50 protein-coding genes (2 of these 50 only partly in view) are annotated in these 57,438 nt (G+C 69.8%); 29 read left to right on the top strand and 21 right to left on the bottom strand.

Going from position 1 to position 57,438, the window contains the following annotated elements; genetic code table 11:
• On the bottom strand, positions 1–454 hold the 5' portion of the coding sequence (locus tag OG219_RS45170) for a DUF6629 family protein (RefSeq protein ID WP_266837134.1). 161 nt of this gene lie to the left of the window's left edge; only the first 454 of its 615 coding nucleotides appear in the window; it begins with the start codon at positions 452–454; its stop codon lies off the left edge, out of view.
• A 194-nt stretch (positions 455–648) separates the two neighbouring features.
• Between OG219_RS45170 and OG219_RS45175 the strand changes: the two genes are divergently transcribed.
• Positions 649–2,352, top strand: coding sequence for an ATP-binding cassette domain-containing protein (locus tag OG219_RS45175; protein WP_266837136.1), 1,704 nt, complete (start codon positions 649–651; stop codon positions 2,350–2,352).
• A gap of 38 nt (positions 2,353–2,390) precedes the next feature.
• Here the strand turns inward: OG219_RS45175 and OG219_RS45180 are convergent, their stop codons facing one another.
• A complete protein-coding gene (locus tag OG219_RS45180) occupies positions 2,391–3,863 on the bottom strand; it encodes an aminotransferase class V-fold PLP-dependent enzyme (protein WP_266837138.1) in 1,473 nt (490 codons plus the stop codon).
• 130 nt (positions 3,864–3,993) lie between these two features.
• On the opposite strand from OG219_RS45180, the gene OG219_RS45185 reads away from it, so the two are divergent.
• From OG219_RS45185 to OG219_RS45225, 9 genes are all read left to right on the top strand, one after another.
• A complete protein-coding gene (locus OG219_RS45185; protein WP_266471430.1) occupies positions 3,994–4,209 on the top strand; it encodes a DUF4177 domain-containing protein in 216 nt (71 codons plus the stop codon).
• 155 nt (positions 4,210–4,364) lie between these two features.
• Positions 4,365–5,165 (top strand): VOC family protein, encoded by an 801-nt coding sequence (locus OG219_RS45190; protein ID WP_266837140.1) that lies wholly within the window; start codon positions 4,365–4,367, stop codon positions 5,163–5,165.
• A gap of 144 nt (positions 5,166–5,309) precedes the next feature.
• Positions 5,310–5,762, top strand: coding sequence for a cyclic nucleotide-binding domain-containing protein (locus OG219_RS45195; RefSeq protein ID WP_266837142.1), 453 nt, complete (start codon positions 5,310–5,312; stop codon positions 5,760–5,762).
• Between the two features lie 45 nt (positions 5,763–5,807).
• Positions 5,808–6,632 carry an N-formylglutamate amidohydrolase gene (locus tag OG219_RS45200; RefSeq protein WP_266837144.1) on the top strand — a complete coding sequence of 275 codons (825 nt, stop codon included), beginning with the start codon at positions 5,808–5,810 and terminating at the stop codon, positions 6,630–6,632.
• A 39-nt stretch (positions 6,633–6,671) separates the two neighbouring features.
• The gene (locus tag OG219_RS45205) at positions 6,672–7,496 is read left to right on the top strand and encodes an amidohydrolase family protein (RefSeq protein ID WP_266837146.1); all 825 of its coding nucleotides are present in this window, start codon (positions 6,672–6,674) and stop codon (positions 7,494–7,496) included.
• Positions 7,497–7,552: 56 nt separating this feature from the next.
• Complete coding sequence (locus OG219_RS45210; protein ID WP_266837148.1) at positions 7,553–8,803, top strand: DUF4032 domain-containing protein; 1,251 nt, start codon at positions 7,553–7,555, stop codon at positions 8,801–8,803.
• A gap of 118 nt (positions 8,804–8,921) precedes the next feature.
• Complete coding sequence (locus OG219_RS45215) at positions 8,922–10,598, top strand: FAD-dependent oxidoreductase (RefSeq protein ID WP_266837150.1); 1,677 nt, start codon at positions 8,922–8,924, stop codon at positions 10,596–10,598.
• Positions 10,595–12,088 (top strand): ATP-binding protein, encoded by a 1,494-nt coding sequence (locus OG219_RS45220; protein WP_266837152.1) that lies wholly within the window; start codon positions 10,595–10,597, stop codon positions 12,086–12,088. Before OG219_RS45215 ends, OG219_RS45220 begins: the two co-directional genes overlap by 4 nt.
• Positions 12,085–12,435, top strand: coding sequence for a UBP-type zinc finger domain-containing protein (locus OG219_RS45225; protein ID WP_266837154.1), 351 nt, complete (start codon positions 12,085–12,087; stop codon positions 12,433–12,435). Before OG219_RS45220 ends, OG219_RS45225 begins: the two co-directional genes overlap by 4 nt.
• Before the next feature lie 18 nt (positions 12,436–12,453).
• Here the strand turns inward: OG219_RS45225 and OG219_RS45230 are convergent, their stop codons facing one another.
• The 3 genes from OG219_RS45230 to OG219_RS45240 form a co-directional block, all read right to left on the bottom strand.
• Positions 12,454–13,248 (bottom strand): SDR family NAD(P)-dependent oxidoreductase, encoded by a 795-nt coding sequence (locus OG219_RS45230; protein ID WP_266837156.1) that lies wholly within the window; start codon positions 13,246–13,248, stop codon positions 12,454–12,456.
• Positions 13,249–13,417: 169 nt separating this feature from the next.
• Positions 13,418–14,527: an NAD(P)/FAD-dependent oxidoreductase gene (locus OG219_RS45235; RefSeq protein WP_266837158.1), complete on the bottom strand. Its 1,110-nt coding sequence runs from the start codon at positions 14,525–14,527 to the stop codon at positions 13,418–13,420.
• Between the two features lie 336 nt (positions 14,528–14,863).
• Positions 14,864–15,835, bottom strand: coding sequence for a Clp protease N-terminal domain-containing protein (locus tag OG219_RS45240; protein ID WP_266837160.1), 972 nt, complete (start codon positions 15,833–15,835; stop codon positions 14,864–14,866).
• Positions 15,836–15,903: 68 nt separating this feature from the next.
• On the opposite strand from OG219_RS45240, the gene OG219_RS45245 reads away from it, so the two are divergent.
• Positions 15,904–16,263, top strand: a complete 360-nt coding sequence (locus OG219_RS45245) for an excisionase (protein ID WP_266837162.1) — start codon at positions 15,904–15,906, stop codon at positions 16,261–16,263.
• 89 nt (positions 16,264–16,352) lie between these two features.
• Here the strand turns inward: OG219_RS45245 and OG219_RS45250 are convergent, their stop codons facing one another.
• On the bottom strand, positions 16,353–17,114 hold the full coding sequence (locus OG219_RS45250; RefSeq protein WP_266837164.1) for a DeoR/GlpR family DNA-binding transcription regulator: 762 nt from the start codon (positions 17,112–17,114) through the stop codon (positions 16,353–16,355).
• Positions 17,115–17,203: 89 nt separating this feature from the next.
• Between OG219_RS45250 and OG219_RS45255 the strand changes: the two genes are divergently transcribed.
• From OG219_RS45255 to OG219_RS45275, 5 genes are all read left to right on the top strand, one after another.
• A complete protein-coding gene (locus tag OG219_RS45255) occupies positions 17,204–18,406 on the top strand; it encodes an MFS transporter (RefSeq protein WP_266837166.1) in 1,203 nt (400 codons plus the stop codon).
• An 82-nt stretch (positions 18,407–18,488) separates the two neighbouring features.
• Positions 18,489–19,109 carry an HAD family phosphatase gene (locus tag OG219_RS45260; RefSeq protein ID WP_266837168.1) on the top strand — a complete coding sequence of 207 codons (621 nt, stop codon included), beginning with the start codon at positions 18,489–18,491 and terminating at the stop codon, positions 19,107–19,109.
• 108 nt (positions 19,110–19,217) lie between these two features.
• Complete coding sequence (locus OG219_RS45265) at positions 19,218–22,499, top strand: family 78 glycoside hydrolase catalytic domain (protein WP_266837170.1); 3,282 nt, start codon at positions 19,218–19,220, stop codon at positions 22,497–22,499.
• 64 nt (positions 22,500–22,563) lie between these two features.
• Entirely contained in the window at positions 22,564–23,775 is a 1,212-nt protein-coding gene (locus OG219_RS45270; RefSeq protein WP_266837172.1) for a 4-hydroxybenzoate 3-monooxygenase, read from the top strand.
• Positions 23,776–23,887: 112 nt separating this feature from the next.
• Positions 23,888–25,504 carry a protein kinase gene (locus tag OG219_RS45275; protein WP_323183375.1) on the top strand — a complete coding sequence of 539 codons (1,617 nt, stop codon included), beginning with the start codon at positions 23,888–23,890 and terminating at the stop codon, positions 25,502–25,504.
• Positions 25,505–25,530: 26 nt separating this feature from the next.
• On the opposite strand, the gene tgmB is transcribed toward OG219_RS45275, so the two are convergent.
• On the bottom strand, positions 25,531–26,487 hold the full coding sequence (tgmB, locus tag OG219_RS45280; protein ID WP_266837176.1) for an ATP-grasp ribosomal peptide maturase: 957 nt from the start codon (positions 26,485–26,487) through the stop codon (positions 25,531–25,533).
• A 15-nt stretch (positions 26,488–26,502) separates the two neighbouring features.
• Positions 26,503–26,694 carry a putative ATP-grasp-modified RiPP gene (gene tgmA / locus OG219_RS45285; RefSeq protein WP_266837178.1) on the bottom strand — a complete coding sequence of 64 codons (192 nt, stop codon included), beginning with the start codon at positions 26,692–26,694 and terminating at the stop codon, positions 26,503–26,505.
• Positions 26,695–26,959: 265 nt separating this feature from the next.
• Here tgmA and OG219_RS45290 point away from each other — a divergent pair, with 265 nt between their 5' ends.
• Entirely contained in the window at positions 26,960–27,979 is a 1,020-nt protein-coding gene (locus tag OG219_RS45290) for a hypothetical protein (protein WP_266837964.1), read from the top strand.
• Positions 27,980–28,024: 45 nt separating this feature from the next.
• On the opposite strand, the gene OG219_RS45295 is transcribed toward OG219_RS45290, so the two are convergent.
• The gene (locus tag OG219_RS45295) at positions 28,025–30,451 is read right to left on the bottom strand and encodes a GH92 family glycosyl hydrolase (RefSeq protein ID WP_266837180.1); all 2,427 of its coding nucleotides are present in this window, start codon (positions 30,449–30,451) and stop codon (positions 28,025–28,027) included.
• A gap of 279 nt (positions 30,452–30,730) precedes the next feature.
• On the opposite strand from OG219_RS45295, the gene OG219_RS45300 reads away from it, so the two are divergent.
• Positions 30,731–31,066 carry a DUF2238 domain-containing protein gene (locus OG219_RS45300; protein ID WP_266837966.1) on the top strand — a complete coding sequence of 112 codons (336 nt, stop codon included), beginning with the start codon at positions 30,731–30,733 and terminating at the stop codon, positions 31,064–31,066.
• 317 nt (positions 31,067–31,383) lie between these two features.
• On the opposite strand, the gene OG219_RS45305 is transcribed toward OG219_RS45300, so the two are convergent.
• Complete coding sequence (locus OG219_RS45305; RefSeq protein WP_266837182.1) at positions 31,384–32,367, bottom strand: aldo/keto reductase; 984 nt, start codon at positions 32,365–32,367, stop codon at positions 31,384–31,386.
• A 159-nt stretch (positions 32,368–32,526) separates the two neighbouring features.
• Between OG219_RS45305 and OG219_RS45310 the strand changes: the two genes are divergently transcribed.
• On the top strand, positions 32,527–34,263 hold the full coding sequence (locus OG219_RS45310) for a cholesterol oxidase substrate-binding domain-containing protein (RefSeq protein ID WP_266837184.1): 1,737 nt from the start codon (positions 32,527–32,529) through the stop codon (positions 34,261–34,263).
• Here the strand turns inward: OG219_RS45310 and OG219_RS45315 are convergent.
• Entirely contained in the window at positions 34,244–34,906 is a 663-nt protein-coding gene (locus OG219_RS45315) for a TMEM175 family protein (RefSeq protein ID WP_266837186.1), read from the bottom strand. The genes OG219_RS45310 and OG219_RS45315 overlap by 20 nt on opposite strands.
• Before the next feature lie 390 nt (positions 34,907–35,296).
• Between OG219_RS45315 and OG219_RS45320 the strand changes: the two genes are divergently transcribed.
• The 3 genes from OG219_RS45320 to OG219_RS45330 all read left to right on the top strand — a co-directional run bounded on the left by OG219_RS45320 (position 35,297) and on the right by OG219_RS45330 (position 40,210).
• Complete coding sequence (locus OG219_RS45320) at positions 35,297–36,631, top strand: lectin (RefSeq protein WP_266837968.1); 1,335 nt, start codon at positions 35,297–35,299, stop codon at positions 36,629–36,631.
• Positions 36,632–36,751: 120 nt separating this feature from the next.
• The gene (locus tag OG219_RS45325) at positions 36,752–38,896 is read left to right on the top strand and encodes an RICIN domain-containing protein (RefSeq protein WP_266837970.1); all 2,145 of its coding nucleotides are present in this window, start codon (positions 36,752–36,754) and stop codon (positions 38,894–38,896) included.
• A 21-nt stretch (positions 38,897–38,917) separates the two neighbouring features.
• On the top strand, positions 38,918–40,210 hold the full coding sequence (locus OG219_RS45330; RefSeq protein WP_266837188.1) for a ThuA domain-containing protein: 1,293 nt from the start codon (positions 38,918–38,920) through the stop codon (positions 40,208–40,210).
• A 236-nt stretch (positions 40,211–40,446) separates the two neighbouring features.
• Here OG219_RS45330 and OG219_RS45335 read toward each other — a convergent pair whose 3' ends face one another.
• Together OG219_RS45335 and OG219_RS45340 are read right to left on the bottom strand one after the other, a co-directional pair.
• Complete coding sequence (locus tag OG219_RS45335) at positions 40,447–41,604, bottom strand: glycoside hydrolase family 88 protein (RefSeq protein ID WP_266837190.1); 1,158 nt, start codon at positions 41,602–41,604, stop codon at positions 40,447–40,449.
• A gap of 137 nt (positions 41,605–41,741) precedes the next feature.
• Positions 41,742–42,575 carry a DUF1206 domain-containing protein gene (locus OG219_RS45340; protein WP_266837192.1) on the bottom strand — a complete coding sequence of 278 codons (834 nt, stop codon included), beginning with the start codon at positions 42,573–42,575 and terminating at the stop codon, positions 41,742–41,744.
• 164 nt (positions 42,576–42,739) lie between these two features.
• Between OG219_RS45340 and OG219_RS45345 the strand changes: the two genes are divergently transcribed.
• The 5 genes from OG219_RS45345 to OG219_RS45365 all read left to right on the top strand — a co-directional run bounded on the left by OG219_RS45345 (position 42,740) and on the right by OG219_RS45365 (position 47,511).
• Entirely contained in the window at positions 42,740–43,663 is a 924-nt protein-coding gene (locus OG219_RS45345) for a MurR/RpiR family transcriptional regulator (RefSeq protein ID WP_266837194.1), read from the top strand.
• A gap of 227 nt (positions 43,664–43,890) precedes the next feature.
• Complete coding sequence (locus OG219_RS45350) at positions 43,891–44,271, top strand: hypothetical protein (protein ID WP_266474902.1); 381 nt, start codon at positions 43,891–43,893, stop codon at positions 44,269–44,271.
• 84 nt (positions 44,272–44,355) lie between these two features.
• On the top strand, positions 44,356–44,667 hold the full coding sequence (locus tag OG219_RS45355) for a LapA family protein (RefSeq protein ID WP_266837196.1): 312 nt from the start codon (positions 44,356–44,358) through the stop codon (positions 44,665–44,667).
• A 73-nt stretch (positions 44,668–44,740) separates the two neighbouring features.
• The gene (locus tag OG219_RS45360; RefSeq protein ID WP_266837198.1) at positions 44,741–46,096 is read left to right on the top strand and encodes a CAP domain-containing protein; all 1,356 of its coding nucleotides are present in this window, start codon (positions 44,741–44,743) and stop codon (positions 46,094–46,096) included.
• A 170-nt stretch (positions 46,097–46,266) separates the two neighbouring features.
• Entirely contained in the window at positions 46,267–47,511 is a 1,245-nt protein-coding gene (locus OG219_RS45365; protein ID WP_266837200.1) for a serine hydrolase, read from the top strand.
• 16 nt (positions 47,512–47,527) lie between these two features.
• Here OG219_RS45365 and OG219_RS45370 read toward each other — a convergent pair whose 3' ends face one another.
• The 3 genes from OG219_RS45370 to OG219_RS45380 all read right to left on the bottom strand — a co-directional run bounded on the left by OG219_RS45370 (position 47,528) and on the right by OG219_RS45380 (position 50,837).
• Positions 47,528–49,873, bottom strand: a complete 2,346-nt coding sequence (locus tag OG219_RS45370) for a glycoside hydrolase family 65 protein (protein WP_266837202.1) — start codon at positions 49,871–49,873, stop codon at positions 47,528–47,530.
• The gene (locus tag OG219_RS45375) at positions 49,870–50,610 is read right to left on the bottom strand and encodes an HAD family phosphatase (protein WP_266837204.1); all 741 of its coding nucleotides are present in this window, start codon (positions 50,608–50,610) and stop codon (positions 49,870–49,872) included. The genes OG219_RS45370 and OG219_RS45375 overlap by 4 nt, the downstream gene beginning before the upstream one ends.
• A gap of 74 nt (positions 50,611–50,684) precedes the next feature.
• Complete coding sequence (locus OG219_RS45380) at positions 50,685–50,837, bottom strand: hypothetical protein (protein ID WP_266471501.1); 153 nt, start codon at positions 50,835–50,837, stop codon at positions 50,685–50,687.
• Positions 50,838–50,984: 147 nt separating this feature from the next.
• Between OG219_RS45380 and OG219_RS45385 the strand changes: the two genes are divergently transcribed.
• Entirely contained in the window at positions 50,985–51,305 is a 321-nt protein-coding gene (locus OG219_RS45385; RefSeq protein WP_266837206.1) for a DUF6191 domain-containing protein, read from the top strand.
• Between the two features lie 8 nt (positions 51,306–51,313).
• Positions 51,314–51,970 (top strand): nucleoside/nucleotide kinase family protein, encoded by a 657-nt coding sequence (locus OG219_RS45390; RefSeq protein WP_266837208.1) that lies wholly within the window; start codon positions 51,314–51,316, stop codon positions 51,968–51,970.
• Here the strand turns inward: OG219_RS45390 and OG219_RS45395 are convergent.
• The 5 genes from OG219_RS45395 to OG219_RS45415 form a co-directional block, all read right to left on the bottom strand.
• Positions 51,957–53,789 carry a hypothetical protein gene (locus OG219_RS45395; RefSeq protein ID WP_266837210.1) on the bottom strand — a complete coding sequence of 611 codons (1,833 nt, stop codon included), beginning with the start codon at positions 53,787–53,789 and terminating at the stop codon, positions 51,957–51,959. The two genes, OG219_RS45390 and OG219_RS45395, sit on opposite strands and share 14 nt — an antisense overlap.
• A 4-nt stretch (positions 53,790–53,793) precedes the next feature.
• The gene (locus OG219_RS45400; RefSeq protein ID WP_266837212.1) at positions 53,794–54,681 is read right to left on the bottom strand and encodes a carbohydrate ABC transporter permease; all 888 of its coding nucleotides are present in this window, start codon (positions 54,679–54,681) and stop codon (positions 53,794–53,796) included.
• Between the two features lie 19 nt (positions 54,682–54,700).
• Positions 54,701–55,678, bottom strand: a complete 978-nt coding sequence (locus OG219_RS45405; protein ID WP_266837214.1) for a carbohydrate ABC transporter permease — start codon at positions 55,676–55,678, stop codon at positions 54,701–54,703.
• Positions 55,679–55,731: 53 nt separating this feature from the next.
• Entirely contained in the window at positions 55,732–57,063 is a 1,332-nt protein-coding gene (locus OG219_RS45410) for an ABC transporter substrate-binding protein (protein ID WP_266837216.1), read from the bottom strand.
• A gap of 274 nt (positions 57,064–57,337) precedes the next feature.
• Positions 57,338–57,438: the end of an ROK family protein gene (locus OG219_RS45415; RefSeq protein ID WP_266837218.1), read on the bottom strand. Its footprint extends 1,033 nt past the window's final position; the window shows 101 of its 1,134 coding nt (coding positions 1,034–1,134); its start codon lies off the right edge, out of view — the gene reads right to left on this strand; its stop codon occupies positions 57,338–57,340.

The following is a 57,438-nucleotide window of genomic DNA, read 5'->3' on the forward strand; positions in this document are numbered from 1 at the left end:
AGAGCAGCAGGGATCCGACGGTGGCGAAGAGATAGCCGGCGATGAGCAGTTCCGGGTGGGAAAGGTCGACGAAGTAGCCGACGGTGTGGCCGCGGATCTCGGCCCTGACGGGGCGGACGGCGAGCGCGTACGCGAGCGTGGCGGCGGTCACGAGGCCGACGGCGAGCGGGATCAGCAGCTGCCGCCTGGCGTGTCGCGGCGCGGCGCACAGCACGCCCACCGGCACCCACACAGCCAGCAGCGGAAGGGCTATGACCGCCCAGGCGACGGTGGCGGGACCCGTCCCCCCGCCGGCGTCCCACACCGCGGACTCGACGATCTGGTGAGCCCCGAGGAGCAACGGCAGCGCGGCCAGCGGGAGATCGCCGGGCCTGCGCACGCGTGCCACGCAGGCCACGCCGACCGCGGCGATACTGGCACCGGCGACCAGATCGGCCGTCGCACTCCAACACATCGCGTCACCATCGGTCCGCCGTTGCAGGAACCCGCCTTTACGGTGCGTAACGCTACGGTGCCTCGACCGGTGTGGGTCGCTGACACGACAGCCCCGCGGGGTTTCCTTCTCCGCGCGTCCCACGCGGCGAGCCGCACAAGGGGAGCATGGGGCCGAGGGCACGCGGGGAGGCACTCCCCTGGCATGCTGCCTCCATGTCGACGCCCATGCACCCACGCGCCTCCATCGATGCTCGCGTCCCGTCGGTCAACGGCCTGCGTATCCAGGCACGTCGGGTGAACCGGCAGGTACGCGGGGCCGGCCAGGTGCTGCGCGACGTGTCGTTCGACGTCGATCCCGGGCGGCTCACCGTGATCGCCGGGAGCAGCGGTGCGGGCAAGACGGTTCTGCTGCAGACCCTGGCAGGACTGAACGCGCCGAGCGAGGGCGAGGTGCTGCACGACGGGACTCAACCAGGGCCGCCCGGGCCGGAGTTCGGGTTCGTGCCGCAGGAGGACATCATCCACCGCGAGCTGCCGCTGCACCGGACGCTGGTCTACGCGGCCGGCCTGCGCATGCCCCCGAGCACGCCGGCCGAGACCGTCGACGCGAGTGTGGACCGCGTCCTGGACGCCCTCGGCCTCTCCCACCGGGCCGCGACGCCGGTGCGCGCGCTGAGCGGCGGTGAACGCAAACGGGCCAGTATCGCGGCCGAGTTGCTCACCCGGCCACGGGTGCTCTTCCTCGACGAGCCGACCTCCGGCCTGGACCCGGTCACCGGGGCCGCCCTGCTGCGGACCTTGCGTGCCCTGGCCGAGGACGGCACCACCGTCGTACTCACCACCCATGTCCTCGCCGATCTGCTCCGCTGCGACCAGGTCGTATTCCTCTCCCCCGGCGGCGAGGTCGCGTACGCGGGTGAACCGGCCGCTCTGTGCGGGGCGTTCGGGGCCGACACGGTCGAGGAGGTGTACGAGGCGGTGGCCGAGGGCGCACGCGTCGAGCGGGCCGCTGCCGAGGACGTCCAGCGGCCTGAGTCCCCGTCACTGTCCCCCAGGGCGCCGCGCGTTGGGGCTGTGCGGCAGTGGGCGCTGCTGACGCGTCGCGGTACCGCGCTGCTGCTGCACAACCGGCTCTCGGTCGCCGTACTCGCGGGGTCGCCGGTGATGATCGTGGCGATGTTCGCGGTGCTGTTCCGCGCGGGGGCGTTCGATCCCGCGGCGTCCGATCCGGGGTCCACGGCGATGATCATGTTCTGGATCGCGTTCGGCGCGTTCTTCTTCGGGCTCACGTACGGGCTGCTGCAGATCTGCACCGAGCTGCCCGTACTGCGTCGCGAATGGCTGGCCGGGCTGCGGATCGGCCCGTATGTCGCCTCGAAGCTGACCACCATGCTTCCCGTGCTCGCGGTCGCGGACGCACTGCTGCTGGTGGTCCTGCGCGCCCTGGACCGGCTGCCCGCGGCGGGCTGGGGGACGTACGGATCACTGTTCGCGTCGAGTGTGCTGGCCTCGGCGGCCGCCCTCGCGCTGGGACTGCTCGCGTCGGCCGCGGTGTCGGAGCCCGCGCAGGCGACGCTGATGCTGCCGCTGCTGTGCTTTCCCCAGGTGCTGTTCTCGGGCGCCTTCGTGCCGGTGCCGCGGATGACGCAGGCCGGGGAGGCGATCAGCTGGGCGATGACCAACCGCTGGGCGTTCGAGGCGCTGGGCAGCGGGGTCGGCCTGGAGTCGCTGTGGCGCGGGGGCGGCTCTCCGCTGGGGCCGCCGCTGCTTGATTCGTACGGCGACTCGTTCGGGCATCCGGCGAGCCGGGGGTGGTTGATCCTGGCGGGCTTCGCGCTGCTGTTCATGGCGGCGACATGGGTGGTTCTGGTGCGCAAGTGCCGGGAGGGGGCGGTGCGGGGCCGGGCGGGGCGATGAACCCCCTCCCGGAAAGCTCCCCTTGGACACCCGCGGGTTCAGCAGCCCACCCGCGCCGCCAGCCCCGCCACCCCCGGCACCCGGTCCCGATAGGTCTGCGTCACGAACGTCAGGAACGTCTCGATGTCCTTGGGCTGTGACGACACCCCCAACGAGATACGGACGGCGCCCGCCGACGGCAGCCGGAGGAGCTCCAAGTACTCCTCCAGGGAACGGAGTTGCTTGCCCGCCGCCGAGCGCAGCCGGCGCAGCGGCAGGGCGAAGGCCGCCTCGCCGGCGCCGGGGTTGCAGAAGCAGCCCGTGCGCAGGGAGATGCCGCGCGAGGCGCTGTCGCGGGTGACGATCCGCTCGTCGACGATCCGGCCGTCGGCTCCGAGCAGGTTCAGCGCGACCGTGCCGCCACGGGCCGCGTCGGCGCGCTCGGGGCCGTACACCCGGACCATCGGGGAGCCGTCGCTGTGCCGCAACGTCCTCAGGCCCGCGAGCAGTTGGCCGGTGAGTCCGGTGACGTGGGCGTGCACGCGGTCCATGCCGATGCCGTCGATCCACGCGAGTCCGGCGGTGATGTCCGGTATGGACAGGAAGTTGACCGTGCCGTCCTCGAAGGCGGCCTCGTCGTCGGCGAGGACGTGCCACTGCGCCTGGGCGCTGACGGCGTAGATCGTGCCGCCGGAGAACCAGGGGCGGCGCAGCTTGGCGAGGGCGTCCCGGCGGGCGATCAGGCTGCCGATGCCGGTGGGGTGCCCGAAGACCTTGTACCAGCTGACGACGGTGAAGTCGGGGTGGTACCGGCTCAGGTCCAGGGGGTTGGCCGGTACGAAGGCCGCCGCGTCGAGGAGTACGTCGTAGCCGTGCGCCTGGGCACCCGCTATCCACTCCAGCGGGTGCTGGACTCCGGTGAAGTTGCTCTGCGCCGGGTAGGCCAGCAGTCCGCGCGTGCGGCCGCCGCGCTCACGCCTGCCCGGCAGGCCGATTCGCCTGCCGCGCGCGGACAGTTCGGCCCGCAGCCGCTCCTCGTCGATCTGCAGTCCGGGCCCGCTCACGGGTACGTACGCCGTCGTGGCTCCGCGCGCCCGCGCGTACTCCCGCAGTCCGTTGACCGAGTTGTGGTTGTCGAGCGACATCACGAGTCTGCCGCCGCGGGCGAAGGGATACGCCTCGCCGACCAGTCGCAGGGCGCCCGTCGCATTGGGGGTGAAGATCACGGCGTACTCGGCGGGGTCGGCGTTGAAGTGCCGCAGGACCGCTCGGCGTGCCTCGGTGAGCAGGAGTCCGGAGGCGCTGGAGGCCGGGCTCTCGGAGTGCGGGTTGCCGAACAACCCGCCGGTGATCCGCTGCGCGCTGCCCGTGACGAGCGAGCGCGGCGGAATTCCGGCGCCCGTGTGGTCGAGGTAGGTGTGCCCGCCCTCGTCGAGATAGCCGAACTCGCTTGCCCGTAATTCCGCGAAGTCGCCGGAGCCGTCCGTTCCGCCGGCGTGTATGTGATCGGTGGTCTCTACTGCCTTTTCCATGAAGTCCCCTCCGCATGAAGCTTCAACAAAGGTATCCGTGTGAGGCGGGCCCTCCCCTGTGCCCCGGCTGCGAACAATGATTGGGTGGGCCCCGGCCACGCCAACCGAAGCGCAGGAGAACCACGTAGTCATGAGCAACCCCTATACGTACGAGTACAAGGTCGTCACCTTCCGGGAATCGCTGATCGGCGACGCCCTCGACAGCGGCAAGCTGGAAAAGGTCCTCAACAAGCACGCCGAGGACGGATGGGCGCTCAAGGCGATCACCTCCGCCGACGTCAAGGGCCGTATAGGCCCCGGTGCCGTGGAAGGGCTGCTCCTGACCCTGGAGCGGCCGCGCCAGTAACCCTGGCGGGGTGCGCGGTACGCCGAGCCGGGGGATGCTGGAGCTGATGGGACAGCGGATCCGCAGGTGCTACTGATGCCGTCGTAGGCCTTCCGGCACGGGAGGCCTACCACTGCTGGGCGGATACCGGCCGGTGACGTCAGAACGGTACGGCGATGAAGAGCGACAGCACACTCCCCGGAGAGGTCGTCTCCAGTCACTCGGTGTTCGGCGCTCCGTGCTGGGTCAGTCTGACCACGCGCGATCTGAGGGCCGCGGAGAGCTTCTACCAGGCCGTACTGGGCTGGGAGTGGCACTCGAGCAAGCTGGACGACGAGTACAGGATCGCCGTGGTCGACGGGGTGCCGGTCGCCGGAATCTCCGGGGTGACCTCGCTCTGGCGGACGGCCGTGGCATGGATCCCGTACTTCGCGGTGTCCAGCGCGAACGAGACCGTGGCCCGGAGCCACGAGCGCGGTGGTACGACCGCGGTGGGGCCGATCTCGTTCCCGCCGGGGCGGGCGGCGCTGCTGGCCGACCGGGACGGAGCGGTCTTCGGTATCTGGGAGGGTGAGCTCGTGGCCGGCTGGGAGAGCTGGCGCCGCGCGGCACCGGCCTTCGTACGGCTGCACACGCGTGACGCCTTCGACGCCGCCATCTTCTACGGCGAGGTTCTCGGCTGGGCTTCCTCGTCCCCGGGACACTGCGAGGTCCACTACGAGGAGAACGAGGTCGTGCTGCGCAGCCAGGGGGACATCGTCGCCCGGATCTACTCGGGCGCGGTGGAATCGGCGCCCGACCCCGAGATCAGGCCGCACTGGAGGATCCACTTCGCCGTCGCCGACGTGGAGGCCTGCGCCCGGGCCGCGCGAGCCCATGGCGGCACCGCCCATCAGCAGGGCCTCGGCTCGACGGAGGCGATCCTCACCGATCCCGGCGGAGCGCACTTCACGGTGACGTCCAAGGCCGTCGTGTAACGACCCGGGTCCGCACAAAGTCTCCTCGCCCACGACGCGACGGAACCCGCGGATCGGGCTCCAATGGAGAGTGACGGGATTCAACCCGGTACGAGAGGCGCCGCCGCACCCCTCAGCCCCGCGACGGCGCGATGGAGGTCCGCGATGCCCACTGCTCTCCGGCTCCTGCCCGCCCTCGCCCCCGACCATCGCGAACGGCTGATGAGCCTGGCGCGGGAGGTCTCGTTCCCAGCGGACGGAAGGATCTTCGAAGCAGGCGGGACCGCCGACCGTTTCTGGGTGGTGCGCTCCGGCACGGTCTCCCTGTACCAGCGGGTGGTCGCGGAGAGACGCATCTCCGTCGCGACGCTGGGGCCCGGTGATCTGCTCGGCTGGTCATGGCTGTTCCCGCCGCACCGGTGGGACTTCGGCGCCGAGGCCTTCAGTCCCGTACGCGCCTATGAATTCGATGCCGGGGACGTGCGCACCCTCTGCGACGCCGATGCGACGCTGGAGCTGTCCCTGACCCGGACGATCGCCGCCATCCTGGCCCACCGGCTCGAAACGACCCGGGCCGCGCTGATCGAGCACTACGCGCGCCACGGCGGTGTCAGGTGAGCTGACGCGCCACCGTCCACAAGTGCCGGCGTGTAGGAATCTCGTATGACCGAGACCCCGGACTCCTTCGAACTCCTTCCCGGCGCCGCCGGCTCCCCCGTGATCCTTCATGTGCCGCACTCCGCACGGGAGATCCCGGCGCCGGTACGCGCGGGCATCGTGCTCGACGACACGGCGCTGGAGCGCGAGTTGGACCACATCACGGACGCGCACACCGCGGAACTGGCCGCGGTGGTGGCGAAGGCCGCCGACGTCACGCCGTGGCGGTTCGTCAACCGGCTGTCCCGGCTGGTGATCGACCCCGAGCGCTTCCCCGACGACCGGGAGGAGATGCTGGCCGTCGGCATGGGCGCGGTCTACACGCGGACCACGCACCGGGCGCCGCTCCGGCCCGCCGGGGCCGACCCGGGACCGCTGATCGACCGTTACTTCCATCCGTACGCACGGGCGATGACGGCGGCGGTGGCCGACCGGCTGGCCGCCACCGGGCGGGCCGTGGTCGTGGACGTCCACTCGTATCCGACGGCACGGCTGCCGTACGAACTGCACGGCGACGGTCCCCGGCCACCCGTCTGCCTGGGCACCGACGGCTTCCACACACCGCCCGAGCTCCTCGCCCTGGCGGAGAAGGCGTTCGCGGGCCTCGGGGGTGTGGGGATCGACAGCCCGTTCTCCGGCACGTACGTCCCGCTGCGGTTCTACGAGCGGGAGCCGCGGGTCACGGCTCTGATGGTGGAGATCCGGCGGGACACGTACATGAGCGAACCGGGAGGCCCCGCGGGTCCGGGGCTCACGCGCCTGACCTCGGCACTGGCCGCGTTCGTCGATGCCGTGTCAAGGCAGCCGCCCAGCGCACTAGGGTCTGAGTAAGCAATCGCTTAGCCGCTGGCTCAGGGAGGGCACGGGATCATGCCGGTCGTCGACGCGTGGATGCAGCACCCCACACTCCGCCACTCCAACCACGAGATGTTCGAGTCGCTGCGCCGCTGGACCGGCCAAGGGCTCCTGGAGGAGCAGTTGCCGGTCGAGGCGACGGTGGCCGCGCTGGCGGCCGCCGACGTGGAGACCGGGCTGGCCGCCGCCTGGTACGGCCCACAGGGGCCGCTCATCAGCAACGACGAGGTCGCGGACTTCGTCGCCCGGTCCGAGGGGCGGCTGCGCGGAGTCGCGGGAGTGGACCTGAGCAAGCCGGTCGCGGCCGTGCGGGAGCTGCGGCGGGCCGTCGGGGAGCTGGGCTTCGTGGCCCTCAGGATCGTGCCGTGGCTGTGGCAGCTGCCGCCCACCGACCGGCTCTACTACCCGTTGTACGCCGCCTGCGTCGAACTCGGCATCCCCTTCTGCACGCAGGTCGGGCACACCGGACCGCTGCGCCCCTCCGAGACCGGCCGGCCCATCCCCTACATCGACCAGGTGGCGCTCGACTTCCCCGAACTGACCATCGTCTGCGGGCACATCGGCTACCCGTGGACCACCGAGATGATCGCGGTGGCCGACAAGCACGCGGGCGTCCACATCGACACCAGCGCCTACACGGCCCGCCGTTATCCGCCCGAGCTGGTGGAGTACCTGCGCGGCCGGGGACGCCGCAAGGTCCTCTTCGGCAGCAACTACCCCATGATCACGCCCGTTCAGGCGCTGGAACACCTCGCCGACCTGGGCCTCGACGACGAGGCCACCGAGCTGTTCCTGGCAGGCAACGCCCGGTCCGTCTTCCGCCTCGGGGATCATTCGTAGATGCTTGGGCCGGACCGTGTTCGACTCCGAGGTCCCTGAACGAGGGCAGCACGTCGATGGCTTTGCAGATCAGCGCCACCAACCCGGAGCATCCCGCGCTCCTGCTCGAACTGCCCTGGCAGCTGCCCCTGGAGGAGTGGCCCGAGCACTACCTGGTCCCGCTGCCGCGCGGCATCTCACGGCACGTGGTTCGCTATGCGCGCGCCGGGGCCGAGGTCGTGGCGGTCAAGGAACTGGCCGAGCGGCCCGCGGTGCGCGAGTACGAGCTGCTGCGCAGCCTGGACCGGCTCGGTATCCCGGCGGTGGACCCGCTCGCCGTGGTCACCGAGCGCACGGACGAGAAGGGCGCACCGCTGGAGCCCGTGCTGATCACCCGGCATCTGGGCGGCTCGATGCCCTACCGGTCGATGTTCGAGACGACGATGCGGCCCGCCACCATGCACCGGCTGATGGACGCGCTGGCGGTGCTGCTTGTCCGGCTGCATCTGGCGGGGTTCGCCTGGGGCGACTGCTCGCTGTCCAACACACTGTTCCGGCGGGACGCTGGGGCGTACGCGGCCTACCTCGTGGACGCCGAGACCGGTGATCTGCACCCCCAGCTCAGCAGCGGGCAGCGGGAGTACGACCTCGATCTCGCCCGGGTCAACATCAGCGGCGAACTACTGGACCTGGAGGCGGCCGGAGCCCTGCACCCCTCCGTGGACCCGATCGAGTTCGGTGCGGAGATCTGCGCGCGCTACCAGGGACTGTGGGACGAGCTGACCCGTACGTCGGTGTACCCGGCGGGCAAGCACCACTACATCGACCGCCGCATCCGCCGCCTCAACGACCTCGGTTTCGACGTCGCCGAGATGCAGATAGCGCACTCCTCGAACGGTGACACCGTCACCTTCGTCCCCAAGGTCGTCGACGCGGGCCACCACCAGCGGCAGCTGCTGCGTCTCACCGGGCTCGACACCGAGGAGAACCAGGCGCGCCGGCTGCTGAACGACCTGGAGAGCTGGATGGCCACCCAGGACGACTACGCGCCCGGCGACCCGCTCGCCGCCCGCCCCGAAGTGCTCGCCCACCGCTGGGTACGGGACGTGTTCCGTCCGACGGTCCGTGCCGTGCCGCTCGACCTGCGCGGCACCATGGACGCGGCCGAGCTGTACCACGAGCTCCTCGAACACCGCTGGTACCTGTCCGAGCACGCTCAGCACGACATCGGCCTGGACACGGTCGTGGACGACTACGTCACGAACATCCTCCCCAAGGTCCGGGAGACCCTGCCGCCACGGGCGGACACCCCCGCCCCGCCCGCCTGAGTACCCGCTTCCAGAGCAAAGCCGACCGATCGTACATACGATTGTGCGTGTACCGGCCGCCCGGCCACCCGTGGGCGTACGGCCGGGACGACACTGACCTGCTCGGGGTGGGAGACGTATGGCACAGGCCGCCAGTCCAGCGCGGACCGTCATTCTGACCGTGGATGACGATCCCGGAGTGTCGCGCGCCGTGGCCCGCGACCTCAGGCGCCGCTACGGCGATTCGCATCGCATCGTTCGCGCCGAGTCCGGGGAGACCGCGCTGGACGCACTGCGCGAGCTGAAGCTGCGCGGCGACCAGGTGGCGGTGATCCTGGCGGACTACCGGATGCCGCAGATGAACGGCATCGAGTTCCTCGAGCAGGCGATCGACGTCTATCCGGGCGCCCGGCGCGTGCTGCTGACCGCGTACGCGGACACGAACGCGGCGATCGACGCGATCAATGTGATCGACCTCGACCACTACCTGCTCAAGCCGTGGGATCCCCCGGAGGAGAAGCTCTATCCGGTCCTGGACGACCTCCTCGACGCGTGGCGGGCGAGCGACTACCGGCCCGTGGGGATCTGCAAGGTGGTCGGCCACCGGTGGTCGGCGCGCTCGTCGGGCGTACGGGAGTTCCTGGCCCGCAACCAGGTGCCGTACCGCTGGTACTCGTCCGACACACCCGAGGGCGTACGGCTGCTCGCCGCCGCCGGGCAGGACGGGGAGCGGCTCCCGCTGGTGATCACCCCGGACGGTACGCCGCTCGTGGAGCCCGACGATCCCGATCTGGCGGCCCAGGTGGGGCTGGCCACGACGCCGACGGCCGAGTTCTACGACCTCGTCGTCATCGGCGGTGGTCCCGCCGGGCTCGGAGCGGCCGTGTACGGCGCGTCCGAGGGGCTGCGGACCGTCCTCGTGGAGCGATCGGCGACCGGGGGCCAGGCGGGGCAGAGTTCGCGGATCGAGAACTACCTCGGCTTCCCGGACGGTGTGTCCGGAGCACAGCTCACCGACCGGGCACGGCGGCAGGCCGCGAAGTTCGGCGCCGAGATCCTGACCGCCCGGGAGGTGACCGGGCTCGAGGTCACCGGGGCCTCGCGCACGATCCACTTCTCGGACGGTTCCGCGATCGCCGCGCACTCCGTGATCCTGGCGACCGGGGTGTCCTACCGGCAGCTGGAGGCGCCCGGGCTGGCGGATCTCACCGGGTGCGGGGTCTTCTACGGGTCGGCGCTCACGGAGGCGGCCGCCTGCCAGGGACACGACGTGTACATCGTGGGCGGGGCGAACTCGGCCGGGCAGGCCGCCATGTTCCTGGCGCGCGGGGCCAAGTCCGTCACCATCCTGATCCGCGGCGCGTCCCTGTCCGCCTCGATGTCGGCCTACCTGGTCCAGCAGATCTCGGACGCGCCCAACATCACCGTGCGCGCCGGGACGGTCGTCGAGGCCGCGCACGGTTCGGACCACCTGGAACAGCTGACGCTGCGGGATGTGGCGAGCGGGCACACCGAACTCGTCGACGCCCAGTGGATGTTCGTGTTCATCGGGGCGGCCCCGCTCACCGACTGGCTGGAGGGGACCGTGCTCAGGGACGCGCGCGGATTCATCATGGCCGGGCCCGACATGACCCTGGACGGGCAGCCGCCCGCGGACTGGGAGCTGGACCGGCCGCCGTACCACCTGGAGACCAATGTGCCCGGCGTGTTCGTGGCCGGGGACGCGCGTGCCGAGTCCGCGAAGCGGGTCGCGTCCGCCGTCGGAGAGGGAGCCATGGCCGTGATGCTCGTACACCGTTATCTGGAGCAGTCGTGAGCGGACAGCCGATGCCGTGCAGTATCGAAGAGCTGTCGAAGCTGTTCCTGTTCGAGAAGCTCGACGCGGACCAGCTCGACCGACTGTGCCGCGAGGGCCGCGTGGAGTTGTTCGAACCCGGTTATGTGTACCGCGAGGGCGAGCCGGCCACCTGCTTCTTCGTGCTCCTCGAAGGCAGTCTCGTGATGTCGCGCCGGGTCGGCGGCGACGACGTGGAGATCAACCGCAGCTCGCAGGTCGGGGTGTACGCGGGGGCCATGCAGGCCTACCTGGGTGGCGGCCCGGACGAGAAGAGCTACAAGGGTTCCCTGCGGGTCACCGAGCCCTCTCGGTTCTTCATCCTGCCCGCCGAGGTGTTCGCCGCGGTCCTGCGCGAGTGGTTCCCGATGGCCGTCCATCTGCTGGAGGGCCTGTTCTTCGGCAGTCAGAACACTCAGCGGACCATCAGTCAGCGCGAGCGGCTGCTGGCGCTCGGCTCGCTGTCCGCCGGGCTGACGCATGAGCTCAACAACCCGGCCGCGGCGGCGGTCCGGGCGACTTCCGCGCTGCGGGAGCGGGTCGCCGGGATGCGCCACAAGCTCGGTGCGATCGCGGCGGGCCCCTACAAACGCGCCACGCTCGAAACGCTCGTCGAGATCCAGGAACGCACCGCCGACCAGGTCGCCAAGGCCACCCCGCTCAGCCCGCTCGAAGCCTCCGACCGGGAGGACGCTCTCGCCGACTGGTTCGACGACCACGACATCGCGGGCGGCTTCCAGCTCGCGCCGACCTTCGTGCAGGCGGGTCTCGACACGGACTGGCTCGACCAGGTCGCCGCAGCGGTGGACGAGCACACGCTCGAAGGCGCGGTGAAGTGGCTCAACTACACCGTGGAGACCGAGCTCCTCATGAACGAGATCGAGGACTCCACGACCCGGATCACGCATCTCGTGGACGCGGCCAAGCAGTACTCGCAGATCGACCGCGCGCCCTACCAGGTCGCCGATGTGCACGAACTGCTCGACAGCACGCTGATGATGCTCTCCGGGAAGATCGGCTCCGGCATCAGGGTCGTCAAGGAGTACGACCGCACGCTGCCCAACATCCCCGCCTATCCGAGTGAGTTGAACCAGGTGTGGACCAACCTCATCGACAACGCCGTCTCGGCGATGGCCGACGAGGGCGAACTCACCGTGCGCACCGCACTCGACGGCGACCAACTGCTCGTCGAGTTCCGCGACACCGGCCCCGGGGTGCCCGCGGAGATCCGCGACCGCATCTTCGACCCGTTCTTCACGACCAAGCCGGTGGGAGAGGGCACGGGCCTCGGCCTGGACATCTCCTGGCGGATCGTCGTGAACAAGCACCACGGGAGCCTCCATGTGGAGTCCGTCCCGGGTGACACACGCTTCCAGGTACGACTTCCGCTGACCGCCGTGGACCCGGATGCCGACGCGGAGGGCGACCCCGACGCGTCAACAGCCCCCGACACCTCCCAGGAGCCGTCATGACCTTGCCTGCCGGAATCGACCCGAGCGTCCCGCCGAGCGGTACGGGGTGCGTGGACTGCGATGCCGTCGGGGGATGGTGGGTCCATCTGCGGCGCTGCGCCCAGTGCGGTCACATCGGCTGTTGCGACAGCTCACCCGCCAAGCACGCCACCGCGCACGCCAAGAGCAGCGGCCATCCCATCGTCCAGAGCTTCGAACCCGGCGAGAGCTGGTTCTGGAACTACGACTCCTCCGAGATGTACGAGTCGGGTCCGGACCTCGCTCCCCCGCTGAGCCATCCCGCGGACCAGCCGGCGCCGGGGCCCGCGGGGCGGGTTCCGGCGAACTGGGCGCAGACACTGGGCTGAGCCGGCGCAGGGCGTCACCTACGGAAGGATCGAGTCGACGTAACCGCCGTCGACCCTTACGGCTCCCCCAGTCGTCGCCGATGCCTGGTCCGAGCTGAGATAGACGACGAGGTTCGCGATCTCCTCGGGTTCGATCAGCCGCTGCAGGAGCGACTGCGGACGGTACTCGCGCATGAAGGCGCGCTGCGCCTCGTCCCAGGGCAGGGAGCGGTCCACGAGTTCGTAGACGAAGTCCTCCACTCCGCCCGTGTGCGTGGGCCCTGCGATGACGGAGTTGACGGTGACGCCCGTCCCCGCGGCCTCCTTCGCGAAACCCCGGCTCACGGCGAGCAGCGCGGTCTTGGACATGCCGTAGTGGATCATCTCGGCCGGGACCGCGATGGCGGAGTCGCTCGCGATGTACTGGATGCGCCCCCAACCGCGGGCCGTCATTCGCGGCAGACAGGCGCGGGTGAGGCGGACGGCCGCGAGGACGTTCACCTCGAAGTAGCGCCGCCACTCGTCGTCGGTGATCTCCAGCGCCGGTTTGGCTCCGAAGATGCCGAGGTTGTTGACGAGGATGTCCACCTCGGGCAGGACCTCCATGGCCGTGGCCGCTCCTTCCTCGGTGCCGAGATCGGCGGCCACGGGTACGAACTCCGCCTGTGGTGCCCGCGCCGCGAACCGCTCGATGGCCTCCCGCACCCGGTCGGGGTTCCTGCCGCTGACGCCGACGCGCGCACCCGCCCCTGCCAGGCCCTGGGCGATCGCCGCGCCGATGCCCTGCGTCGAGCCGGTGACGAGCGCGGTCCGTCCTTCGAGGTTCAGCTGCATCAGCACACTCCACTGCGGTGTCGGCGGGCCGGGGCACGTACTCCCCGTTCGATCATCGGCGATTACCCCTGCATCGGCATGCGATGCGCCCGCCGCCGGACGAACAGGGCCCGGCCACCACCGTGCGCCGTGAAGTGGCGGCCGGTTGCCTGGTCGTGTTCGGTTGCCTTCAGCCCGGTTGGAAGAACGCGAGCATTTTCTGGGCGGCGTCCGGCGACATCAGCAATTCCTGGATGTCCGCAGACATGCGGGCTGCAGCGCTGGTGCGTTCGAACATCTCGCGTTCGTATTCTTCGACGGCGGCGGGAAAGTCGTCCGGGTGCGAGGCCAGCGCGAGGCCGAGCAGGGCGCCGTCGAGCAGCGCCATGTTGGCGCCCTCTCCCGCTGGCGGCATCAGGTGCGCGGCATCGCCGAGCAGCGTGACGCCCGGAGTCGAAGGCCAGGTCAGGCCGACCGGGAGAGTGGTGATCGACCGCGGCAGGACCATGTCGTCGCAGGCTGCGATCAGCGCGGTGCAGCGTGGGTCCCAGCCGGAGAGCAGGTCGATCAGTCGCGCCCGGGCGGCGGCCGGGTCGTCGAACGGGATCCTGCTGGTCGCGAACCAGTCCTCGGCGGTGTTGTAGAAGCTGAGGCCGATGCGGACGCGGCCGTCGCCGTTGCGCTGCGCCGCCAGGGACATGCCGTTCCCGAGCACCCAGTAGTTGCCGCGCCCGACCATCGCCGCGAGGTCGGGGTGGGTGCGGTCGATGTCGGGAATGCCGACCTCGATGATGTTCTGGCCGATATGCGCCGGGCGGGCGTCGGTGAGCAGTGTGCGGACCCGGGACTGCGCGCCGTCCGCGCCGACCAGCAGGTCGTACGTCGCACTGCTGCCGTCGGTGAAGTGCAGCAGGCCGTTGTCGGCGGATTCGAACGCGTGCCCCCAGCGCACCGTGTGTTCGGGGAGGGAGTCCAGCAGCAGGTTGCGCAGATCGGCGCGGTCGACCTCGGGTCGCGCGAGCGGGGCGTCCTCAGGCGTGTCCTCCTGGAGCAGCAGGGTGCCGTCCGGCTCGAGAAGGCGCATGTCCTGGCCTTCGCCACGGGCAATCGCGTAGAACTCCTCGATCAGACCGGCCTCGCGCAACGCCCGCTGACCGGAGTGGATGTCGAGCATGCCGCCCTGACCTCGCGCACCGCGCGACGATTCACGCTCGTACACGACAGAATCCATGCCGTTCACGTGCAGTACGCGGGCAAGGGCCAGACCGCCCAAGCCGGCTCCGACGATGGTGATGGTCACGGTTGCCTCCGATTCACCGGGTTGCCTGCTCGCGGGAGATCGACCCGTGGTGCGCGCGGGGCACCAGCGACGGGGGGCCGAACGGGACATCGGCCTCGCCGAACGCCGCGGCCGGGAATACGGTCAGCCGACCTGCTCGGCGAGGGGCGACCGCAAGCGCGTGCCGGCTGGCGGCGACGGCCCGCCGGGCGCCACGCTGCGCCTCGGTGGGCGCAGCGAACGCGCAGGGGAACGGCGCCCTGGTCGCCGGCGAGAGCGGCGCCCGCGCATCGTCGCCCACCACGCTCCCGCCCTCGCCTGTCCCACCGACAGGTTCCGGCCCGCTGATCAACCGGCTCACCGGCGGAGCCGGGGCGCGAGGACCGTGCGCACGACCTTGGCCACGTTGCTCGCGGCGGATCCGTCGTCTTCTCCGGGTTCCGGTTCCAGCACACGCTGGATCTGCAGCAGAAGCTGGTTGGTCGACCGCCAGAGCGGGACGAACATGCCGGCCACCGGCCCGACGCCCTGGATCGGGCCGTTGGACAGTTCGGTGACCTTCTTGGCCATCGTGACCGTGGCCGGGTCCCGCAAGATCAGGTGCACCTCGTCGTCGACCAGCCGGATTTCCATCCTGCGCGCCGCGGCTTCCTCCGGGTTCGCGTCCGTGGTCGTCTCCGGATCCAGTTCGTCGATCTTGGCGGCGACCGCGGCCGGGTCGACCCCGAGTTCGCGCAGCACCTTGCCCGCCATGCTGTTCTCGGCCCGCAGCATCGCCTCAAGCAGGTGATGGCTGCCGACCGGGGCGCCACCGGCCAGCGCGCTGGCGGCGGACACGGTGTCCTCGGTGGCAGATGTACCAGCCGGCCATGGGCCGGCCACGACGTCCTGCGATCCCTCCAAGGAAGCCAGCACCGCGGCACGGATCTTGCTGATCGGACTGATCCGCTCGGCGAGCACCTTCGCGCCCACGCCCTCGCCCTCCCTGACCAGGGCGAGCAGGATGTGTTCCGTCCCGATGTAGTTGTGGTGCAGATGCAGCGCCTCGCGCAGGGCGAGATCCAGCGTCTTCTTCGCGCTCGGCGAGAACGGGATGTGGCCGCTCAGCTCCTGCGTGCCGGGCTCGACCAACGCGGCGATGTCGACCCGCGCCGTCTCCTTGTCGTATCCGAGCCGGTGCAGGACTTTCGCCGCCATGCTGTCCGGCGAGTCGAGCAGCCCCAACAGGACGTGCTCCGTGCCGATGTAGTTGTGCTTGAGCAGCCTCGCCTCCTCCTGAGCCGTGACGACCACCTTGCGGGCCTGCGCTGTGAACCGGTCGAAAGTCATGCCTCCATGGTCCCAACCCTGTCAATACACTGCTATTGATAGGGTCACCTTGCCGAAGGGAGGGTGTGATGGAGACACCATCGGACTGGGAGGACCGGCTCGCGCGCTGGCAGAACGAGCTGGAGCTGTTCGAACGGCTGGACGAGACGCCCTGGGTCACGCTGGCCAAGGCGGAATCCGAGACCGGCGTTTCCCGCTCCGCCCTGCGGTCCTGGTACCGCAATGGCGAGATCGAGTCCCGGCTGGTGGACGGCCCGAACGGACCGCAGCGCCTGGTCCAGCTGGAGGCGGTGATCGAGCGCGCCGCCACGTCACCGCGTATCCAACGCAGGGCGGAACGGGAAGTCAGCCTGGAAGCCCAGGTCACCCTGCTACGGCACCGGGTCGACCAGCTTGAACTGCGGCTGGCCGCGCTGGAGCGGAAGTGACCGGCACGAGCAGCGCCGTGCCATCGGTCCGGAACAGTGCCGTCGTCGCCCGCCGAGCGCGATCGCCTCGACGTCCGGGGACCGTCTTGTCAGACGGCCTTGACGACGGTGCCGGTGCCTTCGAGCGCCGCGACCTCGTCGGCGGGTGCCGTGGTGTCGGTGACGACGGTGTGCAGGAGCGTGGCGGGGCCGACGTAGGCGTAGGCGGTGTGGCCGAGCTTGCCGCCGTCCGCGGCGACGATGATGCGGCGCGTGGAGGCGATGGCGGCCTTCTTCACGGCCGCGTCGTCGAGGTCGTAGGCGGTCAGGCCGTCGGCCGCGCTCAGACCACAGCAGCCCATGACGGCGGTGTCGAAGCGGAGTGCGGCCAGGGACGCGAGGGTGAGCGGGCCGGTGAGGGCTCCCTCGGCGGCCCGGGGCTGCCCGCCGGGCACCATCAGTGTGGCCGGGCCCGGGCCCTCGCCGAGCACATGGATGGCCTGCAATGACAGGGGCATCACAGTCACCGGCCGCCGGCGCAGCAGGTGGGCGATCTCCAGGCATGTGGTGCCACTGTCGAGGAGGACGGTCTCGCCGTCGGCGATGAGCGAGGACACCTCCGCCGCGATGCGGCGCTTGGCTTCGACGGCCTCGTGGGCACGCAGCGCGAAGGGTGGCTCCTCGCCCCTGAGCAGCAGGGTGCGCGCCCCGCCACGGACGCGCTCGAGGACGCCCTGTGCCGCCAGCGTGTCGAGGTCGCGCCGGATGGTCATCTCGGAGGCGCCGGTCAATTCGGTGAGTTCCTGGACCGTGATCCTTCCCGACTCCCTGACGGCCTGCGCGATCATCCCGTGCCGGTCTGCGTTGCTCATACCGCGATTGAACACCAGACGAAACGAACATTCAATGTGTGCGAAGTGACAGTGTTCAATCACCAAGGATGTTCGTTACGGTGGCTGTCATGAATGATTCGCTGCGAGGCGCCCGGATAGCGACCTTTGTCTACTTCAGCCTGTGCGGCACCCTGATGGGCACCTGGGTAGTGAACATCCCCGCTGTCGAGGAACGCGTGGGCATCAGTCACGCGACGCTCGGGGGACTGCTGGTGCTGCTGGGGCTCGGGGCCTTCATCGGTATGCAGGTGGCCGGGCGTCTGACCGACTCTCTCGGGGCGCGCATCGTCGTCCCCGCCACCGGCGTGCTGTGCAGCGCGGCCCTGGTACTGCCCGGTCTCCCCCGGGATCCGTGGACGCTGGCGGGTGCCCTGCTGGTCTTCGGATTCTGCAACGGCTGCCTGGACGTGAGCATGAACGCCCACGCCGTGCACGTGGAGAAGGCGTACGGCCGACCCGTGATGTCGGCCTTCCACGCCACGTTCTCGGTCGGCGGTGTCCTTGCCGCGCTCGTCGGAGCGGCTACGGCGAGCACCGGCCTGAGCCCCGCCGCAGGCATGGCTGCCGTGGGAGCCCTGGGGATCGTGATCGCCCTGGTGTCGGCACGCGCCCTGCTGCCGGCCGCACCCGTCGCCGCCGACACCGATTCCGAGGGGAAGGCCGGGCAAGCGCCGGCCACCGAGCGCCGCAGCACCAGCGGGCGCATCTGGATCCTGGCCGTCCTGGCGCTGATGGTCATGCTGTGCGAGGGAGCCGCCAACGACTGGAGCGCGCTGCACGTGAAGGACGTCTTCGGCGCACCCGCGAGCACCGCCGCCTTCGCGTACGGCACCTTCGCGGCGACCATGACCATCGGCCGGCTGCTCGCCGACCGCCTCGTGGCCCGGTTCGGGTCCATGGCGATCCTGCGTTACGGCGCGGCGACGGCCGGCGTCGGCATCACGATCGTGACCGTCTCCCCGTGGATCTGGGCCGCGTTCGTGGGGTGGGCGCTGTTCGGTCTCGGACTGTCCGGCTGTGTCCCGCAGTTGTTCAGCGCGGCCGGGCACGCCGACCCCGCCGCCGCAGGCGCCAATGTCTCCCGCGTCGCCGGGCTCGGCTACGTCGGCATGCTCGCCGGCCCCGCCGTCATCGGCTGGCTGACCCACCTCGTCGCCCTGAACCACACCTTCGTACTGCTGATCCTGCTGTGTGCGATCACCGCTGTGGCCGCCGGAATCCTGCGCACGGAATCCGACCGCACGCGCGAGGCGGCACACAGCAGCCCCTGACCGCCTGTGCGGCGCGGCTCACTCCGTGCCGCACAGGCTTTCCCTCCCGCCCCGGCCGTCAGAACCCGGAGGAACCCTCACCATGCCCACCGACCGACACATCGTGCTGTTCGACCTCTTCGGGGTCATCGCCCGCCACCAACGCCCGGGCGCCCTGGAAAAGATGGCCGCCCGCTGCCACGCACCCACCGAAGCCTTCACCACGGCCTACTGGGCCTGCCGCCCGCCCTACGACGCCGGTCAGCAGTCCGCGCCCGAGTACTGGACCGCCGTACTGCGATGGCTGTCCCGGTCCGTCGACGCCGACACGATCGAGGAACTGCGCCTCACCGACATCGACAGCTGGTCACGCGTCGATGCGCGGATGGTCGCCTACGCCAAGTCCCTCCGCGACGTCACCGAGGTCGCCTTGCTGTCCAACATCCCCTCGGACCACGCGGACGCCTTCCTCACCGCGCAGCCCTGGCTGCGCACTCTGGACCACGTCGCCTTCTCCGGGAAGATCAAAGCGGCGAAGCCGGACCCAGCGGCCTTCCAGCACTGCGTCGTTGCCATGCGGGCCGCCCCGACCGACTTCCTCTTCGTCGACGACCGCGAGGAGAACGTGCGCGCCGCGCAGGCCATCGGCATGAACGGACACGTCTTCACCGGTCGCGACGAGCTGGCGGCCGTCATCGACACCTGGTTGCCGACACACCGCTGAAGCCGAGGTCGTCCATGAGTTGCCTGCACGCCCCTTGAGGCCCAACAGCCACGCCTCATAGGATCGTTGCCACCGGAATGAAACGTTTCAATCACGGAAGGGCGACACATGGCCAAGGATTGGAACCGCCGCGTCTTCCTGCGCAGCTCCGTCGCCGGGGCAGGCACCTCCATCGCGCTCGGGTCCGTGGGCACCGGTACCGCGAACGCCTCGCCGGGGGCAGGCAGCGACGCCCCGCACGGGGACGGGCTGCGCATCGAGCGCACGACCGTCGAGTACGCCGACACGCTTCTCGGCACCGAGGTCGAACATCCCAGACTCACCTGGGAGTTGACCGCCGGCGGACGAGGCGCCCGGCAGTCCGCGTACCGGGTGAGAGTGGCGCCCACCGAGAAGGATCTGGTCCGGGGGCGACACCTGGTCTGGGACTCGGGCCGGGTCGAGTCGGACCGAACCGTCGGCATCGTCTACGCGGGTCCCGCGCTGAAACCCCGTACCCGCTACCACTGGCAGGTCAGGGTCTGGGACGGCGAGGGCCGTCCGTCCGCGTGGAGTGCGCCGCGCTGGTGGGAGACAACGTTGCCAAAGGACGCGTGGCAGGGGTTCTGGATCGGTGCCGCGGCCGCTCCCGAGCCGCCGGGCTTCCAGGCCGCGTCCTGGATCTGGTCGCCCGGATCGACCACCAACTCGGCCCCCGCCGGGCCCCGTTGGTTCCGAGGGGCGGTCACCCTCCCCGCGGGCGCGGAGATCCGCAAGGCGACCCTGCTGGCCACCGCCGACGACGACTTCACCCTGTACCTGGACGGGCAGGAGGTGCTGCACCAGCCCGAGCAGACGGACGCCTGGCGCACCGGACATCTCGCCGATGTCACCGAGCAGGTGGGTGAGGAACCCGGCGGCCGGATCGTGGTCGCCGCACTGGCGACCAACCGGGGCAGCTCCTCCGTCAATCCCGGCGGGCTCCTCGTCCGTCTGATCGTCGAGACCGCCTCCGGCGGCACGGTCGAGCTGGTCACGGGAGCGGGGTGGCGTTGCGCCGAGAGTGAGCAACAGGGCTGGCAGCAGCCCGACTTCGACGAAGCCGGCTGGTCCGATGCGGTGGTGCTCGCGCCGTACGGGCAGGGCCCCTGGGGCACTGGCGTATCGATCACGGTGCCCGAACAGCCCGCTCCCCTGCTGCGGCGCGAGTTCACCCTCCCGCGGGAGGTGGTGCGCGCCCGGCTCCACATCAGCGGGCTCGCGTACTACGACGCCGAGATCAACGGCGTACGCATCGGCCGGCAGGTGCTCGATCCCGGCTTCACGGACTACGACGAGACGGTGCTGTACGCGGTGCACGACGTGACGGACCGGGTCCGGCGGGGCGTCAACGCGATCGGGGTGACACTCGGCCGCGGCTTCTTCGGCATGACCACGCCCAATGTATGGAACTGGCACCAACCGCCCTGGCACGACGAACCGCGCCTGCTGGCCCAGCTCGAGGTCGACCATCCGGACGGCTCACGCACCCTCGTCGCAACGGACGGGCAATGGCGGATCACCGAGGGACCGACCCGCTCCAACTCCTTGTACGCAGGGGAGAGTTACGACGCACGCAAGGCACCAACAGGCTGGACGCGCCCCGGGTTCGACGACCAAGGCTGGCAGGAGGCACAGCGACAGGACGCGCCGCGGGGAACCCTGCACGCCCAGGCGCACGATCCGATCGAGGTCATCGAGACCGTACGCCCGGTCGCCATCGGTGAGTTGACCGAGGGGGTGTACGTCGTCGACATGGGCCGGACCCTGGCGGGCTGGTCGAGGCTGACCGTGCGGGCCGAGGCCGGGACCACGGTTCGCCTGACGCACGGCGAGAAGCTGAACTCCGACGGCAGTGTGTACGCGGAGACCGGGCATGTGCCGGGCCGCTTCCAGACGGACGAGTACGTGTGCGCGGGCGGCGGTGCCGACGAGGTGTGGGAGCCCAAGTTCTCCTACAAGGGCTTCCGTTATGTACAGATCAGCGGACTGCCCGAGAAGCCCGACCCCTCCCAGGTGCTGGGCCGCGTCGTGCACACGCGGGTGGCGGCGACGAGCACGTTCGCCTGTTCCGAGCCGTTCTACGAGCAGTTGGAGCGGGCGATGCGGCGTACCGTCCTCAACAATCTGCACGGCATCCCGACGGACACGCCGATGTACGAGAAGAACGGCTGGACCGGTGACGCCCAGTTGGGTGCGCCCGTCATGGCGTACGCGTTCGGGGTGCACCGCTTCCTGTCGAAGTGGCTCGGCGACCTGAGGGACAGTCAGAACACCGATGGGCAGCTGCCGGTGATCGTGCCGAGCGGCGGCTGGGGCTACGGTGAGCTCGGCCCGTCCCCCGAGTGGACGACTGTGTACCCCTTCCTCGTACGCGAGATGTACCGCGTGTACGGCGACGAGCGGCTGGCCCGGGACCACTGGGCGCCGCTCACCCGCTACCTGGACTGGGAGATCTCCCGTCTCAGGGACGGGCTCGCGGTGACCGCTCTCGGCGACTATCTGCCGCCGGGCTACGGCGGCAATCCACCGGAGGACACCCGGCTGACCGCGACCGCGTATCTGCATCGCGCGCTGACCGGGACGGCGGAACTCGCCGACCTCCTGGGCGACGACGGGATCGCGACGCGCTACCGCGAGGTCGCGGGCGGCCTCAAGGAGGCGTTCAACGCGGCGTTCCTCGGGCCCGACGGGCACTACCGCACCGCGAAGGACCCCGATTACCGCCAGACGAACAACTGCGTTCCACTCGCCTTCGGACTGGTCCCGCCGGGCGCGCGGGCGAGCGTCGTCGACTCGCTCCTCGCCGACATCGCCCAGCGCGGCAACCATCTCAACACCGGGGCGCTGGGCACGAGCGTGCTGCTGCGCGAACTGTCCGCGCAGGGGCATCCCGAAGTGGCGCACGCGATCGCCACCCAGCGCTCGTACCCGAGTTGGGGTTACTGGTTCGACCACGGCGCCGACACCATGTGGGAGATGTGGCCCCTCGACTCCCGGTCCAGGGACCACTACTTCCAGGGCACGGTCGTGCAGTGGCTCTACGAGAGCGTGGCAGGGCTGCGTCCCGGCGACGCGGGCTACCGCACCTTCACGGTCCGGCCGGACGGCCGCACGGGCGTGAACTGGGCCCGCACGTCGGTGCACACGGTGCGCGGGCAAGCGAAAGCCGCGTGGTCCCTCGTCGACGGGACGACTCGGCTGTCGGTCACGGTGCCGGTCGGGGCGACGGCCGAGGTGCATGTGCCGGCGGCCGCCCGTTCGGCCGTGACGGCTCCGGACGGAGCGGTGTTCGTCCGTTCGGACCGGGGATTCATCGTGTACGAAGTGCCGCACGGGGGCTGGGAGTTCGTGGCGCGGGGCGACGGATAGAGGGCGCTCGGGCGACTCCTGGGGGAGGTGTCCGGCGCTGACGGAGCATCGCCATAATGTTCGGGTGACCTCCCCCACCCCCACCCCCGTACAGCGCGTCCCCGTCGTCATCGTCGGCGCGGGACCGGCCGGTCTCACCATCGGCAACATCCTGCGGGCCGCGTCCGTCGACTGCGTGGTCCTGGAGACCGAGAGCCGCGAGTTCATCGAACAGCGGCCCCGGGCGGGGTTCATCGAGGAGTGGGCGGTGCGCGCGCTGCAGGAGCGGGGGCTGGCCGGCCGGCTCGTGGAGCGGGCGCAGGCGCACAGCGAGTGCGAGTTCCGGACCGGCGGCGAGCGTCACCGGTTCCGGTACGCCGAGCTGACCGGGGACCGGCACTTCGTCTATCCGCAGCCGCTCCTTGTGACCGACCTGGTGCGCGAGTACGCCGACGTGCGCAGCGGCGACATCCGTTTCGGCGTACGCGATGTGGCGCTGCACGGCATCGACGGGGACCGGCCCTCGGTGCTGTACACGGACCCGGCGACGGGTGAGCGCCGCCGTATCGACTGCGAGATCATCGCGGGCTGCGACGGCGCGCGCGGCGTGACGCGCACCTACGTGACCCCGGATCAGGGCACCGTCGCCCGGTACGACTACGGAGTGGGCTGGCTGGCGCTTCTCGCCGAGGCGCCGCCGTCCTCCGACTGCGTCGTCTTCGGCATCAACCCGCGCGGTTTCGCCGCCCATATGGCCCGGAGCCCGCAGGTCACCCGCTACTACCTCGAGGTCGCGCCCGGCGAGGACCCGGAGAACTGGCCGCACGAACGCGTGTGGTCGGAACTCCACGCCCGCCTTGCGGTGAACGGCGCCCCGCCGCTCACCGAGGGCCCGCTGATCGAGAAGCGGGTGCTCGACATGCACAGCTACGTCGTGGAGCCGATGACGTACAGGCGGCTGTTCCTGGCGGGCGACTCCGCCCACCTCGTCGCGCCGATAGCGGCGAAGGGCATGAACCTCGCGCTGCACGACGCGCTGCTCCTGGCCGACGGGCTCCTCGCGTACTACGGGACGGGCAACGGCAGTGCACTGCGCGGCTATTCGGCGGCCTGCCTCGCGCGTGTCTGGGAGTACCAGGAATTCTCGCGGTGGTTCGCGGAGTTGCTGCACGGGCCGTCGTCGGGCGAACCCTTCCGGGCCGGATCCGCGGGTGCCCGGCTGCGGCGGATCCTCGGATCGCCCGCCGCGGCGGCCGCTTTCGCCGACTCCTACATAGGCAGGACCACCGTGGGGTGAGCCCTGCGCGAAAAAAGCGGGTGCCCGATCCGTCTTCCTTTGAACACTCATCGTCACCCCCTGCGTACTTCCAGGAAAGGTGAGAGCCCGGTGCGCGCAGCGAGGGATGAGCATGGTCAAGGTGCAAGACCCCACGGACGAGTTGGTCGCCGGCAGATACCGCCTCCTGGAGGTCGTCCACCGGGAGGAGGGCCGGGACGGCTGGCACGGCCAGGACGTCGAGTTCGAGCGTCCGGTCACCTTGACCAGGTCACGGCTCCCCGACCATCTGCGGGAGCAGGCGGAGCACCGTACCGCCGCCCGGATCCTGCGCGAGTCCGAGCGCATGGGACTGGTCTGCCCCGGCAAGGTGTCCACCGTCGTCGACGTGATCGAGGACAACGATTTCCTGTGGACGGTCACGGAGCGGTCCCCCGGAGTCCCGCTGAGCGCGCTCCTCGGGAAGGGTCCGGTGAACTACATCCGGACCGCCCGCATCGGGCTCGGTCTCCTCGATGTCATCGCCGCGGCTCATCGCCACGGGCAGACACACGGCGATCTCAGCCCGGGGCAGATCTGGGTGGACGACCAGGGCTCGGTCACGGTGAGCGGCTTCGGCCTGATGGGGGCCACCTGCTCGGCACGGGTGACCGCGCCGTCGTACGCATCCCCGGAGCAGGCGCGCGGCGAGAGCACCGGACCGGCGGCGGACCTGTGGGCCCTGGGCGCGATGATGTACGCGATGGTCGAGGGGCGGCCGCCCATCCGGGACCGTGGACGGCTCGATGCCACGCTCCGCGCCGTGGACCGGCTGCCCATCCGGCAGCCGGCGAAGGCGGGCCCGCTCAGCCCCGCCATTCAGGGACTCCTGCGCCGGGATCTGCTCGAACGGGTGCCAGAGCCGGTCGTGCGCGAGGCGCTGACCCGCATCCTCAAGCAGGAACTCGACGACTCGGCGCCCACGGCGCAACTGCCCGTCTTCCGCGACACCTACGGTGCCGCCCAGCGAACGGGGCGGACCTTTGGCGGACGCACTGTCAGCCGGCCGGTTCTGGTGGGTGGGGCGCTGGTCGTCACCGTCGTCTGTTTCGCGGTGCTCACCGCGGCGGGCGGGCTGCCCGACGACGACACCTCCGCGTCCGGCTCCGCACCTTCGCCGACCGCTTCCGGATCCCCGCCGGCCGCTTCCGGCACTCCGTCCGCGGCACCCACCGATACGGCCACCGCCCCCGAGAGGCCACCGGCGGCCTCGACCCCGGCGTCTCCCTCTCCCACTGTCGAAGAGACACCGTCGTCCACCTTCTCCACCTACAACGCGCCCGAGGGCTTCTCCATCGACCTGCCCACGGGCTGGAAACCCCTGCGGACCAACGGGACTTCCGACCTCTCCTACCGCGTCACCTTCGGCGCGAGCGGGGATCCGCGCACGCTGGCCGTCACCTACAGCACCCGGCTCGGCCCCGACCCCGTCGAGGTCTGGGCACAGCTGGAGCCATCACTGCGGAGCGAGTCCACCGACTACGAGCGGGTGGGTGACATCCGCGCCGTGGACTACCGCGGTTTCGAGGGCGCCGACATGGAGTGGTTCTCCGTGTCCGACGGGGTCCGTGAGCGCACGCTCGGCCGGGGATTCCTCATCGGTGACAGCGAGGGCTTCTCCCTGCGCTGGACGACCCCGGCCGACGAATGGAACGACTCCGCCAACCAGGAGGCGCTGGACGTGTTCTTCCAGTCCTTCCAGCCGGAGTGATCCGGTGAGCTGCCGCAGGGCACGGGTCATCTCCGCCCTGCGGGGGCACGGGCATCGGGTCTTCGCTGCGACAGCCACAGGGCGACCGCTTCGGCGATGGGCTGGCCCGTCTCCAGCTCGACGAAGCCGAACTGGCCGCCCTGGTTGCCCTCCAGGAACCACCAGACGCCCTCCTTGTCCTCCGCGAAGTCGAAGGCGGCGTACGCCAGTCCGGTGAAGGTGAGGTACTCGTGGACGGAGCGGGCGATACGGCCGGGCACCGCGATGGGCTCCCAGGTGTGTCCTGTGTCGCCGAAACGCCCGTCGACCTGCTCGGGCACGGCGGTCTTGCGGGCCGCGAACAGGCGGGAGCCGATGGCGGTGAGCCGGATGTCGGCGCACTTGGGAATGTACTGCTGGAGCAACGCCGGGCCGACCGCGACGCCGGAGAAGTCCGTGTCGGGTCCGATGAGCGTGGTGGGCAGGGCCACCGGCGGCTCGCCCGGCGGAGGCCCCGAGGCCGACTTCACGACCACGTCGCGGTACTCCTCGACGAACTGCTGGGCGACCCGTGGAGCGGTCGTGATGATGGTGGGCGGCACCGCGAAGCCGCTGCTGTGCGCGACCCGCAGCTGCCAGGGCTTGTGCCGGGCCTGCTCGGCGCTGCGCGGGTGGTTCATCCAGCGGGTCGCGGCGGAGTAGAGCATCCCGAACAGGGCCTGCCTGGTCTCGGCGGTGAGCCACGGCGAGGGATCGGCCGCGTGCGCCGCCGGTTCGCCCGGCCTGCGCACCCACACGGAGCGCAGGCCGCCCATGCTGAGCACATGGCCGTTGACCGACAGATAGCCGTCGAAGTCGCCATGGGCGTAGTCGGCGGACAGCACGGCCTTGCCGGGCACGTCGGCGGGGTCCAGACGCACCATGGGCACGCCCTGTTCATGCAGTTTGGCCACCACCATGTCGGCGGTGACGTCCTGTTCGGCTGTGAGAATGAGTACCGTCATGCGCGCGGGCGGCCGTCAGTCGTCGAAGTGCGTCTGGGAGCCGGCCGTGGAGGTCGTGGTTCCGGAGGCCAGGAGGAGCGCACGATCGCTGACGGCCGGTCGGCCGTCGGGCAGCACGTTCAGTTGGAGTGAGACATCGAAGTGGTACGCGGCTGTCACGGCCGACTGCCCTGTGGGCAAGGCGTAGTTGAGAGTGAACGGTCGCACGAAAGATCCTCCTGCGGTCTCACGATGCTCTACGCCCACCCGTACGTTTCACGACCGTAAGGAATTCATCACTTTCCGCCACATCGGGGTGAAGGTCATCACATCGCGTCGTTTCCGGCTTGCTCGTTTCGGTTTTACTTGTGTGTCCGCTTGTTTCCGTTTTACTCGTGGTTCTGCTTGCTAACGGCTGAAGCTTCGGCCAAAGCTTCATCCTCAGTGATCTGAACGCCGCACCGACCCAGGAGAGTTCCCGGTGACCGTAGCCATTGCTCCGTCCGAAGAATCAGACGCGCGTTTCGACGCGCTGGATCCCGAAGTGTCGCGTGACGCACGCGACTTCGGGGCCTACGCGCGGACCGGCGGCTGGAGCTTCGCCCTGAAGGTGGCGCGCAGCGTGCGGCCCGGCGGGCAGTCCGCGGACGAGACGCCGAAGATCTCCGCGAAGGACTTCGCCGAGCTGGCCGGATGCTCGCCCGAGCGCGTCATGCGCTACTACAAGGCATGGGACAAGGCGGCCGACGACGGTCTCGTCCCGCAGTTCGAGGGGCTGGCCCCGGGCCAGGACATCGAGCTGCCGGACGCAGAGGTGTGGCACACGTACTACGTCTCCCGCTCCAGCGCCGCCTCCGAGCGCGGCACCGCCATCGCGGAGGCCGCCCAGGCCGAGGGCATCCGGCCCACCAAGGCCCTTGAGGTCGCCGAGAACCCTACCGCGCTGCGGGCCGCGATCCTCGGCGACCCGTCCACCGCCCAGGCGGCGCGGCACGCGCTCCTGGACCGGCTGAAGGAGGACCCGGCGCTCCAGACCGAGTTGGCCCGGGACATCGCCCGCACCGACGATCTCAAGAAGGCGGTCGCCACCGAGACCAGGGCGGCCGACCGGATCGGCTATGTGCGCCAGATCGCGGAGAAGGGCCAGATCAAGACCCCGGCCGGGCAGACCCTGGACGCCCCGGCCGAACTGCGTTCCGAGGCCGAACGGCACCTGTCCCTCCTCGACGAGCTGGACGAGGGCGAGGACGCCGGCGAGTGGGCGACCGACGCGTACGACACCATGAAGAACATGGTGGTCGAGACGGTCCAGGCCGACCCCGAACTACGCGTCCAGGAGCGCCGGACGAAGTTCTACAGCAGCCTGCAGAAGGCCACGAAGGTGTTCGAGGAGCTCACCTTCGACGACGCCGACGACATCTACGAGGACGACATGGTGCAGCGTCTGGAGGAGCTCCAGCAGGCGATCGGTTCGTGCATCGCCGCTCTTCGGAGCGCTGCTCCCCAGCAGTGATCGGGGTGCGGCCCCGCGAGAACTTCTCTCGCGGGGCCGCGCGGATCACTGAGGCAGGTCCGCCGGGTCGGTCGCCCATTGGGTGTTGGGCTGTTCGGCGAGCCGGAAGGTGAGGGTGCCGCCCTTCGTCGTGAGGTCGGCGCCGGTCCACGAGCGTTGCGTGGTACGCCCGTTGACCCGTACGGCGTCGATGTAGGAGTGCGTGGCGTCGGCGCCGGGTGCGCTGATGGTGATGTCGGTTCCGCCCGGCCGGTCCACGACCGCGCTCGGGAAGAGCGGAGCGCTCAGAAGCATGGAGGCGCTGCCCGGGGTCTGGGGATACAGGCCGAGGGCGGAGAAGACGTACCAGGCGGACATCGTGCCGAGGTCGTCGTTGCCCGGCAGACCCGAAGGGCCGGTGCCGTAGACCGTGTCGATGATCTCGCGGACGGTCTCCTGGGTCTTCCAGGGCTGTCCCAGGGCGTTGTAGAGCCAGGGCGCGTGGATGCCGGGTTCGTTGGTGGCGTCGTAGCGCAGCGGGTCGCCGCCCCGGAGCGACCAGGAACCGTCCGCCTTGTGGAAGAAGCCGTCGAGGCGTGCGGCGGCTTCGTCGCGGCCACCCATCGCGGCGGCCAGCCCCTGCACGTCCTGCGGAACCATCCAGGTGTACGTGGCGCTGGTGCCCTGCGCGAACCCGAGGTCGCTTCCCGGGCTGAACGGAGTCACCCAAGACCCGTCGAGCTTGCGTGCCTGGATGTAGCCGGCGCCGGCCGTGGCGGCGGGGTTGAAGACGTTGTCCCAGTAGGCACCCCGCTCGGTGAAGACGGCGGCCTCCTGGTCCCGGCCAAGGAGATCGGCCCACTTCGCCAGCGCGGAGTCGGCGACGGCGTCCTCCAGGGTCTCGGCGGCGCCTCCCCAGCAGTGGCACACGTCCTGCGCCGCGTAGCGCGATGTCAAGTACTGGGCGAGGTTGGGGCGTTGGCCCACGCACTGTCCCGGGCAGCCCGCGTCGGAGAGCCCTTCGTCGCGCGGCACGGTGGCCTGTCGTACGAGTGAGTCGAAGGCTCCCTCGTAGTCGAAGTTGCGCACGCCCATGGCGTAGAAGGTGGCCAGCGTCGCCGCCGAGGGGTCGCCCGTCATCACATGGGTGGCGCCGCTGATGTGCACCCAGCGGTCCCAGACTCCGTCGTTCTGCCGCGCGAAGTTGTAGAGGGACTGCGCGAAGTCGCCCGCGATCCTCGGTTTCAGCAGGGCGAGGAGTTGTATCTGCGCTCTGTACTGGTCCCAGCCCGAGAAGTTGCTGTACTGCGCCTGCTGACCGCGGGCCAGCCGGTGCACCGCGCCGTCCACGCCGTAGTACCGGCCGTCGCCGTCGCTGATCAGGTTGGGCTGCATGAGCGAGTGGTAGAGCGCCGTGTAGAAGGCGGTGCGCTGGGCCGAACTGCCGCCGCCCACACGGACGGTGCTCAGTTCCCGGTCCCAGGCGCGGGCACCGGCGTCGGCCACCGCCGCGACGCTCGCACGCGGTGCGATCTCCCCGCGGAGGTTGGCCTCGGCGCCGTCGAGACTGACGTACGAGATGCCGACCCGCATCCGGACATCGTTGTCGGAGCTCGTGTCGAAGCCGACGTATCCGCCGGAACCGCGTCCCGCGCGGTCCGCCCCGGTGGCGTACCCCTCCCCGCCCGAGGTGGAGGTCGAGCCCGCGGAGAGCGTGCCGTCCTTCCAGGTGCCGACAGAGGAGAAGTCACGGTCGAAGGACGCGCTGAAGTACAGCTTGTAGTAGCTCTTGCGGTTGTTCGTGCCGCCGTTGGCGCGGCGGCCGCAGAACGCGCCGGTGAGCACCCAGCCGGTCACCTTGCGCTGCGCGGCGTCGATCTCGACGTGGGCGTCCTCGCTGCCGTTGAGGGAGTTGGAGACGCGGAAGAGCAGGTTGGCCGGACGGTCGCCCGGGAAGGTGAAGTCGGCTACACCGGCCCGCTTGCTGACCGCCAGATCCGCGGTGGCACCGGACTTGAGGCCGAGCGTGTAGCGCCCGGGTACGGCTTTCTCCTCGGCGTGAGTGAAGTCGGCGGCGTAGACCGCGTCCTTGGTGTCCGCCGAGGGCGAGGACGTGACGTCGCCGACGAACGGCATGACCGGTACGTCGCCTGCCGCGCCGGGGTTGCAGCCGGCGCCGTTGACGTGGGTGAGGCTGAGACCTCGTATGCGGGTCGCGTCGTACTGGTAGCCGTTGGCGGCACCCGTGCTGGTCTGGTCGCCGGTGGTACTGGTCGGGGACCAGGCGATCATCCCCTGCGGGAGGGTGGCACCGGGGTAGGTGTTGCCGCCGTTGGACGAACCGATCAGCGGGTCGACGTAGGAGACCGGCCGCTCGGTGAGAACGGCTGAATCGGCCGGGAACGGGACGGCCAGGGCCAGGGCGCTGGTCGCGACCACGGCGGCGGACCGGGTGCCGAACCGTCTTGCTCTGCGCAGCCATTGGGGGCGCATACGAGGGTCACCTTCCGACAGGTAGGGGCGGGCCGGGATGGGCGCGAGGATAGGCGGCTGCCGGGAGGGCGGGAAGTGACCCGTGAGTCCGGGTGATGAAGGCAGGGTGAATGCACCGCGGGCGCGGAGAAGACCGGGTCGCCCTCCCGGCAACAGCTCGCGGTGAAGTGAGTAGGCGTACTCATATCCCCGGTCGCGTGCTCCAGCAGCATGGGGCCACCTGGACCAAGGAGACCGCCGATGACCGGAGTTCACCTCGCCTCGCTCCTGCGTCGCCCGATGAACGAGGCCTTGCCGACGCTCGATGACCCCACGTCGGAACGCACCCCCCGGAGGATTCTCCCGGTCGTTCTCGTGGTGGCGGTCGGCGCGGGCCTGGCCGTCTCCGCCTGGCACGCGCACGACGGTACGGCGGTGATCGGCGGCCACGCGGCGGACGACTTCCTGGCCACGCAGGGAGATGTGTGGGACACCCACTGGGACATGTTCTGCGCCCTGATCGGGGCGACCGTCTCGGTGCTGCTGCTGAGCCGCCTGCACGACCGGCAGCTCGGCGCGCTCTCGGGGGCCGAGGCTCCCCGGGGGCAGGGGGATCACTCGGGTGGCGGCCAATAGCTGTCCGGGGCCCGGCAGTTCGACGCCGGGTGACTGCCGGCTGAGCGACAGCCGCGCAGTCGGCTGCCGACCGGGCGACTACGCGAGGAGTGCGCCGTCCGACGATCCCTCCCGGCACAGGAGGGATCGTCGAGCGCGCCGCCGGTTCACGAGCGCTGCCGTCTGCCCCGCGAGCCGAGGGGGCCTGCGGCGGGCGGACGGCTACCGCAAGGGTCTCCCCCAGCGCGCGTCGTACGTGATCAGCCAGTCGGTACGCCCGGTGCCCGTCAAGCCCCCTCGGGCGACAACCGTCCCCACCACCCCGAACCCGGCAGCAGCTACCAGCGCCCCTCTACCTGCTCCTTGATCCGCCGCTCGTAGAGGTCCTCGACCGCGTCGAGGGTCTTCTGCGACAGCTCGGGCAGCTTTGCCGCCGCCGCGTTGGCGCGGGCCTGCTCCGGGGAGCGGGCTCCCGGGATCACCGTGGTCACGCCGGGCTGCTGGATGATCCAGCGCAGCGCCAGCTGGGCGGGGGTGGCGCCTTCCGGGGCGAGGGCGGTGAACTCGGCCGCCGCCTCCACGCCGGTCGCGAAGTCGACGCCGGAGAAGGTCTCGCCCTGATCGAAGGACTCTCCGTGACGGTTGTACGTGCGGTGGTCGTCCGCCGCAAAGACGGTGTCCTTGGTGTACTTGCCGGAGAGCAGGCCGGAGGCCAGCGGAACACGGGCGATGATGGCGACGCCCGCCTCCTGCGCCGCCGGGAGCACCTGCCGCAGGGGCTTCATGCGGAACGGGTTGAGGATGATCTGGACGCTCGCGACATGAGGGCGGGCGATCGCCGTCAGCGCCTCCTCGCACGTCTCGACGCTCACGCCGTACGCGGCGATCCGCTCTTCCTCGACGAGTGTGTCGAGGGCGTCGAACACCTCGTCGGAGGAGTAGACCGGCGTCGGCGGGCAGTGCAACTGCACCAGGTCGATGCGGTCGACGCCGAGGTTGCGGCGGGAGCGGTCGTTCCAGGCGCGGAAGTTGTCGAGGACGTAGTTCTCCGGGATCTGGTCGACGCGGCGGCCCATCTTGGTGGCGACCAGCACATGCAGGTCCGGCCTGCCGCGCAGGAAGGCCGCGATCGTCTGCTCGCTCCGCCCGTCGCCGTACACGTCGGCCGTGTCGAAGAAGGTCACCCCGGACTCGGCCGCCGCCTCCAGCACGGCCAGGGCGTCCTGATCGCTCACATCGCCCCAGTCCGCCCCCAACTGCCACGTGCCGAGACCGGTGACCGAAGCCTGCTGACCTGACCTGCCGAATACGCGCTCGTCCATGCCGTCAGTCTGGCATCTCCCCGCCCACGTGCAGGACGCCACCCCACCGGCCGTATCTGTGCGCCCGCAATGAACCTCCTATGAGGGTTTGTCACTCGAATGAGTGAAGCGCTTCGACAGTGGGCTTATTCGTGTCAACCGCTGCCTAGCGTGGAACACATGACCGAATCTTCAAGAGGTGAAGGGCCCTCCGCATGGTCGCGCCGAGGGTTCCTGCTGACCGCCGCCGCGCTCGCCGCCGGGACCCAAGTCGTGATCCAGGGCCGGGCCGAGGCGGCCGTCGATCTGCCAGGGTTCCCCGAGGAGGTGGACCTCTACCGGTCGGCGTACCGCAACTGGGCCGGGGAGATCACCGCCGCCGGACTGTGGGCCTGCGCGCCCGGCGACGCGAACCAGGTCGTCCAGGTGGTCAACTGGGCCCGGCAGCAGGGCTGGACCGTGCGCGCGCGGGGCTCCTCCCACGGCTGGTCGCCCTTGACCATCCCGGAGGGGACCGAGGCGGACGCCCCCGTGCTGCTGGTCGACACCGTCCCCGGCCTGGCCGGTCTTTCGCTGGAGTCCACCACCCCCGCCGCCGTCCGGGCCGGCACGGGCGTCACCCTTGAGACGCTGCTCGGTTTCCTGGAGGACCGCGGGCTCGGCCTCACCGCGACCCCCGCCCCCGGTGACCTGACGCTCGGCGGCGCGCTGGCCATCGACGCCCACGGCACCGCGGTTCCCGCCGACGGCGAGAGCAGGCTGCCCGGACACACGTACGGCTCGCTCAGCAATCTCGTGCTGTCGCTGACGGCGGTGGTCTGGGACGCGGACAGCGACGCCTATGTGCTGCGCACCTACGGACGGGACGACCCGGACTGCGCGGCGCTCCTCACCCATCTGGGCCGCGCTCTGATCACCGAGGTCGTGCTGCGCGCGGGCGCGAACACCAACCTGCGCTGTGTCAGCCGTACCGACATCTCCGCCGCCGAGCTCTTCGCGGCGCCGGGCGGCGACAGCGGCGGACGTACCTTCGCGAGTTTCCTGGACGAGGCCGGGCGCGCGGAGGCGATCTGGTTCGCCTTCACCGAGTTCCCCTGGCTGAAGGTGTGGAGCGTCGCCCCCAGCAAGCCGCTGACCTCACGCCGCGTGACCTCGCCGTACAACTACCCCTTCTCGGACAACGTCCCCACAGTGGTGGCCGACCTCGCCGGACGGATCGTGTCCGACGCGGCCTGGTACCTGGCTCCGGTCCTGGGCACCGCACAGTTCACCGCGGCCGCCGTGGGACTGACCGCCACGCTGTCCGCGGACATCTGGGGGCCGTCCAAGAACACGCTGCTCTACCTCAAGCCCACCACCCTGCGGGTGACCGCCAACGGCTATGCCGTGCACACCTCACGAGCCGACGTGCAGCGTGTCATCGCCGAGTTCACCGAGTTCTACCGGGACTTGCTCACGACCTACGCCGCCCGCGGAAGCTATCCCGTCAACGGATCGGTCGAGATCCGGGTGACCGGCCTCGACGAGCCGTCCGACGCAGACTCGACGGACGCCCGCGCCCCTCTGCTGTCGGCGCTGCGGCCGCGGGCCGACCACCCCGAGTGGGACACGGCCGTCTGGCTGGACGTGCTCACCCTGCCGGGCACCGCCGACGCGCCCGCGTTCTACCGGGAGTTGGAGCGCTTCCTGCTCACGACGTACGACGGCGGGTACGCCCTCACCCGCGTCGAGTGGTCCAAGGGCTGGGCCTACACGGACGAGGCCGCATGGTCCGACCAGGAGGTGATCGGCTCCGTCGTCCCCGCCTCCTTCGACGACGGCGCGGGACCGGACTGGGAGCAGACGGCAGGCGTACTGGACCGCCTCGACCCGCACCGGGTGTACGACAACGCCTTCCTCAGGCAGTTGTTCCCGTAACCCCCGGCGCCTGCTGGTCCGGCGTCTTGGGACTCCGGACCAGCAGGCTCGACAGGATCGCCAGGAGCCACCAGTACTTGGCGGCCGTGGGAGAGGCGAAGGCCACCGGAATCGAGGTGGCGAAGACGCCGAACAGAAACAGGCTGCGCCGGAGGGAACCCCTGATGCGCCCGGGCTCCGCGCCCGCCACGGCGAGGGACGGCCGCACCAGCAGAGAGGCGGTCATCGCGGCGAGCAGCGCGAGGGCGAGGGCGATGTTGGCGGCGTAGAACGCGGTGCCCGCGGTCGTGTCGCCGTACTCGCTGATGAGCCGGGTGGGGAACGGGAGCGCGGCGACCACGGCGAGCAGGGCCAGATAGAGGTTGAGCAGCCAGCGGTCGAGCGTCGCTACCAGGCGGAACACCGCGTGCTGTGCCAGCCAGAGCGCACCGATCACGGCGAAGCTCAGCAGGTACGCGCCCATCTTGGGCACGGCGTCCCGCAACGCCGCACCGACCTCGGAGTCGGCGAGCCCTTCGGGAACCGTGATGTCCAACGCCAGCAGTGTGATGGCGATCGCGAACACGGCGTCACCGAAGAAGAGGAGGCGTTCCGCGCCGATCACGGTTTCGCGGCGCGGGAGTCGGAACGTGCGGTCGTTCATGGGGCAGCACCACTGGGAGTCGTCGGGGGGTGGGTGGGCTGGTACGAGCGGGGCGTTGTCCAACCGGGGCGCGAGTGTGGAGTCGTGGGACGCCCCGTTGAGCTCATGAAATATCACGAGCGGCTGTGAATCCTTCAACTCCTGGTGCGTGCGGCCCGTTTCAAGGTCCACTTCACTTTCAAGGCCCCCTTAATTCACATCTTGAGTTTACGTCTTGACGTGCCTGGTTCAGACCAATAGGTTCACCGATCACCAGCGTCCCATGAATGCGTTCATCGCTCACGGACGTGAACCCCCCACTTCAGCCACGTGTGAAGGGCTGTGATCCTCTTGATGGCCAGACAATCCCTTGCGCGCTCCGCCGCACTGCGCGGCACGCTCGCCACGGTCATGCTCACTCTCTCCGTCGGCGCCCTCAGCGCCTCACCCGCCGCGGCCGCCACCGGCACGATCACCGGCCTCGCCGGCAAGTGCCTGGACGTCGCCGGGGCGAGCTCCACGAACGGCACGGCCGTACAGCTCTACGACTGCAACGGCACCGCCGCCCAGCAGTGGACGGTCGGCTCCGACGGGACCATACGGGCCCTCGGCAAGTGCCTTGACGTCACCGGCAATTCGACCGCGGACGGGGCCAGGCTCCAGCTGTGGGACTGTGCCGGCAGCGCGAACCAGAAGTGGACGGTCTCCTCGGCCCGCGACCTGGTCGGTACGCAGTCCAACAAGTGCGCCGACGTCACGGGCAACACTTCGGCCAACGGCACCCCCATCCAGATCTGGACCTGTAGCGGCGCCGCGAACCAGAAGTGGACCGCGCCCGCCGCGGACACGACCCCGCCGCCCACCACCTCGGCGCCGATGGCGGTGGCCCCGTACATCTACAACGGCTGGGGCAGCCCGCCCAGCCCCACCACCGTCATGAACGCCACCGGCGTCAAGTGGTTCACCCTGGCGTTCGTCCTCAGCAACGGCTACTGCAACCCGCAGTGGGACGGCAGCCGCGCGCTGACCGGCGGGGTCGACCAGACGACCGTGAACACCGTGCGGGCGAACGGCGGCGACGTCATCCCCTCGTTCGGCGGCTACAGCGGCAACAAGCTGGAGAGTTCCTGCTCCAGCGCGGCCGAGCTGGCGGCGGCGTACCAGAAGGTCATCAACGCGTACGCGCTCAAGGCCATTGACATCGATATCGAGGCCGACGCCTACAGCAACACGACGGTCCAGCAGCGCACCGTGGACGCGCTGAAGACCATCAAGGCGAACAACCCCGGCATCAAGGTGTACGTCACCATCGGCACCGGGCAGAGCGGCCCCGACACGGGCCTCATCAACCGGGCCGCGGCCTCCGGTCTGACCGTGGACGGCTGGACGATCATGCCGTTCGACTTCGGCGGAGCCGGCCAGAACATGGGCACGCTCACCATCCAGGCGGCCGAGGGTCTCAAGACGGCGCTCAAGAACGCCTACGGGTACACCGACGACCAGGCGTACCGGGGCATGGGCATCTCGTCCATGAACGGGATCACCGACGTCAACGAGACGGTCACCCCCGCCAACTTCGAGACCATCCTCAGCTATGCGCAGCTGCACCACCTGGCACGGCTGACGTTCTGGTCGGTCAACCGTGACCGTCCCTGCTCCGGTGCCTACCCGAACGACGACACCTGCTCGGGTGTGGCCCAGAGCGCCTGGCAGTTCACCAGCATCTTCGCCAGGTACACCGGCTGACGGACACAGTCCGCACCTCCTCGTTTCCACCCCCCTTCCACACAGGAGAAACCCGTGCCCAGACCCAAGAGAGAGTCCGGCCGTCACCGGATACCGAAACTCCTCACCGCGGTCGCCCTCATGGCGAGCACGGTGACCGGACTCACGCTCGCCCAGCAGGACGAGGCGGTCGCGGCGGTCGCCGCGCTGCCCACCGGGATGGCCACCGTGGTCAACGCCGGCAGCGGCAAGTGTTTGGACGCCAGGTCCGCCGCGACGACGAACGGCACCGCGGTACAGCAGTACACGTGCAACAGTTCCACGGCCCAGCAGTGGAGTCTGACGACCACCAGCGACGGCTACGTACGGATCGGCAACGGCAACAACACCAACCAGGTCGTTGACGTGAGCGACGTCTCCACGGCCGACAACGCCCTCGTCCACCTGTGGGCGTACGGCGGTGGCAACAACCAGCAGTGGCTGCCCGTGGACGAGGGCGCCGGCAACTACCACTTCGTCAACCGCAACAGCGGCAAGTGCCTGGACGTGCCGAGCGCGTCGACGGCGGACAGCGTGCAGCTGGTGCAGTACTCCTGCAACGGGTCCGCGGCCCAGCGGTTCCAGGTGGCCGCCGTGACCCCGCCGTCCACCGGAGTCGACCTCGGTCCGAACGTGGTCGTGTTCGACCCGTCGATGTCGGCGTCGACCATCCAGACCCGGCTGAACAGCATCTTCCAGCAGCAGCAGACCAACCAGTTCGGCTCCCAGCGCTACGCCGTGATGTTCAAGCCGGGCACCTACAGCGCCGACGTCAACGTCGGTTTCTACACGCAGGTTCTCGGCCTTGGCCAGTCCCCGGACTCGGTGACGATCAACGGCGCGGTGCACGCCGAGGCCGACTGGTTCCAGGGCAACGCCACCCAGAACTTCTGGCGCGGCGCCGAGAACCTCTCGGTCAACCCGACGAGCGGCGGCGACCGTTGGGCCGTGTCCCAGGCCTCGTCCTACCGGCGCATGCACGTCCGCGGCAATCTCGCCCTGGACGACGGCGGCTGGTCCAGCGGCGGCTACATGGCCGACACCAAGATCGACGGCCAGGTGAACTCCGGCAGCCAGCAGCAGTGGCTGACGCGCAACTCGCAGCTCGGCAGCTGGACCGGCTCCAACTGGAACATGGTCTTCGTCGGCAGCCAGGGCGTACCGGCCAACACCTTCCCCAGCCCGCCGAACACCACGATCGCGCAGAGCCCGGTCACGCGTGAGAAGCCGTACCTGTACGTCGACAGCGCGGGCGCCTACCAGGTGTTCGTGCCGAGCCTGCGGTCGAACTCCACGGGAACCAGCTGGGCGAGCGGCAGCACCGCCGGGAGCTCGCTCCCGATGGACCAGTTCTACATCGTCAAGGCCGGCTCGACCGCCTCCCAGATCAACGCCGCGCTGGCCGAGGGCAAGAACCTCCTGGTCACTCCGGGCGTCTACCACCTGGACCAGACGCTGCAGGTGAACCGCGCGGACACGGTCATCCTCGGACTGGGCCTCGCCACCTTCATCCCGGACAACGGCGTCACCGCCATGAAGGTCGCCGACGTCGACGGGGTCAAGATCGCGGGCGTCCTCTTCGACGCGGGCACGACCAACTCGCCGACGCTGCTGGAGGTCGGCCCGACCGGCGCCTCCGCCACGCACACCGCCAACCCGACGTCCCTGCACGACGTGTACTTCCGTGTCGGCGGCGCGGCCGTGGGCAAGGCGACCACCAGCCTCGTGGTCAACAGTGACAACGTCATCGGCGACCACATGTGGATCTGGCGCGCCGACCACGGAACCGGCGTCGGATGGACCACCAATACCGCGGACACCGGGCTCATCGTCAACGGCGACAACGTCACGATGTACGGGCTGTTCGTGGAGCACTACCAGAAGTACCAGACGATCTGGAACGGCAACGGCGGCAAGACGTACTTCTACCAGAACGAGATGCCGTACGACCCGCCCAACCAGGCCGCCTGGATGAACGGATCCACGCAGGGCTACGCCGCCTACAAGGTCGCCGACTCCGTCACCAGCCATCAGGCCTGGGGGCTCGGCAGCTACTGCTACTTCAACGTCAACCCGGCCGTCGCGTCCGAGAGAGCCTACGAGGTGCCCACCAACGGCGGCACCCGGTTGACGAACATGGTGACCGTCTCCCTGGGCGGCGTGGGCACGATCCGGCATGTCGCCAACTCCACCGGCGGCCCGTCCAACTCCACCACCAACGTGGCCAACCTCGTCAACTACCCCTGACGCGTACGGAAGGGATCGTCCATGCGTATCAGCAGTTCCGGTCCGGCACGTGCGGCACTGAAGGTTCTCGTCCTGCTGGCGACGTTGCTCGGCCTGGCGGCACCACCTGCCGCCCAGGCGAGCACGGCGGCTGACCCGTTCAAGGTGCTCGCCCTCTACAGCGGCACCTGGGACGCCGCGCACATCGACTTCGTCAAGGATGCGAACGACTGGTTCCCCAAGCAGGCCGCGGCCAACGGCTTCACCTACACGGCCAGCAACAACTGGGACCTGCTCAGCAACGGCGGCGTCAACGCGTACCAAGTCGTGCTGTTCCTCGACGACTTGCCGCAGACGTCCGCCCAGCGGACGGGGTTCGAGACGTACATGCGGGGTGGCGGCGCCTGGCTGGGCTTCCATGTCTCGGCCTTCACGACCAATGCGTCGGCCTGGTCGTGGTACCACAACACCTTGCTGGGCTCAGGCAACTTCGCGACGAACACCTGGGGTCCGACGGCAACGGTCCTGAAGGTCGAGGACCGTACGCACGCGTCCACCAAGAACCTGCCGGCCACATTCACCTCGTCGGTCAGCGAGTGGTACAGCTGGTCCAACGATCTGCGGCAGAACCCGAACATCAAGATCCTGGCCTCGATCGACGCCAGCGGCTTCCCCGTGGGCACGGATCCCAACCAGACGTGGTACAGCGGTTATTACCCGATCGTGTGGACCAACACGCAGTACAAGATGCTGTACGCGAACTTCGGCCACAACGCGATGAACTACACGACCAACACGCGTCTGTCGTCGACGTTCGCGAGTGCGACACAGAACCAGTTCCTGCTGGACGGGATCAAGTGGCTGGGTGGGGCCGACACCACGACCCCGCCGGAGGACTCGATCTCCGAGACCTCCTGGTACTCGCTGACGAACTCCGGTAACGGCACCTGTGTGGACGCCCGTTCGGCCGCGACGGCGAACGGAACCGCGATCCAGCAGTACGCCTGCAACGGCACGCAGGCACAGCAGTTCCAGTTCCGTTCGACCGACAGCGGTTACCGGCAGGCCGGTATCCGGACCAGCCCCCAGCAGGTCATCGACGTGGCCGGTGTCTCGACCGCCGACAACGCGGCGCTCCAGCTGTGGGCTTACGGAGGCGGGCAGAACCAGCAGTGGCTTCCGGTGAAGGAGAGCACCGGGCGCTACCACTTCACGGCCCGCCACAGCGGCAAGTGCCTGAGTGCGGCGAGTGCTGCCACGAACAGCGTTCAGCTCACTCAGCGAGCGTGCGACGGCTCCGCCGCACAGAGTTTCACGCTCACCGCACAGCCCTGACCGGTCCGTGCGTTAGGGCCTGTTCTGAGTTCCCCCGTCGTCCGCGCGGAGCGCGGGCGCAGCGGCGTTCGGTGCGTGCCCTCGGCGTGCGGCGCCACAGGTCATGTGGCGGAGCCACCTGTCCTGGGGCGCTGTGCGGCGAGGGTGCGTGCCGGGCGCCGCTGCGCAGGCGGGGGAACTCAGAACAGGCCCTAGGTGCCCCCGCCGCGATCCAGCGGCGGGGGCACCGTCATGAACTAGCGCGGCAGCAGGGCGAGTTCGGTGCCGCCGAGCAGGAAGGCGCCGACGCCGAAGTTCGCGGTGGTGTCGTAGGTGACGGGCTGGCTGGACTCCGGTCGGTCGCCGACGTTCTGTACGTAGCCCAGGAAGCCGTCGGTATGAACAGCGGTGCCGACCATGCCGTTCCAGGCTCGGGCGGCAACAGGGAGATAGGTGGTCCGGTCGACCAAGCCGGCGGCGATCGCGTACGTCGTGCCGTAGAGGAAGAACGAAGTGCCGCTGGTCTCGGGGCCGGGCAGGTGGGCGGCGTCGGCGAGGTTGACGTTCCAGAAGCCGTCGGTGCGCTGCACGCCGGCCAAGGCCCTCACCAGGCGGGTCAGGGCGTCGCGGTACTCGGCGGTGTGGCGCTCGGTGGACGGGAGGGCCTTGAGCGTCTTGACGTGTCCGCCCGCCACCCATCCGTTGCCGCGCGACCACACGACGGGCTTGCCGGAGGGGGACAGGATGCCGCCGGGCAGGAAGCGTTTGTCGCGGTACCACAGGCCCGTCGCGGCGGAGTACAGGCCGGGGCCGCCCTCGACGCGCTTGGTGTGGTTGTAGAGGGCGTACAGCTTCTCCCAGTACTGGGGGTCCTGGCGGAGGGCGCCCAGGCGGGCGAAGGGCGGCATGGCCATGTGGAGGGCGTCGTCCCACCACCAGTCGTCGTTCTTGGCGGGCTGGTCCGTGTAGACCATGCGGCGCAGGGACGTCTCGATGGCGGTGAGCTTCTGCGCGTCGGGCTCGATGGCGTACAGATCGAGGTAGGCCTGTCCGGCGTTGTGGTTGTCCGCGTGGCGGGTGGTCACTCCCCCGTTGAGGCCGTACGCGTGCTTCTCCGCCCAGCTCCGGGCGTAGTTGAGGTAGCGGGCGCTGCCGGTCAGGCGCTGGAGGGCGAGCAGCCCGCTGAAGAAGGTGGCGTTGGCCCAGCCGTTGTCGCCGGAGTTCGTGTGGGTGGCGATCCACTGGTCGGCCACGCGCCGCAGGACCGTGGTGATCTCGGCCGGGGTCGGCAGCACGGGTGAGGGGGCGCGCGGGGCGGCGTGGGGCGCGGCTTGCGCGGTGCCCGTCAGCGAGGGCGCGAGGGCGGCGGAGCCGGTGAGGGCTGCCGCGCCGGAGAGCAGGCGTCGTCTATGCATGTGAACAACTCCTACGGATGGGGACTCCATCCTCAACTCCCGCGCCGCACGGTGTCCATGACTCGTCGTCAAGTCATCGCGAACCGTGGTGAGTTCAGGCCGTAGGAGCGAACCCGGCCCGCGCAGACGTGCCGCTCTCACACCTTCCGCCACCGCGCCATCGCGCAGGAGAACGCTCCGAACAGGGCCAGGCCCAGTGCGATGCAGGCCAGCAGCCAGGGGCCCATCGGGGTTTCGGTGAAGGACCGGAGTGTGTCGTCCACGCCCTTGGCCTTGTCGGGCTCGTAGTCGACGGCGGCCCGCACGACGAAGGCCCCGATCGCCGCGAACACCGCTCCGCGCGCCACGCCGCCGAGCACCCCCGCCGCGTCGACCGCGCGACGCGTCCGGGGCGACATCTCGCCGAGCTTCAGATACTTGCGGTACTTGCGCCGCACCGCCCGGGCGGCGATCCACGCACCCGCCACGACAAGGCTGGCTCCGGCGGCGCCCACGATCCACTGGCCCGCGGGTATCCCCAGCGCCTTCGCCGTCACGTCCCGGGACTGTTCGTCGCTGGAGCCCGAACCTCCCGAGCCCGCGGCGAAGGAGAGGACGGAGTAGGCGACGAAGCCGTAGAACACACAGCGCGTGGTGGACATGAGTCGCTTCCGCGCCTTGCCGCCGTCGGGCCCGACCGCGCCGAAGAGTGCCTCGGACAGCCGCCACAGCGCCATACCGACGAGTCCGGCGCCCAGCGCCCACAACAGGGCGGCCCCGAAGGGCTTCGAGGAGATCTCCTCCAGCGCACCGCTCCGGTCCGCCTCGCGACCGCTGTCTCCGAACGCGATCCGCAGCGCCAGGACGCCCACCAGCAGGTAGATCACGCCCCGTGCGGCCAGCCCGGCCCTGGCCGCGCCCTCCCTCGCCGTGCCCGTCGCCGCCCGACGGGCACGGCGCCGGCCACTGCGGACCATCGCTCCATCACTCATCGCGGAATTCCGCCTTCGAGCAGGCAACTTGTGGTGCTGTCGCGAGTACCCCGCAGGCGCGGGCGAAACGGGAACCGCGCATGTCACGCCCGGTGCCACTCACCGGGGCCGACACTGTCCGTGAGCTATGTTGAGTGCTTGTGGGACACGAAGGAGGCACATCTGTGCCATCGCCGCAGCAGGCACGTGCGCAAGCATCTGCGATCACCTCGGGGAAGACGGCCCCGGAGGTGGGCGTGGCTCCCACGTCCCAGCTCAGGGAACTGTTCGACGGGCCCCGGCTCTCCCCGGGACAGCGCCGCATCGCCCAGTACCTGATCGAGCACATCACCGAGGCGGCGTTCCTGTCGATCACCGACCTCGCCGAGCGCGTGGGGGTGAGCCAGCCGTCGGTGACCCGTTTCGCCGCGGCGGTCGGCTTCAGTGGTTACCCCGCGCTACGGGAGAAGCTCCAGTCGATCGCGCTCAGCATCCTCGGCAGCACGCCGGGCACGCCGGCGGAGGCCACGAGCAACGAGTTGCAGGCGGCGGTGGACGCCGAGATCCAGAATCTGGAGAACCTGCGCCGGGACTTCGCCGATCCCGACGAGGTGATCCGCATCGGCCGGGCCCTTTCGAAGTCGGCGCCGCTGACCGTCCTCGGGCTGCGAATCTCCGTCTCGCTGGCCGAGTACTTCGCGTACGCCGCACGGCGGATCCACCCGGACGTGCGGCTGGTGACCCGGGGCGGCAGTGTCGCCTACGACGCGCTGCTCCAGTCCCGCGAGGCGGGCGGCACCTGGGTGCTGGCCTTCGACATGCCCCGGCACGCCCAGGAGACGCTCACCGCTGTGCGGGTGGCGCGCAGCGCGGGCCTCCAGGTCGCGCTGATCACCGACCTGGCGCTCGGACCGGTGGTCGACGAAGCCGACGTCACCTTCGCCACGGGCACCGGATCGCGCCTCGTGTTCGACTCCTACGCGGCGCCCGTCGTGATGTCGGCGGCGCTGCTCCAGGCCATGACCGACGACGATCCGGAGCGGACGCAGGCCCGCCTGGAGGAGTACGAGCAGGTCGCCGAGCAGCACCAGTTCTTCCTCAAGGACTGAGACTCACCCGAAACCATCACATCTCCGGATCCTTCACACCGAATCACGCATGAAAATTTTCATGTTCTTGCGTAACCGGCGGTATATATAAATACTGCTCGCGTCCACCCGGGGCCTTCCGCTCCTACCCGCCCTGGGGCCCGGGTGGTCATGGTGGCGGCCCCGGCCATCCCCTAGACCGGGGCCGCCCCAGACTCCCCCGCCGACGTAACCCGGAAGCGATGAACATGGCCCTGACGACGTACTCACCGATCACCTCGGACTGGCCGTGCCAGGTCAAGACCCCAGGCAGCTTCGACTGGGAGCGATCCGCGGTCAGGTGGCTGCGCGAGCTGGTGCCGTCTCGCTACGCGAGCTACCCCGCACTGATCAAGCACCCGGTGCTGCTGGCCCGCCACGCGCAGATCCAGGTGCAGCACGAGATACGGGTCGCCCGCACCGCCCTGCAGACCGCGCGCGCCGAACTGCCCGCCCTCGGCCTGCACGAGGGGGTCATCGAGCACACCATCAAGCTGTACGCGGCGGAAGTGCTGCAGCTTCAGCACATCGCCCGCAGCATCCGTGCCGTCAGCCAGGCTCTGGTGGACGGCAACGTGCCGCGGACCTGAGTTCGGAGGGGTCAGGCGCGATAGGAAGGGCACGAGCGGGAAGACGTAGGGAGCAACTGCCCGCCGAGAGCCCTGGACGGACGCATGGAATCCACCACCTGGACAGTCGTCCTCATCGTCGCGATCCTGGGTGCCGTCCTGCTCGGGGTGGCGGTCGCGCTCCTGGTCCGGCTCGTCCGTGCCCGCCGCGAACTGCGCCGTGCCGGGCTTCCGTCCGGCCCCCGCTGGGTCTTCTGGGGCGCCGTCGCCTATCTCCTGCTCCCGGCCGATCTGCTGCCCGACCCCATCTACCTGGACGACATCGGCGTACTCCTGATGGCCCTGCGCTCCATGCGCCCGGCATCGGGTGACCGCCCGAGCGTCGACGGGAACCCCGGAGCGCCGACGGACCGTTGACCATCCGACGGCCTGTGACGTGAATGCCCTCGTCGCAGGCCGGTACGGATCACCACGTCGACGGGGCGGCACCATGACCGAGCTTGTTCCCGGGGGCAACGTGCCCCTTCCGGGCGGCATCCTGACTCTCCGGGTGCCGGGACCCTTCGACGTCTGCGCGCTGATCACCGACGACGGCGGAAAGGTGCGCGGCGACGGTGACTTCGTGTTCTACAACCAGCCGACCGCACCGGGCACCCGGCTCCAGGGAGAGCGGCTCACCATCGACCCCCTCCGGCTGCGCTCCGGGGCCAGCCGCGTCACGGTGGTCATCAGCTCCGCCGACCCCGCGACGCCCCTGGCGCGGCTGCCCGCGCCCACTTTGCAGGTCGCCGGACCGGGCCCGCGCACCCTCGCCCGCTTCACGCCGCCGCGTCCGCAGCGGGAGACCGTGCTGCTGCTCGCCGAGATCTACCGCCGTGGCGGAGCGTGGAAGCTGCGCGCGCTGGGCCAGGGGTACGCGGACGGACTGGCGGGCCTGGCGCGGGACTTCGGGGTCGATGTCGCCGAGGACGACACGTCGCCGGGCGGGGCGCCTCACATGGGCAGGGCTGCAGTGCGGGGGAACGCCGCACCCCGTTCCCCCGGGCCGACCGGCCCGGCGAACGCCGTACCCGACACGGACGGATTCCTCGGCCTGGTGAACTCCGCACGCGCCAGGGCCGGTTCCCCGCCCGTGTCGCTCGACGCACGGCTGGCGGCAGCGGCGCGCGCCCACGCCTCCGACATGGCCGCTCGCGGGGTCCTCAGCTCCGAGAGCCCCGACGGCACCTCCTTGTACCAGCGCGTCACCTCGACCGGGTACGCATATCTCACGGTCGGCGAACATCTGGTCTCCGGCCCGCGCACACCGCGTGAGTTCGTGGAGTACTGCCTCTCGGCCGAGCAGTCCCGCACCACGCTGTGCGAGCGCGTGTTCAGCCAGGTCGGTCTGGCACACGTCGCCGACCGTTCCGGCGACCTGTACTGGACGGCGCTGTGGGCACGGCCCTTCACCCCCGCCGACCTGGTGAAAACGGAGAACAAGGTCGTCGCGCTCACCAACGCCGAACGGACCGCGGCCGGTCTGCGGCCCCTGTCCGTCGATCCGCTGCTCACCAACGCGGCGCAGGCGCACAGCTCCGACATGGTGGCCCGTGCCTTCTACTCCCACACCTCCCCCGGCGGCAGCCAGCCCTGGGACCGGGCGGCAGCCGCGGGGAGCAGGCGCCGTACCATCGGCGAGAACATCGCCTGCGGCCAGCGCTCCCCCGCCGAGGTCGTCCTCGGCTGGATGAACAGCCCCGGCCATCGCGCCAACATCCTCAAGCCCGACTTCACCCACATAGGGATAGGTCTGGCCGGCGGCGGCAAGGCGGGCACGTACTGGACGCAGCTCTTCGGCGCCTGACACACCCGCCGCCCCAACTCACCTTCACCATTGACTGTTTCTGATTCCTCCACGGGCAATGCAACCCACGAGCCCCTCCGGCGCGTAGAGATGGGTGAATACGCCCGCATCCGCGGCGCGGCTCAGGCCGGCAATCCGCACCGGCAGAAGCAACTCGGGAGAAGAATCAGATGGTCTCAGGAACGGTGGGCACGGGTACGGCGCTTGGCGCGGTTCTGCTGTCCCTCCTGGCAGTCCCCGCACACGCGGCGACCCCTTCGGGCTCCGTGCGTGAAGCAAGCGTCGCCGCCGGGGAGTTGGCGGCGCCCGACGACGCGGGGCTGCGCGAGGTGCTGCGTACGGCGCTGACGCAAGGCGCGCCCGGCGCGATGGTGAGGGTCGACGACAACGGCACGGTCCACCGGCTGTCCGAGGGGGACGCCGACCGGGTCACCGGGCGCGCCCTCACCACGTACGACCGGTTCCGCGTCGGCAGCGTCAGCAAGACCTTCACCGCCGTGGTGCTGCTGCAGCTGGTCGACGAGGGCAAGCTCGCCCTGGACTCGTCCGTGAACAGCTATCTTCCGGGGCTGCTTCCCGACGACCGGATCACCGTGCGCCATCTGCTGAGCCACCGCAGCGGTCTGTACGACTACACCAACGACATGTTCGAGCAGACGGTCCCGGGCTTCGAGGCCGTCCGCAACAAGGTGTTCAGCTACCAGGACCTGGTGAACTTGTCCCTGGCGAAGCCGGTCACCAACGCGCCGGGCGCGGCCTACTCGTACTCGAACACCAATTTCGTCGTGGGGGGCATGCTCATCGAGAAGCTCACCGGGCAGTCCGTCCGCACGCAGTACCAGAAGCGGATCATCAAGCCGCTGAAGCTGACCGGCACCTCCTACGTCCACCCGGACACCGCAATCGCGGGCCGCCACGCCAACGGTTACCTCCCGCCCGACGAAGGCGGCACCCCGGTTGACTCCACCGAGCAGACGGTGTCCTGGGCGCAGAGCGCGGGCGCCATCATCTCCACCACCCGCGACCTCAACGCCTTCTTCTCCGCGCTGCTCGGCGGAAGGCTCATGTCCTCCGCCCAGCTCGCGCAGATGCAGCAGTGGACTCCGGTGAACAGCACCCAGGGCTACGGTCTCGGTCTGCGCCGCCGTGACCTGTCGTGCGGTGTCTCCGTGTACGGGCACACGGGCACCGTCCAGGGCTACTACACGTACGCGTTCACCTCGAAGGACGGCAAGCGCAGCGTCACCGCGCTCGCCAACACCTCGAACAACGGCACCGTGCTCACCACCCTGAGCCGCACGCTGGAATCCGCCTTCTGCGGCAAGCCGCAGACCACGGCCGCCGCGCGCAGCTCGGCGGCCGTGAACCAGGTGGAGCGCTACGAGGACATCGCGCCGAACATCGCCCGCGACTGATCTCCTCGGCTGCGCCTCACCCGTGACTGTTCGGCCGCCGGTGCGGTGGCTGGTCGGGGGCGGGGCGCAGCCTGGGGGCCGGGATCCTCAGGCCCTGGGGCTTGTCGGCTTCGACGGTGAAGGGTTCGCGGTAGTGGCGGATCTCCAGGGGTTCTCCGCTCAGGAGCGTGTAGGTGGCGTTGGCCGGTCCGATCTCCACGCGCAGGCGGCGGCCGAGGAGTTCCAGGTTGAAGGCGAGGCGGTGGAAGCGCTCCGGCAGCCGCGGCTTGAACTCCAGGGTGCCGCCGTGGTGTCGCAGACCGCCGAAGCCGGCGACCAGGGCCATCCAGGTACCGGCGAGGGAGGCGATGTGCAAGCCGTCCCGGGTGTTGTTCTCCAGGTCGCGCAGATCCATCAGCGCGGCCTCCACCAAGTAGTCGTAGGCGAGCCCCGGATGGCCTGCCTCAGCCGCGATCACCGCCTGGCAGCAGGCGGACAGGGAGGAGTCGCGGACGGTGAGGGGCTCGTAGTAGGCGAAGTTGCGAGCCTTGTGCTCGTCGTCGAAGTAGGGACTGCACTTGTACATGGCGAGCACCAGGTCGGCCTGCTTGACGACCTGCTTGCGGTAGATGTCGAAGTAGGGGAAGTGCAGCATCAGCGGGTACTGGTCGGGGCGGATGGTGGCGAAGTCCCAGCGCTGGTAACTGGTGAACCCGGCGTGCTGTTCGTGGACGCCGAGTTCGTGGTTGTAGGGGATGTGCATGGCGCCGGCCGCGTCGCGCCACGCTGCGCTCTCCTCGTCGTCGACCCCGAGGGCCTCGGCCTGCCGCGGGTGGCGCTCGACGACGTCCGCTGCCGCCAGGAGGTTCGTACGGGCCATCAGGTTGGTGTACGTGTTGTCGTCCGCGACGGCGCTGTACTCGTCGGGGCCCGTCACCCCGTCGATGTGGAACCCTCCCTGGTGGTCGTGGTGGCCCAGCGACCGCCACAGGCGCGCCGTCTCCACGAGCAGTTCGACCCCGGTGTCGCGTTCGAACGGGTTGTCGCCGGTGACGGCCGTGTAGTGCACGACGGCGTCGGCGATGTCGGCGTTGACGTGGAACGCGGCGGTGCCGGCCGGCCAGTACGCCGAGCCTTCCGAGCCCTCTATGGTCCGCCAGGGGAACGCCGCGCCGCGCAGGCCGAGTTGGGCCGCCCTCTCGCGGGCGGCGGGCAGTGTGTTCTGGCGCCAGCGCAGCGCCTCGGCGACGGCACCGGGCGCGGTGTAGGTGAGCAGGGGCAGTACGAAGGTCTCGGTGTCCCAGAAGGCGTGGCCGTCGTATCCGGATCCGGTGAGCCCCTTCGCGGGTATCGCGCGCTGTTCGGCGCGGGCACCGGCCTGCAGGACGTGGAACAGCGCGAAGCGGACGGCCTGCTGGATCTCCTCGTCGCCGTCCACCTCGACGTCCGCGCGGGCCCAGAAGTCGTCGAGGTAGGCCCGCTGTTCGTCGACGAGGCCCTGCCAGCCGCCGTGCTGGGCCGACGCGAGCGCCGCGTCGGCCTGGGCGCGCAGAGCGGGCAGGGACCGGGTGCTCGACCAGCCGTAGGAGACGAGCTTCTCCACGTGCAGCTTCTGTCCGGGTTCCAGGACGGAGGTGACGGTGAGGCGGGCGACGTCGGCGGTGCTCTCGCCGCTCGTCGTGGTCGGCTCGGGGCCGGTGACGGCGTGGTCGGCGGCGGTGGCGACGCGCAGGCCGCTGCGCCGGGTGCGGTGCACCAGTCGCAGTCGCCCGCCCTGCGCGAAGTGCTCCTCCCCTTCGAGTGGCGACTCCAGGACGATCGCGGCCCGGGGGTCTCCGTTGCGGCCCGGCAGTTGTTCGTTGGCGACGAGTTCCGACTGGACGACGACACGGACCCGGGAGTCGACGGCCTCCACCTCGTAGCTGACGGCGGCTATCGCGCGCTGGGTGAAGGACACGAGCCGGGTGGAGCGCACGCGGACCGTGTCACCCGCCGGCGAGGTCCATTCGCAGCTCCGGGTGAGCAGCCCGGTGCGCAGGTCGAGGACGCGCTCGTGGGAGCGCAGCCGTCCGTAGCGCAGGTCGAACGGCTCGTCGTCGACCAGCAGCCGGATCACCTTGCCGTTGGTGACGTTGATGACCGTCTGGCCGGACTCCGGGTAGCCGTATCCGGCTTCGGCGTAGGGCAGTGGGTGGACTTCGTGGACGCCGTTCAGGTACGAGCCCGGAAGGCCGTGCGGTTCGCCTTCGTCGAGGTTGCCGCGCCAGCCGACGTGGCCGTTGGACAGGGCGAACACGGACTCGCTCTGCGGCAGCACGTCGAGGTTGAGGACGTGTTCGCGCAGGGCCCACGGCTCGACGGCGTACGAGGTGTGAGTGATCACGCGTGCTCCCCCAGTTCCGCGAGATCCCGTACGACGATGTCCGCGCCGTGCGCGCGCAGGGCGGCTCCGTGGCCGACTCGGTCGACGCCGACGACGTACCCGAAGTGGCCCGAGCGGCCCGCGTCCATGCCTGCCAGCGCGTCCTCGAAGACCGCGGACCGGGCCGCGTCGGCTCCGAGGTCCCGTGCGGCTGCCAGGAAGGTGTCCGGCTTCGGCTTGCCGGGCAGCTTGCGTTCGGCGGCGACGACGCCGTCGATCCTGACCTCGAAGAGGGACTCGGCGCCGACCGCGCGCAGGATGTCCCGGCAGTTGGTGCTGGAGGAGACGACCGCGGTCCGCAGACCGCTCGCGCGGACCGCCTCGACATAGCGCAGCGTGCCGTCGTACGCCTCCACGCCGCCGCTGCGGATCAGTTCGAGGAGCAGGTTGTTCTTGCGGTTGCCAAGGCCTTGGACGGTCGGGCTGTCCGGCGGGTCGTCGGGCGACCCCTCGGGCAGTTCGATGCCGCGCGAGGCGAGGAAGGCGCGGACGCCGTCGGCGCGCGGGCGCCCGTCCACGTGGTCGTTGTAGTCGGCGTCGGTGAAAGGACGGAACCCGTCGCCGTCGCGCCGGTGGAGGAATTCGTCGAACGTCCGCTGCCAGGCGGCCGCGTGGACGACGGCGGTCTTGGTGATGACCCCGTCGAGATCGAAGAGGCAGGCCAGGATTTCTTTCGGAAGACCGAGCTGCTCTGTCATACGGGCAGTGTGCCCCGAGGGGCCCCGGCCACGGGGTGGCGCACACCACACGGCCCCGGGGCGGTCGGCGTGCCCTAGGACTTCTTCAAGTCCGCCCGGTAGGTCCGGTAGAGCGCGGTGCCGTCGTCGCAGCGCCGTGGTGGAGTGCTGCACTTCGGGCAGCCGAGCAGGTGGTCGAAGTACGCGCGATAGCTTTGGGGGGCGAGCGTGGGGCTCTGCTGCGACATGATGTTTCTCCCCGTGTCCGGCCGCTGGAGCGCCAGATGTTGACCAGAATTCAACAGCTGGATCAGCATAGGCCGAATTCACCGCGAAGAGGCCAAAGGCGATACCTGACTGGCCGGAATCCACCTCCGGGCACCGATACTGGGGCCATGGGATTCGCCGTCTTCATGACTCTGCCCGGACTCGTCATCCTGCTGACGCTGCTGGCCTTCGTCGACCAGCTGTCGCTGCGGCTCGGCCGGGCGGGCATGCTGCCCTGGCGGAACGGAGCGCGTCAGGGGCAGATATCCGCAACCGGGTTCGAGCAGCTCCACGCGAGTTTCTCGCCGGGCAAGCAGAACGAGCTCAAGGAGCGTCAGTCGGCACTGGTGATGCGGGACGACGAGGAGGACGGGGCGCCGCCGAACCGGACGACCGTCGATCTGGACGGCGGGACGGCCGTCGTACGGATACTGCGGGCCGACCGGTAGGAGGGTCCGTGACCTTGGACGAGCCGACATCTTTCGACGACCTTCTCAAGCGTGCCGCCTCCCTCGTACGTCCTGGGCACCGCGCCCTCCTGGGCATCGCCGGCAGCCCGGGATCGGGCAAGACGACGCTCGCCGAGCGTCTGGTCGAGGAGCTGAACGGTGCCGGGCCCGCCTGGGTCGCACATGTGCCGATGGACGGGTTCCATCTCGCGGACGTCGAGTTGGACCGCCTGGGCCGCCGCGACCGCAAGGGCGCTCCCGACACGTTCGACGCGGCTGGGTACGCGGCGCTGCTGCGCCGGCTGCGCGAGGACCAGGACGACCTGATCTACGCGCCCGGCTTCGAACGGACCCTGGAGCAGCCCATCGCGGGCGCCGTCCCCGTCCCCCGCACCGCCCGCCTGGTCATCACCGAGGGCAACTACCTGCTGCTCCGGGACGACGCCTGGGCCAGGGTGCGGTCGCAGCTCGACGAGGTGTGGTTCTGCGAGCTCGACGAGACCGAACGCGTACGCCGTCTCGTGGCCCGGCACGAGGAGTTCGGCAAGGACCACGACACGGCGGTCGCGTGGGTGCTCGGCACGGACCAGCGCAACGCCGACCTGGTCGCCGCGACACGGGACCGCGCCGACCTGGTCGTCGGGGCTGCGGTCAGCGGGGACTGAGTTCCAGCTCCGGCTCCCCACCAGCATCGCCAGCGGGGTCCCCGATCAGGGCGGTGAACGCCTCGGTGCGGACGGTCAGTCCCGCGGGGGTGCGGTCGAAGACCGGGGTGAACGGACCGCCGGGGCCGTAGCGCACGGCGAAGATGTGCAGGTCCTCCGGTGCGCCGGGAGCCGGACCGGCTTCGAGGGCGGTGGAGGCGACGAGGTGGCGCCAGCCCTCGTCCGGGTTGCCGTAGCCGCGCGGGTCGGCCGCGAGGGCGAAGGCCGCCTGCTGCTGCGTCGTCTCCGCGCGGGCGTCGAAGTGGTCCACGCTCTCCGTCGCCGGGTGCGTGAGGCGCAGCTCGCCGGCAGAGGTCGCATCGGCCTCCGCGGTCCTGCGCACCCGATCGCCGTCATCGGTGGCGTACGGCAGCCCGGCGAGCAGGTAGGGCGTTCCGTCCAGCCGTTCCACGGCGACGATCGTCCACAGGCTCGCGCCGTCCGTGACGTACAGGGATCGGACGTGGCGCAGGACGTGGTCGCGGCCGACGACCGGCTTGGTGACGAGTTTGGCCGTCAGCGCCTCGGTGTGGAGGTCGCGGACCCGGGTCTCGCCCATGGGGCGGCACAGCAGGAAACCGTCGGTGACCGGGCCGAAGCCGTGCTGGCGGTTGACGGCAGCGGGCAGGTAGTACGTACCGCCCGCCTCGACGAGTGACGGGGTCATCCTGTCGTCGAAGGCCACCGACACCGTGCCCGCGCGGAGTTGATGGCGTACGGGGTCCTTCGACGACGTGCGGTGCCAGCGCGTGGTGTCCTGGATCTGCCAGACCAGCATGAAGGCGAAGTGGCCGTCGAGGCCGCCGTCCCGCTGTGCCGCGTGGCGGGCCCAGCGGCTGTCGCCCCGGTAGCGGCCGATGTCCGCACCGATGCGCCGGCCGAAGTAGCGCAGGCCCAGGACCGATTCGAAGGCGGAGTGCTGTTCGCTGTAGCGCGGGCCGCCGTTGTCGAAGCCGCCCGTGGTCACCCGCGCGTCGATGTACCGGGCGAGCGCGTCGCCGTCCTCGGCGAAGATCTCCTCGCCGCTGACCCGGTGGGCCTGGGCCAGGAAGGAGAGGGAGATCGGGCCGTAGTTGTTGTCGTAGGCGCCGCCGTGCTCCGGCGGCAGCAGGGCACCCCGGTCCCGTACGCGGTGGGCGCGGATCTTCTCGGCGTACAGGCCGATCGCCTGCGAGCGGATCGGCTCACCCTGCCCGGAAGGGAGATGGCGGGCCAGCATCAGGCCGCCGACGACGCAGCCGATGGCCTGGTTGCCGGCTTCCTGCGGGTTGAAGAAGGTTGCCTCGGTCAGCCAGCGCCAGTAGCCGTGCGCCAACTCGACGAGTTCGGCGCGCTGTCCGTCGTCGACGAGGCCGTCGGCGGCGTCCAGCACGTTGACCGCCTGGAGCAGCGCCCACACCGTGCTGGGCCAGTCGCCGATGGGGTGGGCGCCGGACTCCAAGACGTAACGGGCGTACGGGAGGCCGGAGTTGCGGACCGTCAGGTTCGGGTATCCGGGGTTGTCCTCGGTGTAGACCCGCTCGCGGAGATGGAAGGCGAGGCTGCGGCGCACGGCGTCCGGCAGCCGCGGGTCCTTCGTGCGCTGCCAGGCGAGCGCGAGCAGCGAGGTGATGCCGAGGGAGGTGTCGCCGATGTCGTCGACGGCGGCGGGGTGTTCGAGGCCGCCGTCCGGAGTGAGGCGCGCGAGGGACTCGTCCGCCACGGCGGCCAACACCGCGTCGTAGTCGGCCCCTTCGTCCGGCAGCTCGTGCAACGGCCCTCGCTGGTGCGGAAGATGCATGCCCTCAGCCCTTCATGCCCGACGTTGCCAGTCCCTCGACCAGCCTCTTCTGGAAGATGAGGAAGCAGATGAGTGTGGGCAGGAGGGCGAGTGTCGACATGGCGAACATCGCGCCGTAGGAGGAGCCGCTGGTCTGGTCCATGAACAGGGTCAGGCCGAGGGGGACGGTGAACTTGTCGTTCTGCTGGAGGTAGACGAGCTGGTGGAGGAAGTCGTCGTACGTCCAGATGAAGGTGAAGATCGTCGTGGTGATCAGGGCCGGCTTCATCAGCGGCAGGATGATCTTCCAGTAGATCTGCAGGGGGTTGGCGCCGTCCATCATGGCCGCCTGGTCCAGCTCGCGCGGGATGGAGCGGATGAACTGGACCATCAGGAAGATGAAGAACGCGTCCGTGGCCAGGAACTTCGGCACGATGAGCGGCAGGTAGGTGTTGATCCAGGTCAGGTTGTAGAAGATCGTGTACTGCGGGATCAGGACGGCCTGCGTGGGCAGCATGAGCGTGCCGAGCATCAGGCCGAACCAGATCTTCTTGCCGCGGAACTCGAAGCGCGCGAAGGCGTAGGCGGCCAGCGAGCAGGAGATCACGTTGCCGATCACCGCGCCGATCGTGACGATCAGCGAGTTGGTGATGTAGAGGGAGAAGGAGTTACCGGAGCCGCTCCAGCCCTCGGAGTAGTTCTCCGGGCGCAGGGCGTTCGGGATGAGCCCGGGGTGGGTGAAGATCTCGGTGTCGGGCTTGAAGGAGCTGCTGAGCATCCACAGCAGCGGGTACAGCATGACGACCGCGACGCCGATGAGCAGGGTGTGCATGTAGATACGGCGGGAGCCGGTGGCCGAACGCAGCTTCTGGAGCGGCGACTTCGGGGACTGGGCCTCGGTGATGGCGGACATGGGGTAGCGGACTCCTCGCTCAGTCGTCGTAGTGGACCCAGTAGCGGCTGGCGATGAAGTTGACCGCCGTGAAGCCGGCGATGACCAGGAACAGCACCCAGGCCAGCGCGGAGGCGTACCCCATCTGAAGGTCGGTGAAGCCCTTCTTGTACAGGTACAGGGAGTACAGCATGGTCGAGTTGAGCGGTCCGCCCGAGCCGTTGCTGATCACGAAGGCGGGCGTGAACGTCTTGAACGCGTCGATGATCTGCAGGACGACGTTGAAGAACACGATCGGCGTCAGCAACGGCAGGGTGATCTTGAAGAACCGGGTGACGGGCGAGGCACCGTCGATCGCGGCCGCCTCGTACACGTCCTTCGGCAGCTGCTTCAGGCCGGCCAGGAAGATGACCATCGGGGTGCCGAACTGCCAGACGGCGAGCAGGACGAGTGTGTAGAGCGCGGTGTCGGGGCTGGAGATCCAGTCCTGGCCCTTGATCCCGAACCAGGCCAGGAAGTCGTTGAAGAGGCCGTCGCCGCCGAAGACCTGCCGCCACACGATGGCGATGGCCACCGCGCCGCCGAGCAGCGACGGCAGGTAGAAGGCGGCCCGGTACAACCCGATGCCCTTGAGGTCGCGGTTGAGCAGCATGGCCACGCCGAGCGCGAGCGCCAGCTTCAGCGGCACGGAGACCACGACGTACACGAGCGTGGCGTGCACCGAGTCCCAGAAGACCGGGTCCTGGGTGAACATGCGCTCGTAGTTCTCGGTGCCGGTCCACTGCGGGGGCGTCAGCAGGTCGAAGTCGGTGAACGACAGGTACAGCGAGTCGAGCATCGGGTAGATCGTCAGCCCGAACAGGCCGATGAACCAGGGGGCCAGGAAGGCGTACGGCCACCAGCCCCCGCCCCGCCGTCTGGCGAGGCGGCGGCGCATACGCTCGCGCTCCCGCTGGTCGGACGGCGTCGCCGGTACTGGCGGCTCCTTCACGACCTCGTCGGTCTTCGCGGTGGTCATACTCATCTTCCTGGCCCTCTCCCGATGTTCGGTGGTGCGGCGGCGAGGCCGGCCTAGGCGCCCAGAATCCCGGGCGCCTGGTCGAAGAACTCGCTCAGCTGCGCCTTGATCGACTTCTTGCCGAAGGCGACGGCGAGGTTCGACTGGAACAGCAGGTCCCAGATCTGGTCGGCGCCCTGCGGCGGGGGCACCGGAGCGGGCAGGGCGTTGGTCGCCTTCCCCACGCGCTGGGAGATGTAGTCGGCGTTCGCCATGTTCAGCTTGTCCGTCTCGGTCAGGCCCGAGGCGATCAGGTTGCGGGCCTTCTCCGTCGGCGGGATGCCACGCAGCAGCTGCATGTCCTTGATCGCCGTGTCGTCCTGCGCGAAGAACGACATGATCTTCACGGAGTCGGCGACCTTCTTGCTGGCCTTGGTGGCGCTCAGCAGCACACCGCCGTTGACGAAGTTGCCCTCGCGGGCGCCCGACCAGTCGCCCTGCGGGGTGGGCAGGAAGTCCAGCTGGGCGTCGGTGATGGAGCCGCCCGCGCCGTAGACACCGGAGTCGAAGGTGAACAGGCCCTTGCCGATGACGACCGCGTTCTTGGTGAGGTCGTTGTGCGCGGCCGAGGTGATCGCCGGCGGCGGGGAGGCGTTGAGCTTGCGCATCTCGGCCCAGTACTCCCACCACTCCTGGAGCGTGTCGGAGGTGAAGCCGAGCTTCGTACCGTCGTCGGAGAAGAAGGTCTCGCCCTTCTCGCGGGCGAAGATCTCGAAGCACTGGAGGGCGCCGCCGCCGCCGTCGTCGACGCCGTAGATCTTGCCGCTGCTCTTCTTGTAGACGTCCTGGGAGATCTTCTTCAGGTCGGCCCAGGTCCACTCGCGGTCCGGCAGCTTCAGGCCGAGGGCCTCCAGGCCGCTGCGGTTGACGGTGAGCTGGTTGACGCCGATGCCGGACGGGACGCCGTACAGCTTGCCGTCGACGGTGCCGGCGGCGAGGAGCGTCTTGGCGAAGCCGGTGAGGTCCAGCGTCTTGCCGACGTAGGAGTCGATCGGGGCGAGGACACCCTTGCGGGCGTACTGGGCGACCAGCGCGGTGTCCATCTGGAGCAGGTCGGGGGCGCTGCCGCCGGCGATGTTGGTGTTGAACTTGTCGAAGTACCCGTCGTACCCGGAGTAGGTCTCCTGGAGCTTGATCTCCGGGTTCGACTTCTGGAACGTGGCAAGTGCCTTCTTGTAGGCGTTGTGCCGGTCGTCGCTGCCCCACCACGTCATGGTCAGCTTGGTGCTGGTGGAGCCTGCGCCGGTTCCCCCCGAGCAGGCGCTGAGCGAACTGCCGAGCGCGCCGGCAACGGCGATCCCGCTCGCGGTGCGGAAGAGGGTTCTGCGCGAGATCTGGTGACCCACCGGGTCCTCCTTGATGTGCGTGACGGAATTCCCGGCCAGTCGCACGGCACGGGCTGAATTCTGTTCGGAAGGGCACCTTCCGGAGCGCGGCCTCGCCCGGCCGCGCCATCCTGACGGGTGGGGATCCCCGGCCGCCATGGCCGTCGTCACACGAGCACGCCCTCGCGTGGCTGCCGTGCCTCTCGGTGCACGGGCGGGACGCTCACCCCAGGTCGACGTCCCGGCCGACCTAGAAAGCGCTTGTCCGGACATTGGCAGACTGAGTCGGAAGCCGTCAATCCTTCGTTCGCGCGGCATCGGTCACGGTTCGGACTCCCCGGGCGACCGCGAGCCGGGCGGCGCCCACGACCGTGCCCAGGTCTCCGACGGTGCTGC

This window comes from Streptomyces sp. NBC_00038 (assembly GCF_026343635.1).
Taxonomy (GTDB): domain Bacteria; phylum Actinomycetota; class Actinomycetes; order Streptomycetales; family Streptomycetaceae; genus Streptomyces.

Coding starts and splice junctions, on each gene's coding strand:
- OG219_RS45230 (WP_266837156.1), bottom strand. CDS start 13,248: ATGCAGCTGAACCTCGAAGGACGGACCGCGCTCGTCACCGGCTCGACG.
- OG219_RS45315 (WP_266837186.1), bottom strand. CDS start 34,906: ATGAACGACCGCACGTTCCGACTCCCGCGCCGCGAAACCGTGATCGGC.
- OG219_RS45325 (WP_266837970.1), top strand. CDS start 36,752: ATGGCGAGCACGGTGACCGGACTCACGCTCGCCCAGCAGGACGAGGCG.
- OG219_RS45175 (WP_266837136.1), top strand. CDS start 649: ATGTCGACGCCCATGCACCCACGCGCCTCCATCGATGCTCGCGTCCCG.
- OG219_RS45260 (WP_266837168.1), top strand. CDS start 18,489: ATGCCCACCGACCGACACATCGTGCTGTTCGACCTCTTCGGGGTCATC.
- OG219_RS45215 (WP_266837150.1), top strand. CDS start 8,922: ATGGCACAGGCCGCCAGTCCAGCGCGGACCGTCATTCTGACCGTGGAT.
- OG219_RS45265 (WP_266837170.1), top strand. CDS start 19,218: ATGGCCAAGGATTGGAACCGCCGCGTCTTCCTGCGCAGCTCCGTCGCC.
- OG219_RS45380 (WP_266471501.1), bottom strand. CDS start 50,837: ATGTCGCAGCAGAGCCCCACGCTCGCCCCCCAAAGCTATCGCGCGTAC.
- OG219_RS45250 (WP_266837164.1), bottom strand. CDS start 17,114: ATGAGCAACGCAGACCGGCACGGGATGATCGCGCAGGCCGTCAGGGAG.
- OG219_RS45355 (WP_266837196.1), top strand. CDS start 44,356: ATGGAATCCACCACCTGGACAGTCGTCCTCATCGTCGCGATCCTGGGT.
- OG219_RS45375 (WP_266837204.1), bottom strand. CDS start 50,610: ATGACAGAGCAGCTCGGTCTTCCGAAAGAAATCCTGGCCTGCCTCTTC.
- OG219_RS45180 (WP_266837138.1), bottom strand. CDS start 3,863: ATGGAAAAGGCAGTAGAGACCACCGATCACATACACGCCGGCGGAACG.
- OG219_RS45210 (WP_266837148.1), top strand. CDS start 7,553: ATGGCTTTGCAGATCAGCGCCACCAACCCGGAGCATCCCGCGCTCCTG.
- OG219_RS45225 (WP_266837154.1), top strand. CDS start 12,085: ATGACCTTGCCTGCCGGAATCGACCCGAGCGTCCCGCCGAGCGGTACG.
- OG219_RS45405 (WP_266837214.1), bottom strand. CDS start 55,678: ATGACCACCGCGAAGACCGACGAGGTCGTGAAGGAGCCGCCAGTACCG.
- OG219_RS45335 (WP_266837190.1), bottom strand. CDS start 41,604: ATGCATAGACGACGCCTGCTCTCCGGCGCGGCAGCCCTCACCGGCTCC.
- OG219_RS45240 (WP_266837160.1), bottom strand. CDS start 15,835: ATGACTTTCGACCGGTTCACAGCGCAGGCCCGCAAGGTGGTCGTCACG.
- OG219_RS45190 (WP_266837140.1), top strand. CDS start 4,365: ATGAAGAGCGACAGCACACTCCCCGGAGAGGTCGTCTCCAGTCACTCG.
- OG219_RS45305 (WP_266837182.1), bottom strand. CDS start 32,367: ATGGACGAGCGCGTATTCGGCAGGTCAGGTCAGCAGGCTTCGGTCACC.
- OG219_RS45185 (WP_266471430.1), top strand. CDS start 3,994: ATGAGCAACCCCTATACGTACGAGTACAAGGTCGTCACCTTCCGGGAA.
- OG219_RS45350 (WP_266474902.1), top strand. CDS start 43,891: ATGGCCCTGACGACGTACTCACCGATCACCTCGGACTGGCCGTGCCAG.
- OG219_RS45245 (WP_266837162.1), top strand. CDS start 15,904: ATGGAGACACCATCGGACTGGGAGGACCGGCTCGCGCGCTGGCAGAAC.
- OG219_RS45275 (WP_323183375.1), top strand. CDS start 23,888: ATGGTCAAGGTGCAAGACCCCACGGACGAGTTGGTCGCCGGCAGATAC.
- OG219_RS45400 (WP_266837212.1), bottom strand. CDS start 54,681: ATGTCCGCCATCACCGAGGCCCAGTCCCCGAAGTCGCCGCTCCAGAAG.
- OG219_RS45385 (WP_266837206.1), top strand. CDS start 50,985: ATGGGATTCGCCGTCTTCATGACTCTGCCCGGACTCGTCATCCTGCTG.
- OG219_RS45295 (WP_266837180.1), bottom strand. CDS start 30,451: ATGCGCCCCCAATGGCTGCGCAGAGCAAGACGGTTCGGCACCCGGTCC.
- OG219_RS45300 (WP_266837966.1), top strand. CDS start 30,731: ATGAACGAGGCCTTGCCGACGCTCGATGACCCCACGTCGGAACGCACC.
- OG219_RS45395 (WP_266837210.1), bottom strand. CDS start 53,789: ATGCATCTTCCGCACCAGCGAGGGCCGTTGCACGAGCTGCCGGACGAA.
- OG219_RS45360 (WP_266837198.1), top strand. CDS start 44,741: ATGACCGAGCTTGTTCCCGGGGGCAACGTGCCCCTTCCGGGCGGCATC.
- OG219_RS45330 (WP_266837188.1), top strand. CDS start 38,918: ATGCGTATCAGCAGTTCCGGTCCGGCACGTGCGGCACTGAAGGTTCTC.
- OG219_RS45340 (WP_266837192.1), bottom strand. CDS start 42,575: ATGAGTGATGGAGCGATGGTCCGCAGTGGCCGGCGCCGTGCCCGTCGG.
- OG219_RS45200 (WP_266837144.1), top strand. CDS start 5,808: ATGACCGAGACCCCGGACTCCTTCGAACTCCTTCCCGGCGCCGCCGGC.
- OG219_RS45320 (WP_266837968.1), top strand. CDS start 35,297: ATGCTCACTCTCTCCGTCGGCGCCCTCAGCGCCTCACCCGCCGCGGCC.
- OG219_RS45255 (WP_266837166.1), top strand. CDS start 17,204: ATGAATGATTCGCTGCGAGGCGCCCGGATAGCGACCTTTGTCTACTTC.
- OG219_RS45195 (WP_266837142.1), top strand. CDS start 5,310: ATGCCCACTGCTCTCCGGCTCCTGCCCGCCCTCGCCCCCGACCATCGC.
- OG219_RS45365 (WP_266837200.1), top strand. CDS start 46,267: ATGGTCTCAGGAACGGTGGGCACGGGTACGGCGCTTGGCGCGGTTCTG.
- OG219_RS45310 (WP_266837184.1), top strand. CDS start 32,527: ATGACCGAATCTTCAAGAGGTGAAGGGCCCTCCGCATGGTCGCGCCGA.
- tgmB (WP_266837176.1), bottom strand. CDS start 26,487: ATGACGGTACTCATTCTCACAGCCGAACAGGACGTCACCGCCGACATG.
- OG219_RS45205 (WP_266837146.1), top strand. CDS start 6,672: ATGCCGGTCGTCGACGCGTGGATGCAGCACCCCACACTCCGCCACTCC.